Genomic DNA, 57,671 nt, shown 5'->3' on the forward strand with positions numbered 1-57,671 from the left:
GCTTCAAATACATATGGACGTAATAAGCCTGCTGTGGCTGCTGCCTGTAGTTTTTATGTTTCATGATTTTGAAGAGATTCTTACAGTGGAGGCATGGGGGAACAAACACGGTCCAGCTATAACAGCGTCACTTTCCCCCGCATTGCGGAAGCGTATGGCACCTTTGATGGGCATGACCACCAGGGGTTTTGCCATGGATGTGCTGTTCGTGTATATTCTGATAGTAGGGGTAACCTTTGTTGCGGTATTTTTAGAGTTCTACTGGCCCTACTTAGCTGTTCTCGCTGTGTTTCTGCTGCATGTCTTCACACATTTGGCACAAAGTATAGTTCTGAAGCTGTATACCCCGGGTGTTGTGACAGCCGTGCTTCTGGCTTTTCCGTATTCCTTGTATGCTTTTTACCGCCTGCTGCATGAAGGTATTGTCAGTGAAGCTGACATAGGTTGGTCGCTGCTGCTGCTGTTGATTCTAACACCGCCGCTCGTATGGGGATTGATGAAGAAGCGGACAAGGCATAAGCATAGCGAAGAATGATGATTTTTGACGGTGACGTTTTCAGAAAAATCTTGACGTAAGCCCCTAAAGATAGATAAAATAATAGTATTGCGTGTTTTTTGGAATCACTATCATAACTTGAAAAGAAACAGAGAGGGTGACAGGATGGAGCGCCTTTTAGAGGTAAAAGACCTGGCTATATCATTCAGAACACGCGGAGGAGAAGTTCAAGCAATCCGTGGTGTCAGCTTTCATGTAAATAAAGGGGAGACACTGGCGATTGTTGGCGAATCCGGTTCCGGTAAGAGCGTAACCTCGCAAGCCGTCATGAAGCTGGTTCCTCAGCCTGCGGGCGAATATAAGCGCGGACAGATCCTGTTCGATGGACAAGACCTGATCCGCAAGAGTGAGAAGCAAATGCAAAAAATCCGCGGTAAAGAAATCGGAATGATTTTCCAAGATCCGATGACCTCGCTGAATCCGATGATGAAGGTCGGACGGCAGATTACCGAAGTTCTGTTCAAACATGAGAATATCACCAAGGAAGCCGCCTACAAACGTGGGGTTGAATTGCTTACTCTGGTTGGGATTCCGTCACCGGAACGCCGTTTCCAGCAGTACCCGCATGAATTCAGCGGCGGGATGCGTCAGCGTGTCGTAATTGCTATGGCACTTGCCGCCAACCCTAAGCTCCTGATTGCTGATGAGCCGACCACGGCGCTCGACGTAACCATTCAGGCACAGATCCTGGATCTGATGAAGGATCTGCAGAAGAAGATTGATACTGCGATCATTTTCATTACCCATGACCTTGGGGTTGTGGCTAGAATGGCTGACCGTGTAGCTGTTATGTATGCCGGACAGATCGTTGAAATGGGTACAGCAGAGGAAATCTTCTACGATCCAAGGCATCCTTATACTTGGGGCTTGCTGGCTTCCATGCCAAGTCTGGAGAGCAAAGGCTCGATGCTCACAGCTATTCCGGGCACACCTCCTGACCTGATCAAGCCGCCTAAGGGAGATGCCTTCGCCCTGCGCAGCACGTATGCAATGGCGATTGACATGGAGAAGGAACCGCCAATGTACAAGGTATCGGATTCCCATCTCGTGAAGTCCTGGCTGATGCACCCGATGGCACCAGCGGTAGAACCGCCGGATGTCGTGAAGAAGCAACGCCGCGTGCTGAGCAATGCTTATCCAGAACCGGTTCTGGTGAATAACACAAGCGAATTTTAAGTTCAAACTATTAGATCAAGATCAGCGTCAGGCCGTAACCGGCTTGGCGTTTTTTTTGTCGTTTGTATAGGAATTTACAATATCCGTCTGATGTGGGTAAGGGGGGCATAGCGTGGGGAGCAGTGCTCTTTGACTGATCCGGAGGCCGCAGGAGTAAATGAGGAGTCTAGAGTATATATGGAAAACCGAATACAATGTGCGGGTTCGAGGGGGCGAGTGGCCGGATGTATGCGAAAACAAACATGTCTTTCAAGGCACAACTCCAGCATGAAAATGAGCAGCGTGGCTAAAAAAACAGAAACCGAACACAATTGGACTGGGTGCGCTGCGTAGGCCAAATGTAAACGAAAAACCGAACACAATTGGACTGGTAGCGCCGCGTAGGCCAAATGTAATCGGAAAACCGAACACAATTGGACTGGGAGCGCCGCGTAGGTCGAATGTGTAATCGAAAAACCGAACATAATTGGACTGGACGCACCACGTAGGCCGAATACAATGGGCGGGTACGAGGGTGAGTGGGCAGATGTATGCGAAAAACCAAATAGAATGTGCTGGTGCGAGGGTTCGTAGGCCGGATGCCCCGGAAATGGGCAGATGGGTAAGGGGAGGTAGCCATACGAGTTGTCTAAACCGCAGAGATTCTTACATAATCCATCCATAGGGTGAGTTTATTCCGTTTCAGGGAATTTCATATCCGTTTTGATGCTTTGCGGCGGGGAGTGTTTATTATTATATTTCATATAAACCTAAAACAATATTGACTAATATAAATAAAAGTATTGACTAAATTGTATTTGCACAGCAAAATGTAAGGGTATACATAGGGAGGTTAGATGAGATGAGAAAAAGATCATTAACAGCTTTGATATCCTTATCGCTGCTGTCAGCCTGTAGCGGCCGGAACTCTGCAACCCCGCCTGAATTTGAGAATGTATCCGTGCATGATCCTTCTGTAATCAGGGTAGAGGATACTTATTATGTATTTGGTTCCCATTTGGCCTCGGCTAAATCCAAGGATCTGATGAAGTGGACGCAAGTCTCTTCCGGTGTGACGGATGATAACGTGTTGATTCCGAATGTTACGGAGGAGCTCAGCGAGACGCTTAGCTGGGCCCAGTCGGATACATTGTGGGCACCCGATGTCATTCAGTTGGCAGACGGAAAGTTCTACATGTATTATGACGCCTGCCGGGGAGATTCTCCGCTGTCGGCGCTTGGTATAGCTGTAGCCGATAAGATCGAAGGGCCTTATAAGGATCAAGGCATTATTCTGAAGTCCGGCATGTCTGGCATAGGTGATGATGGAGAGGTCTACGATTCTACGGAGAAGCCGAATGTGGTGGACCCTGATGTGTTCTTCGATAAAGACGGCAAGCTGTGGATGGTCTACGGCTCCTACTCTGGAGGCATCTTCATCCTGGAGCTGGACCCGGCAACGGGCTTCCCGCTGAAGGACCAGGGCTACGGCAAGAAGCTGCTCGGGGCGAACCACGCCCGGATTGAAGGGCCATATATGCTGTACAGCCCGGAGACAGATTATTATTACTTGTTCCTGTCGTACGGTGGACTTGATGCGGATGGCGGCTACAATATCCGTGTAGCCCGTTCCAAGCATCCGGCTGGCCCGTTCGAGGATTCGGAAGGCAAAGCCATGATCGAGGCGCAGGGGACGGCTGGAGTGCTGTTCGACGATCCGGCTTATGCCCCTTACGGGGTGAAGCTGATGGGCAACCATGAATTCGTGAACACGGATGAAGAACCTGCGGCAACAGGGGCGGGTTATATCTCTCCGGGGCATAATTCGGCTTATTATGATGAGAAAAGCGGGCAGTATTATCTGATCTTCCATACCCGGTTCCCGGGTCTCGGTGAGCAGCATGAGGTGCGGGTCCATCAAATGTTCATGAATGAAGCGGGCTGGCCGGTAGTGGCGCCCCACCGTTATGGAGGGGAGAAGATCGGCAAGTACACCGCCAAGGAAGTGAGCGGAGCCTACAAGCTTGTGAACCACGGCAAGGAGATTTCGGCTGAGCTGGTGGAGTCGCAGATCATTGCCCTGAACACAGACGGAACAATCACCGGTGCGGTTACAGGCACATGGAGCCTGAGCAATGAGCATACTGCGAAGCTGACTATAGAGGGTACTGAGTATAGCGGTGTCTTCCTGCGTGAATGGAATGAAGCAACGGCCAGCGATGTGATGACGTTCTCGGCACTTTCGGCGGAAGGCGTCTCGGTCTGGGGCAGTCATGTGTCACCGGAGCAAAAGTAAGCTGATCCCGTGAGCAGTTATCTCGGCGTATTCTTGACTATAATAAACAGCGGATCTCCCGGTATACGGAGATCCGCTGTTTGCTGTAGACGGGCATGTAGACAACAGCGGCCGGAGGTCCAAATGTTCACCGTAGTGACGACGAAGCTTTAAGTACAAGTTTTATATAAAAGCCTGATTACTCTTCATACTTGCGCAGGACGATCACAGCGTTGTGCCCGCCGAAGCCGAATGAATTGGATATGCCGATCTTCAGGTCCGCTTGACGGGCCTGATTAGGGACATAGTCCAGGTCGCAATATTCGTCCGGCTGCTCCAGATTAATCGTTGGAGGAATAAGTCCTTCCTGAATGCTTTTGAGCAGGGCAATGGCTTCCAGGCCACCGGCAGCCCCAAGGGCATGTCCGGTCATCGACTTGTTCGCAGTGACCGGAATCCGGTAAGCCGCCTCACAGAACAGCTTCTTGATCGCCAGCGTCTCAGAACGGTCTCCGACGATCGTGCTGGTCGCGTGTGCACTAATGACATCCACCTCCCCTGGAGTGATTCCCGCCTCTCTGAGCGCCAGCTTCATCGCCTGATAAGCACCTATGCCCTCAGGATGGGTGGCAACCATATGATAAGCGTCAGAACTGGCACCGTAGCCGGTAACTTCGCCATAGATGACAGCGTTTCTCTGCAAGGCGTGGGATAGGGATTCCAGAATTACGATGGCACCGCCCTCGGCGATCACAAATCCGTCCCGGTTCTGGTCAAAAGGCCGGCTGGCCTTCTCTGGCTCCTCATTGCGGGTGGATAAGGCAGTCGCATTACCGAAGCTGGCCAGGGCAATCTCGGTCACCGCCGCTTCGGCGCCCCCGGCGATGATTACATCGGCACCTCCGTAACGGATCAGGCGGAAGGCTTCGCCAATGGCCGTGTTCCCGATAGAACAGGCTGTAACCGGGGAGAGCGTCGGCCCCAGCGCCCCCAGCTTAATGCTGATCATGGCTGCCGCCATGTTGGAGATGAGCATCGGAATCAGGGTCGGGCTTACCCGCTCCGGTCCGCGGGAGCGCAGCAATTCCCCCTGATCCATTAAGGTCTGGATGCCGCCTACACCTGAGCCTACGTAGACTCCCAGCCGTTCCCGGTCAACCTTCTCCAGCTGGAGGCCGGAATGGGCCCAGGCATCCTCGGCAGCGGCAAGCGCGAACTGGCTGAACCGGTCCATCCGGCGGGCTTCCTTACGGCCAAACCTTGCATCGGGGTCGAAGTCCTGCACAGCGCCGGCAATTTTGGTCTTGAAATGCGCGGTATCAAAAGAAGTGATCGGAGTAATTCCCGATTCTCCTGCGGCCAGGCGGCTCCAGAACTGGTCTACGGTATTGCCAAGCGGCGAAATGACACCCATCCCTGTTATCACTACACGTTCCATCGTTGTATCCTCCTGTGTATACTGAATACATCCATTTTTTCATTTAATTTATCCTATTACAAGTTGTAGTTTATACTAGTATAATTACTACTACACTAACAGGCAGAAGAACCGAAAGGCAGGGAGGGATTATCATGTCGAACCAGAATAGACTTCAAGCATTGTCGGAATTCCTGAAATCCAGACGGGCGGCTATCACTCCGGCAGCAGCAGGACTCCCGGAAGGCACCCGCAGGCGGACACCGGGGCTGCGGCGTGAGGAAGTGGCGCAATTGGCCGGAGTGAGCAATACCTGGTATACCTGGCTGGAGCAGGGACGCGATATCAAAGTATCCCCCTCCGTTCTGGATTGTATTGCCGGAGCTCTGCAGTTAACTAAGGACGAGCGGAGTTACTTGTTCGCACTGGCACTGGAGAACGGGCCGGGAGGTGCGGTCTATCCTCAGGAGGAGAATTCGGTGATTGATCCGTCCTTGCAAAAGATTCTGCAGGAGCTGAAGACCTGTCCGACTCTTATCTCTGACCGGCACTGCGGGATTGTCGGCTGGAACGAAGCGGCGGCGCATGTGTTTCTTGATTTCGCCAAGCTGGCCCCTCAGCAGCGCAATATGATCTCTCTATTATTCGTGCGCAAGGAATTCAGACGGCTGGCGGTGAATTGGGAGCAGTTTGTCCGGGGATATTTATCTATTTTCCGCGCGTACTACGGGCAATATCTGGAGGACCGCTGGTACGATGATTTCATTGCGGAGATGAAGAAGCAGCATCCGGAGTTCAATCAGCTATGGGAGGAGAGCCGGGTCAGCTCTGCGCCGGATGTAGTCCTGGAGTTCCGGCATGCCAAAGCCGGCAAAATGCTGTTCCGTTTAACCTCGCTTCAGGTACAGGGCGCTGCGGATCTGCGCTGTAGCATTTATACGCCTGCCGGTGACTCCAATACAGAATCCAAGCTGAACCAGCTTATGAAGCCGGAATGAGGATGGTGATAGAAGTTTTTTATGGATTCATAAAAAACTATAAATATGCAATATCGAATCTGGAGTTTATACTCCTAATATAATGAATTCATTCCTGCGGGATCGAAAAGGAGCAAGGGACATGGCTAAAGTAACCGGATTGGAAGGCGTTGTGGCAGGAGAGACTGAAATTGGATGGGTGGATGGAGAGAAGGGGTATTTAGTGTACCGCGGATATTGGGCCAAGGAGCTTGCGGTAAGCAAAAGTTATGAGGAAGTTGCTTACCTGCTATGGAACGGACACCTGCCTGATGCGGAGGAGCTGGCACAGCTTAAGGCGCAAATGGCTGCGGAGAGAGAGCTCCCCGAATATCTGTGCAAAATGCTCGATCTGTATCCGGCGTCTGTACCGCTGATGCTGGTATTGCAAAGTGCTGTGGCTGCGCTCGGGGATCAGGAGAACACCACCTGGCCGCCAACGCTGAAGCAGGCTGTGCGCCTGACGGCTATGCTTCCGGCCATTATCGCTTACAGGTACCGCAGCCTCCAGGGCTTGGAACCTCTGAAATCGCTTCCTGAGCTTGGTCATGCGGCGAACTATCTGTATCTATTGACAGGAAAACTGCCGGAGGAAGCTCATGTGAAGGCGCTCAGTGCCTATCTGATTCTCTGTATGGAACACGGGATGAATGCCTCGACGTTTGCAGGGCGGGTGGTGCTGTCGACGGAGTCCGATATTTGTGCGGCGGTAGGCGGGGCCATTGGAGCGATGAAGGGGCCGCTGCATGGCGGGGCGCCCTATGAGGTGATCTCAATGCTGGAGGAGATCGGAACCAAGGAGCGTGCGGAGCCTTGGCTGCGGGAGAAGCTCGAGGGCGGGGAGAAGCTGATGGGCTTCGGGCACCGGATCTATAAGACCAAGGACCCCCGCGCAGAAGCCTTGCAGATTGCTACGCTTGCGATGATCGGCAAGGACGCTTCCTTTGACCTTGCGCTTCATGTGGAAGCTACAGCGGTTAAGCTGCTGGAGGAATACAAGCCGGGCCGGCGCCTGTTCACGAATGTCGAGTTCTATGCTGCGGCTATCCTGAAGGCGCTGCACCTGGCGCCGGAGATATTCACGCCTACGTTCACGGCGGGCAGAATCGTCGGCTGGACAGCTCATCTTCTGGAGCAGTCGGAGAATAACCGGATTTTCCGCCCGCAATCTACTTATATCGGACCTATACCTGAATCAGAGACTGCCTTGTAACAGCACGAGTATGAGGGGGATTACTTATCTTCAGCCTTCGATTGTACTGTCAGGGAAAAGACCACTCCAAAGATAATTCCAAAGGTAATGCCAAGTGGAATACTATCAAGTGCCATCCAAAAAACAACGCCAAAGACCAATCCCAGAGATACACCAGTGGTGAGAGATTTTTTATTCATCGTCAATACCTCCAATTCACTTTTTCATATATTACGAATTTAAACTATATGAGTTTCAATCAATCGGCCTCGCGGCGAGGCACATGGGAAATGTTCCGGAACACAAATAATGCCCTTCCCGCTTCCTGCTGGGAAGGGAAAGGGCTGAAAGTTTGCTTTCACGTTACTTGGAGCTTGAATATATTTATTGCCCGCCTGTATTTGAAGCCCAGACAGGATACCAGCCTAAACCCACGTTCTTGGTGTTGTAAAGAACTAAGTTTCCGTCATCTTGAACGATTAGCAGGTCACCCACGAGGTTAACAGGTACATTACCTTGTCCATACCACGCATTAGCCCATGCATTATTGTCTGATGTCCAATACGGAGTATTATTCCAATCCATTAGCTTAAGTCTGCCGCTATATTGATCAATTGCGAGCTGTGTTATTCTCATGTCGAGGGTGTTGGTGTGCCATATCATCGAGCGTTTGCGATTATTCCATAGCTGTATATCTCCGGAAGGCATAAAATTCAGGATGTAAGTCATGTTGTTTGATACTAACGGATTCGAACCTCTAGTAAATGTTTCGCGAACCGTTAGACGTTCTCCAGCGGCAAATGTTGCAGGAGCAATAGGGAGCTGGATCATAAACACCGCAAGTACAAGCAGAATAATCTTTTTCATAATAACCTCTTTTCTGGTATATTTTAATATTTTCTTAACAACTATATCATAAAATTGATATAAATGGGATATTAACCTAAAGGTTGAAAAACCTACTTCTGAGTTGCTTCATTATCTATGTAATCAATCAAAAAGAGGGACTCCCCGGGACAGCGAGAAGTCCAAAAATGGTCAACAGAGCATGAGGGGGATACTCTTACATTAGATTAGAAATCTGAGGTTGCCACTTCGATCGTTCCGAACACTGCACCTGCAGCCGTGCTGAGAAGTCCGGCGACAAGCAGTGCATGAACCGCTAGGGTGAGACTGTTAAACGCAGGGATAACATAAGAGACTACCGGAGCATTGACCCGGTAAAGGACAAGATTCACCGGGAACCCGGAGTTGTTATTTACCGTCACAGCCGCATTGATGCCGCCTGCCAGGTTCTCATAGTAAGATTTACCTACAGAAGCCGGCAGATTGAAGAATTGTTGCGGTAACAAGATAGCCATAGGAATGACCTCCTTTGCTGGTTGATAGGGTATTATATTCGCCGAAGCTATGATTGCTGTAACTTATGTCTTGGGAGAATAACACATTTCAATAGAGCGGCAGGATATTCATAGGCAGGCCGGATATATGATACACTGGGTATAATCTAGTGACAGTTAAAGGAGTAATGACAACGATGAAGCTGGTATCCTGGAATGTAAACGGTCTGAGGGCTTGTGTGAATAAAGGGTTTAACGAGTATTTCCGGGAGAGTGCCGCAGATATCTTCTGTGTGCAGGAAACGAAGCTCCAGGAGGGTCAGATTGTTCTTGATCACGGGGAGGAATATTCACAGTACTGGAATTATGCGCTCAAAAAAGGATATTCCGGAACGGCCGTATTTACCAGAATTAAGCCGCTCTCCGTAAGATATGGACTCGATAAGGAAACAGAGGACGAGGGGAGAATCATAACCCTGGAATTCACAGATTTCTATCTGGTGAATGTATATACGCCGAATGCCAAGCGGGATCTGTCCAGACTGGACTACCGGATGGAGTGGGAGGATCAGTTCCGTACCTATCTGCTCAAGCTGGACGCTCATAAGCCGGTGCTGGTGTGCGGGGATCTTAATGTTGCGCACCAGGATATTGACCTGAAGAATGCCAAATCGAACCGGGGGAATTCAGGGTTCACAGACGAAGAGCGCGGGAAGATGACTACGCTGCTTGAGGCCGGGTTTGTGGATACCTTCCGATTCTTCTACCCTGAGCTCGAAGGTGCCTATAGCTGGTGGTCTTATATGCCGAAGGTCAGGGAGAAGAATGTGGGCTGGCGGATTGATTATTTCCTTGCTTCATCACGGTTAGCCCCGCGTCTGCTGGACGCTGGTATTGAGTGCAGTGTGCTGGGCAGCGATCATTGCCCCATAGTGCTCCATATGGCGGATACGGCTGAAGCCTAATTCAAGAAGGCTGCTCTGCCAATAGAATAGAGGCTGTGTCCCGGTAACGGGATACAGCCTCTATTTGTTGCTAGTCTAGTTCATATACGATACTTCCCTCTATTCATCGGTTTTTGGGGGAGCCGGCTCACTTGCTGGGACTTGCTGCCGGTCCGGCCAGCTAATCACATTGCGGGTCTTGCTCCACTCCTCATAGATTAACGGCCGGTCCCGCTTGATCAGCCGCATAACCAGATGAATGAAGAAGGCGAGATCGGCAAGTAAGGTGGCCATTCGTATCACTGCCGCTAATGGCGTGCCGAGGTTGTGCAGTAGCGGAGAATCAGGCGTCAGAGCATTCATCCCGCCCAGTATGCCATAGAGCAAACCGTATCTTATCCATACCATCCATGGGGTGGCCGGATTACCGTCTTCACTCTTCAGCCGGATACGTACGATCCATTTGCCGAAGGTCCGCCCGCCTGTAACCAGAGGGACGATCAGGAAGTAAACCATACTGACAGCCCACAGGGAGATATTCAGCGAGAGCAGATTGAGCAGTAGTGTTACTGTAAGCAGCAGGGACCCGTCCATAAGGCAGGCCAGCGCGCGGCGGGTGTAACCGACCTTCTTCGCAGGTAAGTCCTCCCGGCTGTCGAGCTTCTCGATGCGCGGCAGCAGGCCTGCGATCCACATGGCGATTTTGAACCCGACCATGCCTCCCAGTGTATTCGTAATCAGGTCATCGACATCGAAGAGACGGTAAGGATGATCGAAGAACCCGAAAATGCCGGTAATCTGCGTAATCTCAAAGAACAGCGACAGCACAAAGGACAACATAATGCACACGGCCCAGCGTGTACGGAAGTAGTAGCCCAGAAATATGCCGAACGGCACGGTCAGCACCACATTGAAGGCCGCCAGCAGAAAATCCGCCTCACCCAGCACCTTAAGATAGCTGGAGGGATCATTACGCGTAATCTGCGTATTCTGGAGGATATCCTGGATGAATTGCAGCGGCACAAGCTGGATCATGCTCCCGGCAGGTGCAGCATTATGCCTGGAATCAGGCAGGGGCAGCAGGACCAGGAACAAGGCGTTAAGCAGGTACAGCAGCAGCAGATAGAGCATTAATGCCCGGATTTTATTAATATAGCCATGCCTGCGGTATTGCACGATCAGGAACGGCAGGGTGAAGAAGAGTGCTGCAACGGGAAAAGCCATGAAAGCATAGGAGATCGGAAATAAGTAGGATTGAAACATGGGTTCACCTGCTGTCTGATTTTTGTCATAACGACTACATTATAGAATTAAACAGAACCGCACTCAATAGAATTAATCATTCTAAGTGTTCTTTCCTGCATAGATATGTGTGGAGAGGAGCGTGAGCGCAGGATGGAAAAGAAGGTACAGCAGTATTATAAGCTTAAGGCGAAGCAGAAGGAGCTGGAGAAGGAGCTGGCCGGACTCCGGCAGGATATTCTTGCCCATTTCAGTGAAGCGGGGCAGACCGAGTCGGTGATTGGGAGCTACAAGGTGAAGCTGGTCACGCAGAACCGCAAGGAATACGATGACGACAAGCTCTATCAGACCTTGTCCGATCCTGAGCTGTGGAGGCTGCTCTCCAAGGCCGATCCGTCTAAGGTGGCTAGCCTCACGAAATTGAAGGTGATCGCCGAAGAGAAAATTTCCCACACGTATGATATTAAGACCATTACCTTGCTGCAGGTGGATAAGCAGTAGTGGCAGCGCTCCCGGAGGCGGAAGGATTACGCGCTTTTTGCTTCCGGGCTTACATACAGATGGATGAGAACCCATTCTCTGCTCTCCGGCTAAACTAATCGCCACCAGCTCCATTTTGCGTTAAAATAACAGGTGGGTTTGTTAATATAGAAGGATGAAATCCTATAGAAACGTTGAAGATACGGAGGAAAAGAAGAGATGAAGGATTTTGAGCTGATGCTGGAGAAATACGCAGAGCTGGTAGTGAAGGTCGGTGTGAATGTGCAGCCTGGACAAGTGCTGATGGTACATGCCCCTCTGGAGACTGCGGAGCTTACCCGGCTGATCGTGGGCAAAGCCTATGAAGCAGGAGCCAAATATGTGCTTGTGGACTGGGATGATGAAGCGGTCACGCGCATCCGTTATGAGAAGGCGCCTGAAGAGTCTTTCGGGTATTATCCGCAGTGGCATGCAGACATGCTGGAGGGATTCGCTGAAGAAGGCGGGGCCATATTACATATTAAGGTGCCGGACCCGGAATTGTTCCGCGGGATTGACTCTGCCAAGGTATCCACAGCCGTTAAGGCTGCTGCGGTGGCGCGCAAGAAATATCAGAGCTATACCCGCAACAGCAGAATAAGCTGGTCGTTGATTAAGGCGCCGACCCGTGCGTGGGCGGACAAGGTTTTCGCAGATCTGCCGGAGGAAGAGCGGATTGATGCCATGTGGGAAGCGGTGTTCCGGATGAACCGTGTGGACAGTGAGGACCCGGTAGCCGCCTGGCGTGGCCATATCGCGGAGCTGAAGCAGAGCCAGGACCGGATGAACGCCAAACGCTACAAAAGTCTGCATTACCGCGCTCCCGGCACAGATCTGCGTGTCGAGCTGCCGGAGGGTCATTTGTGGCGCGGCGGCGGAGGCGAGAACGAACGCGGTGTCTATTTTGTAGCGAATATGCCTACAGAAGAAATCTATACCATGCCGCACCGGACAGGTGTGAATGGGACAGTCAAAAGCACGCTTCCGCTTAATCTGAACGGACGTCTGGTAGACGGCATTAGCATTACTTTTACAAATGGCAAGGTTACAGCGTATGAGGCCGAATCCGGCCGCGAGCATCTGACTTCTCTGCTGGATACGGATGAAGGGGCTTCTTATCTGGGAGAGGTCGCATTGGTGCAGCATGATTCACCGATCTCCCGGCTGAATAGAGTGTTCTACAACACCGGAATTGACGAGAATGCTTCCTGCCATTTCGCCCTGGGGAGCGCTTATCCGGTGAATATTGAAGGCGGCACTTCCATGAGCAGTGAGGAACTGCTGGCCAAAGGCGCCAATGTCAGCCTCACGCATGTCGATTTCATGATTGGTTCGGCAGCGCTTGATATTGACGGTGAGCTGGCTGACGGGACCACCGAGCCCATATTCCGCCAAGGCAACTGGGTGCTGTAGAGGTAAGCACTAGAAAGGCCGCATATTTCCCGGTCAGCGGGGAGTGCGGCTTTTTTTTTGTTAAAAAAAAGGCCGCAGGTTAAAACTGTTTGCATAACCTCTCCGTCTAATTCATGTAAAAAAGGATGGAGAGGAGAGGGAGAGATGACGATGTCAGGCGCAGAGATGAAGCGGGTCACTGCCGCTGTGCCGCTTGAAGAGACAGATTTCGTTAAAGCGGTGATGGAGCACAGCGACCAGTTATATTCTATTGCCTACAGTTATCTGGGCAACCGTAATGACGCGCTGGAAGCGTTGCAGGAGACGACTTGCCGGGCGTGGATGAAGCGAAGGACCCTTAAGGACTCAGGCGCCTTCAAATCCTGGCTGATCAGGATTCTAATCTATGTCTGCATTGACGAACAACGCAGAAGGAAGAAGGCGGTTCCCACAGCGGCAGAGCATATGCAGGAGGCCGTCATTCATAACAGCACCGAATCTATGGAAATGCAGTGGGCGCTCTCACAGGTGAAGCTGAAATACCGTCATGTGCTGCTGCTCAAATATTACAATGACATGACCTTGGCCGAGATCGCAGTGCTGCTGGACAAGCCGGAAGGAACCGTCAAAACCTGGCAGCACAAAGGCTTGAAGCAGCTAAGGACCATTATGAAGAACCGGGGTGAGTGGGATGAACAGTAGCCGGGAAGAGCAGGCGATGCTAACGGATGCGGCACGTGTATACAAGGATGCCCTAGCAGATGCCGGAGGCAATGAGATTAGACAAGCTGTTATAGCCGGAATTGAGCGCGGACGCAGGAGAAGCTGGCAGGGCAGACTCCGCATAGGCTCCTTGGCAGGGCTGGCCGCTGCTGCGGTTGTTGCTTGTATACTATTTTTCATTCCAATGATCCAGGATCTTGCCCCCCAGTCTGCGGCACCTGCTGAAACTGCGGGCTGGGGAGAGCTGGAGAACTTTAAGCGGCTGTATTCCTTCGACTCCGAGGCGGAAACACTGGATTCAGCCATCCGGCACGGCTATATTCAACAGGTGAATCGGAGTGCAACCAGCGTGAATTACCGGATTACCTTGAATGCTGTAACGGCGGACGAGAACAAAATAATCTTCTTATATACAGCCAATACCGCTGCGGGCCAGGAAATATACAGCGTGAACAGTGCGAGAATAAAGAATCTTGCAACCGGCTATAATCTCGATGATGAAGGACAGATCGGCGGCCATGATGAACGAAGCGGGCCTTTGGAGAACCGCATTTACTACGGCCGTGGTGTTATCCATCTGGACCGGAATCAGCCTTTCCCGGAGCAGCTTGAAGCGGATTTCCAGATCGCCTCTGTAGACCCCGGTAAATTGAAAGATCCCAAGACGGGCAAGAATGCAGCGGAAATGAATTATTCTCCAAGACTCAAGGTCAGCTTCAAGCTGGACCCGAAATTCAAAGAGCAGCAGACGGTCATTGTTAAGCCGGAGGCAGACTTTATGCTGGAGGGCATTCAAGTGACACTGAAGCAGGTCGAGCTCTCGCCGTTAATGACCCGGGTTGTAATCGGAATTAAGAACGGGTCTGAGAATACCTGGCCGAACAGGCAGAAGATATTCCTGGCTGTGGGCGGGGATGAGATTCATTCAGTTACCAAAGCCGGAACGGTCAGTATTGGGCTATCGGCAGCGTACGGGAATGAAGAGGGGTTTGAACGGCGGTACGGCAGTACTCTGCTGGATCAGCCGGAGTCAATGAATTTGATTCTGAGGACCGGCAATGGCACGAATATCAAGGAGATTACCGTCCCGATTCTGCCGTAAATATTAGAAAAGGCTGACCGCTGGTATGTCCGGCGGATCAGCCTTTTGGCCGTTGGTTTAGAGCGGGGTTGAGTTCTGATTATTGAACCGGAAGGCGAGCTTATTTCCATCGAAGGTATCTCCGGTTCTTTCGGTATATTTCCCCTGTGTATAGCGGGAGACGGTCTTCCGCCAGAATTTCTGTCCGGTTATATTCTTCGCCGCCGGATTCGTGAACAGTTCCCATTCACCCCGAAATTGTTCAAACACGTTCACAGCAGCTTTTTCAGCGATCCCCTTCCTCTGAAGGGTTGAAGTAGAAAAAAATCATTCACGAAATAATCAACTCCCTGCCCACAGTGTGGTGGTGTGGCTATCAGTGCGAAGCCTGCCGGAATTGAATTTGCTCTGATTAGAAAAGGATAAAGGACCCCCGGTTTATCCCACCAAATGTTCTGTACCTCATATTGATCTGTCAGCGTGCGGCATTCGTCATCCTCCTCAAATATACCGTGCCGATTCGGGAGATGACCTTCTACAAGACCGTAATGTCCCGACAAATCATGGAGATAGAGCGGGTACATATTTTTGATTATGTAGGCTTCATTCGCTCTGGTTAGCTTGACTTCGATGTTCATATCTTTCCTGCTTTCTATAGTATGGTTAGCACCTGCTAATACTGTATATGGTTGTCGGCATTCTTTCTAGTGAGATCTCTGCTATAAATTAATCTTTATCTGTTCTGATTGTAAATAAAGCAAAAAGCCGAAGCCTTCCCTAACGGAAGTTTCGGCTTTTTCAGTGTATATTACTTGCTTGTGAATACTAGTTATTGGAGACCAGGGCCAAATAAGAAACAGGCCCATTTGAAAGCTTGGTTTTCGTCTTGCCGTCATTGCTGTACCGGTATAGGCAATCGTTATCCTGGCCATTGATGTAGTACAGGCCTAAGATATCATCTGTAATCACAGAGTAATCAGATTCTACACCAGCCATTTTGGTCAAGGTTGAATCGGCATTCAGGACGTAAGCATCCGTCTTGGTGAACAATACGGTGGTGATCGTCGTTCCGTTCTTAACCGTTCTGACGTCTTGAACATTCGTCAGTGGAAGAGGCTTGGAGGAGGTGACTTTGCCGTTAGCAAATGTGCTGATGTAGGCTTTGCCTTTGGAATCTGCATACACCAACTTGTTACTGGCAATTTCATTGACCCTAACTACGGCATTTTGGCTAAGCTGCAGAATTTTTCCGTTCTTGTCTATCAGGAAGCCTTTGCCTGTATTGAAGTTGTAATCCTCTCCCTTGGCATCCAGTTTAATCCCTTTATTGAACAGGAAAAAATTATTGGACCAGGTGCCGGAGGCGGCTTCATTTAACTCCAGAGGACTTTTGGCATTGGCAGCTTTGGGAACTCCGCCGCTTAGGGGAAGCGTATAGAGCACCATAGAATTAAGGGAGTACTCCGTTTCGGTAGGAATAGTATTAATCAAAAGGTTAATGCTTGTGTTGTATGGATGATAGGAGCTGCTCTCCTGAATGGCTCCGCTGGCGATCCACTGGATCACACCACTCCCGTCGCTAGGTTTGGAGACCACCCAGTTGGTCGTGTTATCCTTCAGTGCATTATAGTAGACGCGTCCGTTCAAAACGTCGAAACATTGGAAATTCACATCTGCATGGTCTGCTACAAGCGTAAGCTGTGAGTCATCTTCAGCGTCTGCCAAGGTGCGGTAGATGCTTCCCGTGTCATCCAGGAAGTACAGGAATGGACCCTCGAACAGGAAATAGACGATATTCCGGTCCCCGCTGAAATTGGTAATCAACGCCTGGGGATCACTGAGCGACAGACGTTGAATCCCCATAGCATTCTCATAATAAAAGTACAGATATTTGCCTGTTGATGTTAATCCGTTACCGTCAAAATTTTCAGCGATTTTTTGCGTTTCACTTCCATCTGTTGTAACACGGTACAGAACTTCGTCAGAGATATAATACACATATGCTTTAGCGGAGGCTGCCGCTCCTGCCGTTTGTGTCTGTCCTCCGCCCCCGACTGTCCCGATAGTCACCAGTAGCAGTACGAGTAGAATAAGACCTGTTTTTCTGGATAGTAACTGTAAAGCTCTCATATCAATTCTCCTCTTTGGCCAATGTGGATGAACAATTCAGCAAATACTGTTCTAATAAGATATCGGAGATATTCAAGATTTGTAATATACAACGTAAGAACCAAATTTAAACTCTATTTCTATTGATATTATGTGAATGATAACCAATTATACATAGAGATGTGCGTTCTTATGAAGAGTGAAAGGCAGTAATGCTATCTGGGGAACAGCAATGAGCGTCTGCCGGGTGACGGAAAGAGCCAAAAGGCTTGCATGAAGGAGAAAATAACCTAGTACAGCGTCAGATTTAAACTAATGGATGGAGCTCTATAATGCCGAAAGGAGTACAGGAGTGGAAGCCCCCTTCACGTGCTATTCCCAGATGAAGATGGGAGTTGTTCATTCGGGCGTTTGGCATAGCGTAACGGACTGAGGTGCACTTATTCCGGATGAAAGTCACCCCTTGGGCAAAGGAACGGAGCAAACTCGGCCGGGCGGTGTAGTTCAGTGGTTCAGAACCTCCGGGATTCAGCCTTATTCACTAGAATTAAATCTGATACTCTACTAGCCGCACAACAAAACAGAGCATCGGCATAATTGCCGTCATGCTCTGTTCTGGTCTAAGTAATGAAGTGCAGGATTACAACCCGAGTGCTTTACCCTTCTCCAGCCGCCGGATCTGTTGTTCACCGTTATCCGCCAGTTCCCGGAACTGGTTGATGGTCTCCCGCATCTTGGGGAGGGCTTCCTGCTTGTAGGTGCTGATAGAGTCCAGCGCAGAGAGGACGTCGGTGAACGCCTGCTTCAGGGTGTCGGCGGAAATGCTGGTCTCGAGAGATTGCTTATGGATCGCCGCTCCCTGTTCCTTCAGCATCCGGGAAGTCCCGCTAATCAGATTGTCGGTAGTTTGGTTGAGCAGCTCAATCTTTTGAAGCACAATCTTCTGGTTATACAAGGCACTGGCTACCGTCACCGAGATTTTGAGGGCAGATACCGTCACATTCCTGGCTCTGTCCACGCCGCGGATCAGCTCTTTGTTGTTGCGGACGACAACCTCGATGGCCATGATGCCCTGTTGATTGACTACGAGCATCTGCTGCAGATCCATCACCCGCTGGCGCAGCGGGAACAGCACTTCCTCCGTGATGAACCGGACTTTATCCTCATCCTCACTGCGCTGTCTGGCGGCTTCAATCTGCTTCTCGATTTCCTGATCCATCAGGATGCCAAGCTGGATTTCCTTCCCCAGCCGTTTGGTCAGCTCCCGCAGGGTCTGCTGCTCAATCTCCAGGGTGGTGTTGTCATTCTTCAGTACGGATTTGCCTTTATCCAGGGAGAGAATAATATCTGCGATGACAGCATCGGCCTTCTGGTATTTGGCAAAATAATTACGCAAGGGATGGAAAAACTTGCCGAGGAGCCCGCTTTTGGCGAAATCGACCGCGCTGGGGTCCAGGTCCTTCAATTGCAGATGCAGCTCCGTTAAGCCCTTGGCAACCTGGCCGCCTTCATCCCCGGTCTTGGACAGATTGCCTACAGATACCTGGAGGAGAGAGTTCCTCTCCGATGAGGACCGCATGGTGCCCATCCCGAAGCTGTCAATGGATTGCAGCACAGACTTACGGTTCTCCAGGGAGTCGAAATCCATCCCCAGGATACTGGAGACATTGTTTACGGCCTGTTCTTTAAGCTGGGTGACTTCCTCCGGCTCCGGCTGAACCTGCTCCTCGATGACCGATTTGAGCTTTTCTTGACTGGGGATTTCCATTGAGAATGACATGTGAACCCTCCTTCAGAATATAAGTCTACATTTGCACGTTGAGCAGATTGCCGATTTTGTATACTACATCTTCTGTATCAGCGTTGATATTGGCTGCCTCGTTAATGCTCGATATGCTCTCCAGTGCCTTGATGTTGGCGTTATACCCGATGGTGTATACCGGGATCCGATAGCTCTCAATCAATCCCCGGATGTCATCCAGAGAATGGCCTTCATTGGTCTCCCCGTCGCTGAGGACGAAGATCAGGGGCTTCACATCCGGGTTCAGGGCCAGCTCCTCCTTCAGCATCTTCATTGCCACAACCATGCCGTCAAAAGTAGCTGTGCCGCCCGTAGCCTGAAGGCTGTTGATTGCACCTACGAACATGGATTGCTGATTGGTGTCATATTTGCCGATGGGCAAATGAATCGTCACTTCGCTGGAGTAGGAGACAAAGCCAATGCTGTTGTCCTTCCCCAGGAATTTCTGGCCCTTCAGCAGCGATTCCTTAAGGCGGTTCAGCGGCTCGCCGGCCATGCTGCCCGAGACATCGGCTACGAATACTGCGGCAATCGGTTTGCTGCCGTCCTTCTTCTCCTTCCATAGCTTCTGGGCCGAGGAGAGTAAGGAGCCGTCAACAGGCTTCAGCTCGGAGATATAGTCCTGCAGACCATTGAAGCCCAGGTCCGCAGCCGTCTTCTGATAGCTGTCCTGCTGGACAAATTCGCCGAACTTCTTGATAATCTCCAGCTTCTCCGGCGGCAGCTTCCCCAGTGCGTAGAGCGGACTGTCATGTCTTACGCCGAATGGGGTAAACACATAGCCGCCGGTCAGATCCTTTGCATTAACAAAGGTCTGATATTCAAGGACAAAAGCATCCAGCATCCCTGACTTCGCCGCTTCCCGCATTTGCAGGGTGGTAGAGGCGATGAAAGGCACATTGGCCTGGAACTTCTCGAAGCCTTGAACAGCCTTGTCACCCAGCAGATTCGTACTATCGAAGGTACTTAGCGCGGTCACCAGGAAATTCAGCCCCGTAGAGCTGGCAAAAGGGTCAGTATAACCCATCGCCAGCTCATTGGCCGCAATGGCGTCAGTAATGGTCTTGACATTGATGGAGCCGTATTTCTCAACGAGCTGATCATATTTCGGCTTGCTCATCACTACTCCGGCTACATTGCCGGTCAGCCGCTTCGTGACCAGTTCGGTCTGGACACCGCCCGCCTTGACCATCTCGCCCCATAGCTCATTGGATGGAGTGTAGGCGTCGGGCACATATTTGCCGGACCGGATATAGTCGGCGGCTGTACCTGAAGCGATGTTGCGGATCTGGACAGAGACAGGCTTGCCGTCAACCGTGATACCAGCAGCGTTGAACGCCGCGGCGACCTCATTCAGCCAGCCGTCGTTGCCTGTACCGGACTTCTCAGTGGAGGAGAAGATCTCCACGAAGCTGTCGGTGGTGCTGTCTACAGAGAGGGGGAACTTGGAAATATCGGGCAGGGAATCTCCGACAGATGCCGGATCAAGGTCGATTTGCCCTTTTACAGGTGCGGCCGTGGTCACATTAATATCCTTATAGATCCGGTTCAGGCGTTTGTCGGCGTCTTCTGCAGAGATCTCTTTTGTGGATTTGCCCAGATTGGACGTTAAGCTAATCCCGAAGTATACAAGTGCGAAGACGGACACGGCTATAATGCCAAGTACGAACAGTGTTCTGCCTTTCTTCATAGGTTCATCTCCTTCTCACTGCTGATAGAGTTTCGTCTGCCCGATGAGGGCGGTTAATTCCTGCATACACGGCATCTCTTCCACGTTGGTATAATCGCTGCTTCCCAGCTCGGTAATTTCCAGCAGCAGCTGATCCAGCTTGAGCAGGATTTCTTCGTTGGCGCCGAGACTGCCTTTTACATAGGAGAGGTATTCATGGTATAACGCTGTTTTTTGCTGAATCAGGGAGCTGGAGAACCGGCTTGACGCTGTGCTGGCACTGAATCTGGCGAACTCCGCGGCATCGAATACACTGAGCTTGTTCAGAATCCCCCGGATATTCAGATAGAACAGCTTCTCCACCTCAACAATGACGGAATGAAACTTGCGGAAGCTCAGCTCAGCCGGGTCGAACCGTCTGCCGAGCAGCTGGAGCAGCGCCGCCTTCTTCTTGTCGATCCGCTCCATCTGATCCAGGGCAAGGGAGATATCGTCCTTCAGCACCTTCACATTCCGGTGACGGCTCAGTCCGGATATGTAATCCTCCCGCGTCTCGAACCGTTCGGAGGGCAGCTTGGCAACCGGAGGCCTGAAGAGCAGGGTGTAACTCCCGTATAACACGACCAGCAGACTAATGATTAGCAGGGTTACGCCGGATGCAGTTTCCAGCGCGCTCCCGCCGCCGATCTCCACACCGAGCAAGCCCGGGGATAATACTGCAACATTTAAGATGACAACCCCGGCAACCAACCCGAGGAGCTTAATGGGTCCGGATCTGTTCAGGATCTGCACCTCCTCCATAAAAAGTATAGATTAACCATATCACATAGAAATGATTGGAATAAAGATTATTACACATTGTTACGTAGCGAAACTTGTCTATGTTTCAAATTTTAATAGTTAAAATGCAGGAATGGGTAGCTGGAACTATAGGATAGCTGGAAGTATAATAGGAGAATCATAGAATCTATGAGATAAAAAGGTATTTATAAGGAGGATAAGACATTGGTGTCCCGTAGATCAATGGTTCAGCTCATCGTATGTATGCTGGTGTTGTCCTTATGCCTGCCCGCCGGTAAAGAGGCTGCTGCTGCTCCCGGGGTAAAGGCTGTAAGTGTGTCGGGCGGCTCTGCGCATGGTATTGCTGCCTGGAGTGACGGAACAGTGACCGGCTGGGGATACAATAAAAACGGCCAGGTGGGCGATGGAACCAGCATTAATCAGTACATACCCAAAAAGGTGGAGGGCTTAAGCGGCATTGTGCAGGTCGCGGCTGCCGGGAGCGTATCGTTCGCGCTCAGCAAGGAGGGAGAGGTATGGGGATGGGGTCAGGACTACAGCAGCTATATTCAGAATGATCCCCTGCTGCCGAATCAAAGGCGCGGAGGTCCGGTGAAGCTGGAGGGTCTCCAGGAGATCGCCTCCATCACAACCAATGGCGCCTTGGGCATCGCTGTGACAAAAGACGGAACGGCCATTCTATGGTATCCGTCCTACGATCCCCCCGGTGTGCTGCCGGTACAGATCCGCTATTTGAAGCTGCCGGCGATCTCAGGGATTAAGAGTGCTCTCATTAATGGAAATGATGCCTTGTTTCTTACTAAGGACGGCAGTGTGAAACAGATGAGCATCTATCATTCGTACTATAACCGCATTCGCTTGGAGAGTGATCCGGTCAGTATAGCTACGCTTGCTTCATCCGCTATAACCGGTATGGCAGCCTCACAAGGCGAGCTGTTCCTGCTGCGCAGTGACGGTCAGGTCCTGCGCTGGAACAAGGGGCTTCAAGCACCGTCAGCCGTTGCTGGTCTTAATAATGTCTACAAGCTGGATACCGGCTTCTACCGGCTGTATACACTGAAGAGGAACGGAACGCTCTGGAAATCGGATTATAGCTCTGGAACGCTGGTTAAGCCTATTCAGATCAAAACAGGGATTCACATCAGCAACATATGGGGAAGCAGTGGAACCTTTGGATTTGCCCAACACAAAGACGGGATTCTTCTGGGCTGGGGCGACAGCTTCGACACGGGACTTTCGACGGGAAGGGGATCAGCGACCAAGGATGAAGCCGGATATATCCTGGCGCCGGTGCTGCAGCCGCTGGTGTTTTTCGTGAACGGACAGCCGTTCTCATTCTACGGCTCGGCATCTGTACAAGATGGCAAGCTGTATGTTCCGCAGACGAGTGTATTCAAGGCGCTTGGGGTGCAGGTAAGTACGAGTACATCCAATCCTGATCCGAAACCCGGCAATTCTCGATCCACTGTCTGGTCTTTCGTCTATGGGGACAAGACTCTTCAGGTCAAGCTTAGCGACCCGCTTGAAGTCTCCGTTAATGGCAAGAAATCAGACCGCGAGTTCACCATGAACCGGTTACCTGATTCGACGCAGCTTCCTCTGGAGGTTATCTGTGAGCTTCTCGGCATTGGTTTACAGTGGAATAAAGTCACTGGTGAGGTGAAGCTGGGGAACTGATTGATTAGCGGTGTATGTTCCGTAAATCCACAAATTTTAAGAATTAAGGGTTGACGTCTGCTCACTTGGCGTGTAACATATGAACAGTCGTCAACTAGACAATGATTCCATAACTCCATACTGTTCTCGTATAACCTCGCAGCCGTTTCGATGTCACAGGGCGAGGGTTTCTACAGGAAGCCTACTCTTCCTAACTACGATGATAAGGACCTTATTCCTCAGGCCCCTTGTCCCGGAGTTAGGATTATTTGTGTGTTGCGGCCGAAACGAAATTCAGACGAAACAGAAGATTCAGGAGGCATAACTAACATGAAAGATATGAAATACTTAATCTCCGTACTTATAGGGGCTATGAGCTACGGCATTTTATCAACCATTGTGGTATTGGCCTACGGGCAAGGCTACAAGCTGGGAGAGGTCGTTGGAACCCAGTTGTTAACCGGCTGTATTCTCGCCTGGTTACTTGCGTTATATACGAAGCTTAGAGAGAACCGCAAACAACGCCATTCTGCAGGAACTGCGGTGCCTTCCAAGCCGGCTGCGACCCGGTTGACCTGGAAGCATCGGGTGCTGCTGATGATGGCCGGTGCGCCGACCGTAATCACCGGACTGCTGTACTACCAGTCGCTCCGTTACATCCCGGCTTCCCTGGCGATTATTCTGCTGTTCCAGTTCACCTGGATCAGCGTGCTGATTCAGGCGGTAAGCAAACGCCAGCGTCCCGATAAAATCACCATACTGACCCTGATTCTGCTGTTCGGAGGAACGCTGCTTGCAGCCGGGATTCTCAATCAGGGGGCTGCCGAGTTCAACCTGCTCGGGCTGATGCTCGGACTATTATCTGCGGTAAGCTACTCCATGTTCATTATCTTCAGCGGTAAAGCCGTCCCGTCTGCACATCCCGCCTACCGGAGTGCCTGGATGGTTACCGGCGGCCTGCTGCTGCTGTTCATCCTGTTCCCGCCGTATTTCCTGTTCAACGGCTTGCTGTGGGGGCAACTGCTGCTGTTCGGCTTCCTGCTGGGCTTGTTCGGCGCCTTCATTCCGCCCTTGCTGTTCGCCATCGGGGTTCCGCATATCGGCGGAGGCATGGCTGGTATTATTGGCGCTGTCGAACTGCCGGTCGCTGTATTGATGTCCTCATTCGTCTTGCAAGAGCATGTAAGTCTTCTCCAGTGGACCGGAGTGGTTCTGGTCCTGCTTGGAGTAGTCCTGCCGGAGCTGTATAAGCTGCGGTGGAGGAATAACCAGGCAGTGAGTTCATCATCGGTCTAAAGTTCTGAACCGGCTATAGCTAGGCGAAGAGGGTTGATTCCTGCGAGAGTGGGGATCAATCCTCTTTTTTTGATTTTTACGGGAATGAGGATACTCATCGGTAGCAGCAGATGGATTTCCTCCACTTGCTGATGACGAATGGTAACTTGCTGCAACAGCAGTTGGAAAAATGGCACTTAAATTCACCCTTTTTACCCAACTCCGCGAAACGAACAATATTAGATGCTGTTTTTCCACTTGCTCCGATCCATCCTGCTAAAATGGGCAATATAAGATACGTTATTCCACTTGCTTGCCGCTGAAGGGGTACCCTGCTTAGAAGGGGGGGAGGTGCTAGAAGAGAGTTCCTGCTTAAAAGAATTGAAAGCGCAAACATTTTTGTTGCCAACAACGAAATAGAGTGCTATTCTGAATTTGGGATTGTTACTGCAAAGGCAAAACCCAAAACATGGTCACGTGTTTTGGGTTTTGCCTTTTTGCATATTAAGGGCTGCGGGACGCCGCAGGAACCCTTAATCCCTATCTATCCTGCCATGATGATGGTGGTATGAATTTCGGGGTAAAGGAGGGCAGCGGGTTGATTATCGAGAAGATTTTCAATAACAATGCCATTATTGCCAAGGATTCAGGTGAAGATGAACTGGTGGTCATGGGCCGCGGTATCGGATTCAAGAAAAGCCCGGGTGATCCGGTGGACGTATCCCTGATTGAGAAGACCTTTGTGCTGAAGCGCAATGAGGCCTCGGAGAAATTCAAAGCCTTAATGGCGGATGCTCCCGCCGAATATGTAGCCTTAAGCTATGACATTATCGAGTACGCGAAGCAATCTCTGAAGGCCCGTCTAAGTGATTATATCTATGTGACCCTGACGGATCATCTGACCCATGCCCTGAGGCTTCATGAGCAGGGGGTGCATAATAACAATCCGCTCCTATGGGAGATTCAGCGCTGTTATCCCAAGGAGTATGCTACCGGACTTCAGGCCATGCAGATGATTGAGCGGTATACGCATATCCGTCTGCCGGATGATGAGGCCGGGAATATTGCCCTCCACCTGATTAATGCGCAACTGAACAGCTCAGGCAACAAGATTGCGGATCTGACCCGTCAGACGCAGCAGATTGATGACATTCTCAATATTGTGAAGTATTCCTATAACAACGAGATTGATGAGAAGACGGTCAGTTATGAACGGTTCATTACCCATCTGCGTTATTTCTTCCAGCGGTCGCGCAAGCAGGAGCCGGTGGAGTCGGTGGATGATTTTCTGCTTAAGCAGGTAAGGGTGAAGTACAGGAAGGCACATAGCTGTGTCCTGAAGATTGAGAAGTATCTGGACACCAAGCTCCTGGACGAAGAAATCCTGTACCTGACGATTCACATTCAGCGGGTAACGCAAAGACAAACTGAATAAACTCATTTGGATTGTTACTGGTCATGCAGGCGAAACCAAATCAGGCAGGAAGCTGCCGGATGGTTTCGCTTTTTTATATTATTCCATGCGGAATGGGGAGAGCTATATGGTGAAGTATGAGGCATTGTCCAAAGAGATTATCAAGCATGTCGGCGGTAGAGAGAATATTAACGGACTGACCCATTGTATAACCCGTCTGCGCTTCAAGCTGAAGAATGAAGCACTGGCGAATACGGATGTCCTTAAGAACATGGATGGCATCGTTACGGTGATTCAGAGCGGCGGGCAATACCAGGTCGTGATCGGCAACCATGTCGCTGAGGTCTACGCGCAGGTGATGGCGGCGGGCGGACTACAGGAGGGAGGATCAGAGGCGGTCCCAGGCGAGAAAATGAGTCTGTTCAACAGCTTCATAGATATGATCTCCGGCGTATTCTCTCCGACCCTTGGCGTACTGGCTGCAACCGGGATGATTAAGGGCTTCACCGCCTTGTTCCTGACCATAGGACTCCTCACCAAGGAGTCGGGCACGTACCAGATTCTGAATGCGCTCGGGGATTGCCTGTTCTACTTCTTCCCGATCTTCCTTGGATATACGTCAGCCAAGAAGTTCGGCGCGAATATCTTTATCGGGATGGCCATCGGCGCGACGCTGGTGTATCCGTCCTTCAGCAGCATTCCTGCGGCGGGCGAGCCGCTGTACACGCTTTTTAGCGGAACGATCTTTGAATCTCCGGTGTACATTACCTTCCTGGGCATCCCGGTGATCCTGATGTCCTATACCTCCAGCGTCATTCCGATCATCATCTCAACCTATATAGGCTCCAAGCTGGAAGGCTTCTTCAAGAGAGTGACGCCAAGCGTGGTCCGCACCTTCCTCGTTCCGTTCTTTACCCTGCTGGTCACTGTTCCGCTGGCGCTGATTGCCATCGGCCCCGTCTCCACATGGGCTGGACAACTGCTGGGGCAGGGAACCCTGTTCCTCTACAACCTCAGTCCGGTGATTGAGGGGCTGCTGGTCGGCGCGTTCTGGCAGGTCTTCGTCATCTTCGGGCTGCACTGGGGTCTGGTACCGATTGCCCTCAATAATATGGCTGTGCTGAAATCCGATCCGATCCTGGCAGCGTCCTTCGGCGCCTCTTTTGCCCAAACCGGTGCTGTGCTGGCTATCCTGCTGCGGACCAAGAATGTCAAGCTTAAGTCCTTGTCAATTCCGGCGATCATTTCAGGAATCTTCGGTGTTACGGAGCCTGCTATTTACGGGATTACACTGCCGCGCAAGAAGCCGTTTATCTTAAGCTGTATCGCTGCTGCTGTCGGTGGCGGAATCGTCGGCCTGATGGGCACCAAAGGCTATATTCTCGGGGGTCTGGGCATATTCGGTATTCCAAGCTACATCAGTCCGGAGGGGATGGATACAGGCTTCTATGGCGCTATCGCGGCGATTGTAATCAGCTTCATTCTCGGCTTCCTGCTCGTATTCTTCTCGGGATTCAAAGACGAAGAGACTGCAGAGACCAAGAATACAGGGACGACCGGCAATAAGCTGGTGAAGCAGGAGACCGTAGGCAGTCCGCTGAAAGGTCAGATCCGGGCACTGTCCGAGCTGACAGACGAAGCCTTCTCCACAGGTGCGATGGGCAAAGGCATAGCGATTGAGCCGCAGGAAGGCAAGGTATTCTCTCCGGTAGACGGGATACTCACCACATTATTCGCCTCCGGCCATGCCATCGGCATTACCAGTGATCACGGGGTCGATATTCTGATCCATGTCGGCAAGGATACGGTCAAATTGAAAGGCAGGTATTTCACCCCCAGAGCCAAGCAGGGCGACATCGTCAAAAAAGGCCAGCTGCTCATGGAGTTCGACATAGCCGCGATCAAAGAAGCGGGGTATACGCTGACCACACCTGTGATCATTTCCAATTCCGGTGAGGTCCTTGATGTGATTGAGACGGATCAGAAGAGTGTGAATAGCCTTGAGAATCTGTTGACCGTTATGATCTGACCTTTATAACCAGCCCATTATCAGGAGGTAATATTATGAACGCTAATTACAGAAGTTTCCCGGATGATTTCTTATGGGGCGGGGCGACCGCCGCCAATCAGCTTGAAGGCGGGTTCGATGCAGGCGGCAAGGGGTTAAGCACAGCGGATGTCATGACCGCCGGAACGCATACAATCTCCAGAAGAATTACACCGGTGCTTGAAGCCGGCTCCCATTATCCGAGCCATGAAGCGGTTGATTTCTATCACCGTTACGCGGAGGATATTGCCCTGTTTGCCGAAATGGGCTTCAAGGTGTTCCGCTTGTCCATCGCCTGGTCCCGGATCTTCCCGAACGGGGATGATTCCGAGCCGAACGAGGAGGGGCTTAAGTTCTATGACCGGGTCTTTGCTGAGCTACAAAAGCACGGGATCGAGCCGCTGGTTACGATCTCCCATTATGAAGCGCCGTACCATCTGGCTGAAGCCTATAACGGATGGGCAGACCGCAGAACGGTTGATTTCTACGTCCGTTACTGTGAGGTGATCTTCAACAGATATAAGGACAGTGTGAAGTACTGGCTAACCTTCAACGAAATTAATATCCTGACGATGCCATTCGGAACATTCATGGCGGGGGCCATACTTCCTGAGGGGAATACTGAACTCAGCGCAGCCGGAACCGCCGATAATGAGCAGTTGAGGTACCAAGCCTTACATCACCAGTTCATAGCAAGCGCTAAGGCTGTGAAGCTGGGGCATGAGATCAATGAGCATTTCCGGATCGGCTACATGATTGCCTATATGTGCTCTTACCCGCTGACCTGTAGCCCGGAGGATGTGCTGCTGGCCCAGCAGAAGGATAATCTGAGCAACTTCCTCTGCTCGGATGTCCAGGTTAGAGGTGCCTACCCGGGATTCGCCACAAGGTACTTCCGGGAGAAGGGGATTGAGCTTCAGATAGAGGAAGGGGATTCGCAGATTCTCAAAGACGGCTGTGTGGACTTCTACACGTTCAGTTATTACTCTTCTACCTGTGTGAGCGCAGCACCGGATCAGGAGGCGATTGGCGGCAATCTGGTGATGGGGCTTAAGAACCCGTATCTGCAGGCAAGCGCCTGGGAATGGCAGATTGATCCGCAAGGCCTGAGGTGGTCACTGAATAACATATACAACCGTTACAGACTTCCGCTGATGGTGGTCGAGAATGGCCTCGGCGCAGTGGATACGGTGGAAGCAGACGGCTCGGTCAAAGACAGTTACCGGATCGGTTATCTGCGCGAGCATATCAGAGCTATGGGAGAAGCGCTCGGCGACGGCGTGGATTTGATCGGATATACGCCTTGGGGGTGTATTGATCTGGTCAGTGCAGGAACGGGGGAGATGAAGAAGCGCTACGGCTTCATCTATGTCGATAAGGACAATGAAGGAAAGGGCACCCTGGACAGATCCCGCAAGGACAGCTTCTATTGGTATCAAAAGGTGATTGCCAGCGGCGGAACACAGCTGGATTAGTTGTAGTCCGGTCGTCCGCCCCTTATTAGCCATAGCAGTCCTTGCGGAGCTTCTGGGCCGCCGGGCTGCTATTTTGTGTTGAAGCATAAAATGAGTTGCGTACACGAGCAAGATCGCGGTCACTGGTTCGTAGTCTTGACAATCCGTAATATTAGATATATTGTAGATATATAAAGTCTATGAATTTCGGGGATGTGGCTCTATGGATCAATAATGATGGATCAATAATGATGGAATGATGGAATGATGGATCAATGTCTCGTTTGAAGTTGCCGAAAAGCTGCTTCAATCTTAATTCAGCAGCACAGGGTTTTATTTATTTCAATTAAGGACTATATATGTCTTTAATGTATTTTGTTTAGACAGAGACAGGTGGAGATGGAATGAAGAACAGACCCGGTATCATCGTATCTTCGCTGGTCATTGCGAATTTCCTCGGGCAACTGATGCAGACGATGCTGAATACGGCGCTGCCCAGAATGATGCAGGATTTAGGGATTAATGAGGGCAGGGCACAGTGGATGATTACGGTATATTATCTGAGCGCAGGCATAACGGTGCCTGTAGCCGGTTTTTTGATCGGGAGATTCACGACAAGAGGTTTATTCTTTACTTCGGCAGGGGCCTTCGCAGCGGGGACCCTTCTGGCCGGAAGCTCCTCAGACTTCCTGCTCATTCTGAGCGGACGTATTGTTCAGGGAATCGGCGCCGGACTGCTGATGCCGTTGTTCCAGACCACGATTCTAAGGGTGTTCCCGAAAGGGAAGATGGGCGCGGCTATGGGATTGATCGGACTGGTGATGGGGCTGGCTCCGGCGCTTGGGCCAACGCTGTCAGGGCTGGTGGTCCAGGAGCACTCCTGGCGGATTCTTTTCTATGCATTACTGCCGGTTGTGACCGTCAATCTGCTGCTTGCGGCGTTCAGTCTGAAGAATGTGGGCGAGCGGCATAAGGAGAAGCTGGACTATCGCTCTATTCTGTATTCTTCGATAGGTTTCGCCGGTCTGTTATATGGTGTCAATCTGGCTGGCGATCCGGGAACCTCCCGTGCTGTAGCCGGTTCAGTGGTTCTTGGCGGAATTCTGTTCATTATTCTGTTCATCAGGCGGCAGTTGAAGCTAGAGGTTCCACTTCTGGACTTCAACCTGTTCCGTAACCGGAATTTCACCCTCGCCTCCATCATTGGTGCGCTGCTGTTCATTGTGATGATCGGAGCTGAACTGCTGCTGCCGCTCTATGTGCAGAACGTACGGGGACTGACACCCAGGGAGTCGGGTCTGATGCTGCTGCCGGGAGCGCTGGTCATGGGCTGTACGAGTGTAATCTCCGGCAGGCTCTATGACCGTTACGGGGTGAAGCTGGTGCTTCGCGGAGGCTTTACTCTGATTGCAGGGGTAACGGTTCTTCTGGCTCTTCTATTGTCTCTGCACACTTCTATCCTTGCACTCACCGTAATCTTTGCCCTCCTGATGCTTGGAGTCGGACTTATTATGACGCCAGTTACGGCCTATGCAATGGCCAGTGTATCCGTTCGGATGATCGCACATGCTTCACCTATGACGATCTCGATCCGCACGATAGCCAGCTCTACAGGAGGCGTATTGCTGATTGCCATTATGACGTTTACTATAAATTCCGGCACCTCTGCCGCTCTAAGCCATATGCTGCCGGGCTTTCATGCCGCCTTTTGGAGCCTGGCAGGGTTGGCGATAATCGGATTATGCCTGTCTTTTAGTATCAGGGGACTGGAAAAGCAGAGCGGATAACCACTTAATTATCTATAGCACCTTATAATATGTTATAATGTATTTCTTATTTCATATTAAGAAGAATAGAGGTCGCTAACGGATGAAAGTTAAAGTTAACCGTAACGCTGCAAAAGTCTTGAAAGAGATGCTGAACACCCCGGAAGCGGAAGGCAAAAAAATCCGCGTTGTGATCACCCAGAATCACGGAGATCACGGACATTATGATGTCGCTCTTGATACACCTACAGAGCACGATGAAGTGGTTGCTACAGATAAGGATATCGAGATTCTGCTGGATACACGCGAGCCGCTGCTGGACGGCGTATGGATTCAGTATTTCTATGTGCCCCAAGAAGGCTTCTTCATCACGAATCCGTCTACCGGATTCCTGGAGAAATAAGCAATTGATCATTGCCTTGGCTTGAGGGTCCGAAGCAGGCGGCACTGTCTAGTCAGCCTTTCCAAGGCTGATTGGAGCAGTGCCGTTTTTTTGTGCTGAATGCCGAGCGCTCTTAAAGTCGTTGCAAAAGTATGTATAATCGTTGAATGCCTATATTAGCCGGGCCGGGATTTTTGATTATACTGTACTTGTAAGCGATTACACACATAGCCGGGGGGAAATTCAAGTGAATAAGAAAAAAGCAATGACACTGATGTCCAGTATCCTGATGGTCTCTCTGCTTAGCGCTTGTGGTAGCAATGGCAATGCTGGCGGAAGCACACCGGAGCCGCAGGCCTCGGCCGCTGCAACTGAAGCTGCAGGAACGAATACCCAGCCAGCTACAGATTCCGGCACAGTCGATACGTCCCAGCCCGTTACACTCAAGATGATTTTTGTAGGACCTAAGCCTGTCGATTATGACCTGGTATTCGGAGAGATTAATAAGAAGCTGAAGGAGAAAATCAATGCGACCCTGGAAGCCGAGTTCCTCGACTGGTCCGACTGGGCGCAGAAATATCCGCTTAAGCTGGCGGCGAACGAGGATTTCGATCTCATCTATGCGGCCAACTGGGCCGGCTATAACGATCAGTCGCTCAAAGGCGGATTCCTGGAGCTGACCAATGAGCTTCTGGAGAAATATGCACCGATGACCTGGAAAGCGATGCCGGAGGTAGGCTGGGGTCAGGCCAAGGTGAACGGCAAGCTCTATATGGTGCCTCAGAACCGCGGGGAGACGGTTGAGAAGCTGATTCTATACCGTGAGGATCTGCGCAAGAAATATAACCTGCCGGAGATCAGCAGTCCTGAGGCTTATGCCAACTATCTCAAGACCGTAGCCGAGAAGGAGAAGGGCGTTACGCCGTTCGTGCCGGAGACCGGAGACTGGAAGCTCCACAACCTGGACCGGATCCTGCTGAAGCAGCAGAACGAATGGAACCTGTTCGATCTTGATCTGCCAATGGGCTTCAAGTTGGACGACCCTACAGGTAAAGTATTCAACTTGTACGAGACGCCGGAATTCAAGGAGCTAGTCTACTATTATAAAGATTTGGCTGATCACAACGCCTGGTCGAAGAGCGCACTGAACAGCAAGCTGGATCATCAGCAGGAATTCCGTGCAGGCAAAACAGCGTCGATCACACACAACGTAGGTACACTGGGCGCCTTAATGACGGATATGCGTGAGAAAAAGTCACCGTATGAGCTGGCCCTGGCCGATATTAACCCGGGTAAGAAAAAATCCGTTGCCGTCTCGACCCAGAATGGTGTTGCGGTCCATGCTACCTCCAAGAACCCGGAACGCTCACTGATGCTGATTGATCTGCTGCAGAATGACAAGGAACTGCATGACCTGATCATGACCGGGATTACAGCCGTGCATTATAATCCGGTTGGCGATGATAAATATACGAATGCAGAGAAGAACGCCAACTACACCGGGTTCTCCAACTGGGGCTTCAACTCGCCGCTGAACCGGGATAACGCCACCTTCCCGGATGAAGCGAATGCCCTGACTGACAAATGGGAGAACGAGGTCTATCACTATCCGCTGGAAACCTTTGTCTTCGATAACAGCAAGGTGAAGACGGAAGTTGCCAACGTCGGCAATGTCATGCTGCAATATGGAATTCCGCTGGAGTACGGCACTGTGAAGGATGTAGACGCAGGTCTGGCCAAGCTGCAGCAGCAGGTCAAGGCGGCCGGGATCGACAAGATCATCGCTGAGGTTCAGCGCCAGATTGATGAATTCCTGGCGGCATCAGGCCAATAAAAGAGTGCAACAGCCAAAAGGGCCCGCGTGGATATACGCGGGCTTCTTTGCACGTTCTAGCTGTAGCTGAATTTCAGGCTCAAAGCTCAGCTTTTTACGCGGGCCGGAGGAATACTCTGCGGATTGTTGAACACATTTCCGGGGTCATATTTAGCCTTGACTCTGCGTAACCGGGCATAGTTCGTTCCATAATAGACGGGGCCGGAATTTTTGATGCCCTGATCTGGAACATTGATATAGCTGCCTACGATAAAGGGCTTCAGCTTGCGGCGGGTATTGCGCACATAGAATATATTTTTGGCCGCTGCCGATTTCTTGATCCACGAGCTGTTCCACTCCACATAGAATTTGGCTTTACGCCAGTAGAAAGCGGTGGATTTAGGAGATACCCGGCTTACCGCACCGCCCCAGTTGAGGAAAAAGAACCCGGCGGACTGCCCCTCGACGGTCTCCAGGAACTCCCGCATGGCTTTGATAGCCTTATCCGGGAAAGGTTTTCTGCCAAAACCGCTGGAGAACTGGTTGCTGACTCTTTGGGTCTGCACCGGATCGGGAGCAAGCAGGAAGCTTACTGCTTTGGGATAAGGCAAGGACCGGATCGTTTGCTTCGTAGGTGTTCCTACGCCCGTCACAGGCTTTAAGAGGCGGACGGTCTCCGCCTTGGACCCGAGGAACACGCCCAGCATACTGACATTGCCGCCCTTCTTGGGCCCGATGGATAATTCGCTGCCCAGTCTGGTATTGACAGAAGGCGCCCAGCGCTGCCAGGCCTTGAAGACCCTCTCGAACTGATGCCAGGGCCAGGTGATCTGAAAGACGGTAGCTGTGGCCGGGGCAGGGCGCACCTTGAATGTATAACGGGTGCAGACTCCGAAGTTTCCTCCGCCGCCTCCGCGGGAAGCCCACAGCAGATCGGCGTTGCTGTTCTTATTGGCGATAATAATCCGCCCTTTGGCATCCACCATTTCGAGCTCAATCAGATTATCGCTTACCAGTCCTACCGTCCGCTGGAGCGGTCCGATCCCCCCGCCTAATGTAATGCCCCCGATGCCGACGGTCGGGCTGTCCCCGAATGGCGACATGTATCCCTGCCGGGCAAGCGTATGTGCAATCCGTCCTACAGTATTTCCGGCTCCGACGACAGCTGTTTTTGTTTTTTTGCTGAGCTTAATGCTCTTCATTTCACTGACATCAATGACAACGCCTCCGTTGACCTGGGAGAGATTGACCTCCAGCGCATGTCTGCCGCCCCTGGGCCGGATGGGAATATGCCGCTCGTTGGCCCATTTGACGGCATTGGCCACATCCTGTGTTTTCTGCGCGAAGACAAAAACCTTCGGGAACCTGTCGGTATGGGGGTCCCAATTTTTACGCGCCGTGTCATAACCCGGATCACCTTTAAAAACTACCCGTCCGGTAAGCTTCGTGCTTGACTTCACTCGTTCCAGCTCCTTCTGAGCTAAAAATTAACTGCATGGTATCACTAGGACTTAATATAGTATGCAGGGTATTAGTCTAGGGAGTGGGCGAATGCCGGGATAGATGTGATGAATAAGATTCCGTAACCATGCCTGCGGTTAATCGTATAAGGATAACAAGCTTGACTCGATTTGCTCCAAGACGGAATGACAACAGGATAGACCATTATGAAGCTAAGGTTGTGCAGCCTATGAATGAAATCGTTAGAGATCATCCCCATACAGGTTATCGGCTGGCAGAGCAGAAGGCAGCCCGTTATCTGGCTTCGCTTCAAGGTCAGATGGAGAGCAGGGCTTACGTGACAGCGCTGACGGCAGATATCCATGAGTGGAAAAAGAAGCATTTACCGCCGTTCTCCGGCCTGTCCCTGCAGTCCCTATGGAAGAAAAAACCGGATACTAAGGATTACTACCGGTATATCAGGTGGCTGAATTACACAGGCAAACTGGATAATTATCTGGACCGGAGTGTCTCTTACATTTACATGAGGGATCTGGGGAAGGCACTGGATTCTCCTGACACGCAGGAGAGGATAAAGAGAGCTGTTGCTGATCTGAACAGATACCTGCTGAAGTCAGCCCGCTCAGGTGAGGGAGAAGAGCCGGACTTCATGAACCTGGCCGGAGTGTACCGCTGGGCCCAGAAGGAAGGAATAGAAGCTGCGGTGATCTGGGTATTCGCAAAATTAAGATCCGTAGCTGCCCATATTCCGGAGGGAATGAACGCAGAGCATGCCCAGCGTAAGCTGATTAAGATTATCGTGGGCGTTATTCTGCATGTGATCGAAGAGCTGGACGGCAAGGTAGCGCCTGCGGAACGTTCCCGGAGACTGGATGAAGCGGTCAGGCTGGGCTACTCCTATGGGCTTACTTATCCTTTCGTCGATGATTTGCTGGATTCGCGGATTCTGACAGCTCAGGAAAAGGCGCAATACTCGGAGCTGATCCGTTCAGCGCTGCTGACCGGAACTGTGCCTGAGCTGGGCGGCTGGACAGGGGAGAATATGGAGCTCATCGTGTATATCCATTCCGAGCTTTCGGAGGCTTTTACGTATATTAAGCAGCAGCAGCGGCCGGAGAACCAGCAGCTTTTTTTCGAGCAGTCGCTGGTCTTCTTTGAGGCTCAGGATATAGACCGTGTCAAGGTGCTTACGCGTACGGATTACACCAATGAAGAATTGTACATCCCGGTCATATTGAAATCATCGTCCTCCCGGCTGATTGCCCGCTCTGTGACTAGTGCGCCTGAAGATGAGGGGTTTGAAGAACGGACCTTTTTTTTTGGCCTCTACAACCAGCTGGCCGACGATTTCGCGGATATGACCCAGGATATGATGGATGGAGCTGTAACGCCTTATACCTATTATCTGAAATATCATAAACAGCGCCCGGATTTGATGAATCCTTTTGAATTATACTGGGCGGTGATCTCCCATCTGATCCACCATGTCTATCACTCGGGTGCCAAGGCCCGTGAGGTCATTCTGGACCGGGCAATCAATGGGCTGAGGCGTTACAAGGAACGGGTGGGAGCGGATAAGTACAAGGAGACGATGGGGATTTTTGCTGCCGGTAACCCGGAGTTTAACAGGCTCATTCAGACTATGGTACGCAAAGCGGAAGAGGTGGACTTTTTCGATAAGCTGCTGCGGGACCAGATGATTGAGCATCTGAAGAAGGATGCCAGAGAGCAGCAGGAATTCTTCGATACCTTTACAAATGTCCGTAAGCTGATTAACAGCGAACTGCCCTTCACCAAGCCGCAGGGACTTCCTGCCATGAAGGAACAGCTGATGGAGGCGGCCAACTATAGCCTGGAGGGAGACGGGAAGAGGGTGCGTCCGATTCTTACTTGGGTGATGGGCGTGAAGGAATACGGGTTAGCCGCAGAGGCCATTGTTCCGCTGCTCCGTTCGCTCGAGTATATGCATACTGCCTCCCTGATCTTCGATGATCTGCCTTCCCAGGATAATGCTTCAACCCGCAGAGGACGCGTCACCCTGCACCAGCTTCATAACAGTGCCGTTGCTGAATTAACGGGTCTCTATCTGATCCAGAAGGCGATTGGAGAACAAGCCTCGCTTGACAGGTTCAAGGCAGAGACGGTGCTTGCCCTGATCCGTTATTCAGCCCGCAAGGCAGAGGAGATGTGTATGGGCCAGGCGATGGATTTGGATGCCAAGGGCAAAATTCTGACGCTGGAGCAGCTGAATACGGTATGCTTTTATAAGACAGGTGTGGCCTTTGAGGCCTGTCTGGTCATGCCGGCTATGCTTGCTGAGGTCAGTGAGGCGGAAATCAATGTGCTCAAAAGGATTGCCTATCATATGGGAATTGCTTTTCAGATTAAGGATGATCTGCTGGATGTGGAAGGGGATACGTCGATCCTTGGCAAACCGGTGGGCAACGATGCGGTGAACAATAATTCCAACTTCGTCTCCATTCTTGGACAAGAGGGGGCCAGTAAAGAGATGTGGGAGCACTATTGTAAGGCGGCGGAGGCACTACGTGAGATTCCGCGCAATATTACTTTTCTGAAGCATTTAATGAATTATGTTGTGAATAGGGAGCGGTGAAGAGCCCGCGTGCAGGTAAATATTAGGCGGCCCGGCAACTTGAATATTTACATTTCGTGTAATGTAGATATACTTATAATTTAAAAGGATTCATATCTCCGGGTTAACCGGCAAGGGAGGATAATATCAGACATGACTTCAACTATTAGAGTAGGGATCGTCGGATACGGAAATTTGGGCAAAGGGGTGCAGCAGGCGATTGCCCAGAATCCGGATATGGAGCTGAGCGCCATATTTACCCGCAGAGACCCGCAGCAGCTGGCGGACATCACAGGAACAGTCACAGAGCATATCTCAGCCGCCGAGCAGTACATAGGCAAAATTGATGTGATGATTCTGTGCGGCGGTTCCGCGACAGATCTGCCGGAGCAGACGCCGCAGCTGGCCCGGATGTTCAATACCGTTGACAGCTTCGACACGCATGCCAAAATCCCGGAATTCTTCACAGTGGTGGACAAGTCGGCGCAGGAGGGCGGCACGGTTAGTGTAATCTCAACGGGCTGGGACCCGGGAATGTTCTCCATGAACCGTCTGCTGATGCAGTCCATCCTGCCGGAAGGTGAGGATTATACGTTCTGGGGCACCGGGGTCAGCCAAGGGCATTCGGATGCGATCCGCCGCGTTCCCGGCGTGAAGGCTGGTGTTCAATATACCGTGCCTGTCCAGGAGGTGATTGACAGTATCCGTGGCGGCGAGACGCCGCAGCTGTCTACCCGTGAGAAGCACCGCCGGGAATGTTATGTGGTGGCAGAAGAAGGGGCAGATCGCGATGCGATTACCCGGAGCATTGTAGAGATGCCGAATTATTTCGCCGATTATGATACAACCGTCCAGTTCGTGTCGGAAGAAGTACTTGCCGCCGAGCACTCCGGGATGCCGCACGGCGGCTTCGTCATCCGCAGCGGAATCACCGGGGGCGGAAGCAAGCAGATTGCCGAATTCGGGCTGAAGCTGGACAGCAATCCCGAATTCACGGCCAGCGTGCTGGTGGCCTATGCCCGTGCAGCCGTTCGTCTGAAGCAAGAAGGCCATCAGGGTGCCAAGACCGTATTTGATATTCCGCTCGGCCACCTGTCCCCGAAATCGGCAGAAACTCTGCGCCGCGAGCTGTTGTAGGCCGGAGTGGCGGGCAGCTAGCTGTAGGCTTGAGCTGCGGGCAGCTTGGAAAGAGCTGCCCGCTGATGGGGGAATCAAGGGGATAAATCCCTCTGATTGAGCTGAAAGTTGGCTGGATGGGGAAATGAAAGGGATAAGTCCCTCTGATTGAGCCGGAAGTTGGCTGGATGGGGAAATGAAAGGGATAAATCCCTCTGATTGAGCTGGAAGTTGGCTGGATGGGGAAATGAAGGGGATAAATCCCTCTGATTGAGCTGGAAGTTGGCTGGAAGGGGAAATGAAGGGGATAAGTCCCTGATTGAGCTGAGTGTGGCTGAAGGAGATTAGTTAGGAGCATTAATGCACCTGAATTCACCGGACGCCCGCCAATTGAGCCAATGAGGAGCACTAGTGCACCTGAATTCACTGGACGCACGCCAGTTGAGCCAAGGAGGAGCACTAATGCACCTGAACTCACCGGACACACGCCAACTGAGCCAATAAGGAGCATTAATGCACCTGAATTCACCGGACACACGCCAACTGAGCCAATGAGGAGCATTAATGCACCTAAATTCACCGAACGCCCGCCAACTGAGCCAATGAGGAGCATTAATGCACCTGAACTCACCGGACGTGCACTAAATGAGTCAATCTACCTTATAACCCAAAAAGAGGTGTCCCCAGCCGCAAGGCTTACGGGACACCTCTTTAAGTATCAAATGCAGGTTACACAATACCCTGCGCCAGCATCGTATCGGCAACCTTCAGGAAGCCGGCGATGTTAGCTCCGGCAACAAGATTGCCGGCGACGCCGTATTCTTCTGCTGCCTGTACGGTTCTGAGGTAGATATTTTTCATAATGACCTGCAGCTTCTCGTCGACCTCTTCGAAGGTCCAGGACAATCTCATGCTGTTCTGGCTCATCTCCAGGCCCGAGACGGCTACGCCGCCTGCATTCGCAGCCTTGGCCGGTGCAAACAGGACTTGGTTCTCCAGGAATAGCTCAACCGCTTCGATCGTGGTCGGCATGTTCGCACCTTCACCGATGGCTTGAACTCCGTTCAGAATCAGTGTCCGGGCGGATTCCAGATCCAGCTCGTTCTGGGTGGCACATGGCAGGGCGATATCGCACGGCAGATTCCAGATTCCGCTGCAGCCCTCGACATACTCGGCATGCGGGTGTTCCTTCACGTATTCGCTGATGCGCAGGCGTTCGGTTTCCTTCAGTCTTTTGACCGTCGCCAGATTGATGCCTTGCGGGTCATGAATGTAACCGTTGGAATCACTACAAGCGATAACAAGGGCTCCGAGCTGCTGCGCCTTCTCAATCGCATAGATAGAGACATTCCCGGAACCCGAGATGACCACCTTGCTATCCTTGAAGCTTGCTCCGCGCGATGCGGACAGCATTTCTTGCACGAAGTATACACAGCCATAACCTGTAGCTTCCTTACGTGCCAGACTGCCGCCGTACAGCAGCCCTTTTCCGGTGAGAACCCCGGCTGCATGTCCTCCGTGAATCCGTTTGTATTGCCCGAACATATAACCGATCTCGCGTGCGCCTACACCGATATCTCCAGCAGGAACGTCTGTATCCTGTCCAATGTGGCGGTACAATTCGGTCATGAAGCTCTGGGTGAACCGCATAACCTCCTGATCCGACTTATCCTTGGGATCGAAATCGCTGCCGCCTTTGCCGCCGCCCATGGGCAGGCCGGTCAGCGCATTTTTGAAAATCTGCTCGAAGCCAAGGAACTTGATGATGCCCTGATATACGGAAGGATGGAAGCGAAGTCCCCCTTTGTAGGGACCGATCGCGCTGCTGTATTGGACACGGAAGCCGCGGTTGACCCGGGTTGTGCCGGCATCGTCCACCCAAGGTACGCGGAAAGAGATCGTGCGCTCAGGTTCAACCAGCCGTTCGAGTATACCATGCTTCATATATTGCGGATGCCGGGTCAACACGGGGACCAGACTATCGAGGAACTCCAGGACAGCCTGATGGAATTCGGGCTCTTGCGGGTCGCGCTTCTGGACCTCTGCGTAGATCCGTTGCACGTACTGCACGGCCTCATTTGATACTTCTGAAGGTGTTGAAGGAACGGTGAACACTTTAGCAGCACTTCCTGTCTGATTGTAGATTCGGGCAACCCCGTAAATTATTTTTAATTTAAAAGAATTCTATAAAACCTTACATCAATTTGCCAATCAATTATTTTTGGCATAGTCATTAAGAAATTCTATGAAGCTAACATGCTGTGCCAGTTTTCTTCATGAAATGGAGACTATTCTTTTCCTGATTGCCGATTATAGTCTCCTCCAAAATGGGTAGATAGGGTTATATAAGGTTTGTCACAATGAGAGTGAGGCGTTAATCAATGAACTTATTATCTGTAGCAGAATTGGTAGATGTGGAGAATCACGCCTGGGAGGAGCTCAGGGAGCTGCTGAGTCAAGGGAGACGCGTATACCGGCTGGAAGCTGCACGGCCGGAAGCAGCAGCGCAGACGCTGGTCCGTCTTCAGGTAAGCACGAAGTCTTATCTGGGGGCCATTGCTTACGAGACCGGCGGGATCGTGTTTGAGCATGGCTGGATTACACTGCTTGGTGCCGGGGCCGACGGGATCTACGGAAGTCTGACTTCCTGGAACGGCCTGTCCGCTCAGGAGGATATTCCTTCCATGCCAGGGATGCTGATTGTGGCTTATGATGCGGCTGGCGGTTTTTTTGGTCTGGATACGGGCAGGTTCGGGCAGAGCGGGCATATCTATTATTATGCGCCGGATGCCCTGAAGTGGGAGGCGACCGGGTTGACCTATTCGGGCTTCATCGGCTGGCTGGCGGAAGGGGACCTTGATCTGTTCTACCAGACCTTCCGCTGGGAGGGCTGGGAAGAGAGGGTGAAGGAGCTGGAGCCGGGTCAGGTCATAGGTTATTATCCCCCGCTGTGGACGGAAGAAGGCAGTGGTTCACAGAGCAGCAAAGCGCCGGTCTCTATCCTGGAGGCCTGGCAGGCAGCAAGAAGTGAGGGGACGGAATGAAGAAGAGCAAGGTAGCCAGAGAACGGCTTAAGGTTGTCACGATTGCTGAGGAGCCATTGGAAGTGGTCCCTTACGTCAGTGCGGCCCGCGGCAGTCAAGAGATTGTATATGAAGGGCTTCCTGTATACCGGGAAGAGATTCTGGGGCTGCCGGTGGAGGTGGAGGCGCTGATTGTGACATCGGACCTTCAAGGAATGGCGCTTCATGATAACGGTGAATATGGGGACCTACTAGTGGGTGAGATGCTGCCTGCAACGCTGGAAGGCCTGCTTCAGATCCATCTGCCGGGAGTACATCCTGATAAGGTGCTGGTCTGTTTATGCGGTGATTTATATGGGGATACTGCTGCAAGAGGTTCAAACGGCGACCCGCTCCCGGTGTAAAGGGCCTTCCGCAATACATTCGGGACGGTGCTGGGTGTGAATGGCAATCATGATCTTCTCTCCCCAAAAGGGTGCTGATCTTCACCGCCGCGGGTACGGATTGAACCTGGCGGACGCCTGGAGCAGAAGCTGCAGTTCGCCTAACGCTTGTCCGTAAACTTTACAAACAGCATCGGAATAGGTATAATTTAAGTATATTTCAGGGTTTGAAACAACAAAGAGGGGCCTAACGCCATTAGGCTCCTTTTGTATTTTCCACCCATGTTAACAGGAGGGCGAAAGTCATTCACAAGGAAAAGATTTTGGTATGTGTTCATTATGGGCCGCATGGGGAGCGTCTAATCCGGCGTGGTGTCGAGCTGTCTGAGATGCTTGGGGCACCGCTCTATGTGCTTAATGTGGATAGTTCGGACAGCGATGAATATAATCATAGCAAAGAAATGTATATGGCTGTCTGGAAGCGTCTGGCGGAGGAAGCCGGAGCTGAATTTATGGTCCGCAAACGCCGGGGCCGCAAGACAACGGATGTGATCGTTGAAGCAGCAGAAGAGAAAGAGGTCACTCAGATCATTATTGGCCAATCCGCCCAGACCTTGTGGCAGGAGCTGACCAAACGCAACTTCGTCAATGAGCTGATCAGCAAGATGAAGATGATGGATCTGCATGTCGTTGCAGTTCAGCGTATGCGCGCCGGCCTCGAAGAGACCCATGAAGAAGGGGTAATCTCTTATCTGGTGAAGAATGAGGGCGTGTACCAGCTCAGCGATGAGCCGGAAGGCAACGATTACATCAAAGGCAAATTTTTTCATGAATTGCACACAGAATTTGAGAATGGCTTGTTCAGAATTGAGCAAGATGGTAAAGCGAGATATTTGCATATCTGTGAAGGAACGCTGACCGAGCCATTATAACCGGCTCTTGTCTTCAGGAAGTAAGTACCAGCGTTCACAACCCAAATTGTAAAATGGAAAAGGAGGCTTGCCTTTGCTGCATATAACCGTTCTTGTTCCGTTTCTCCTGGCCCTGATGATAGCGCTCTTACGCGGGAGGATGCGAAAGCTCCATAGAGGATGGCTTGTATTAGCCGCACCGCTGGCGTTATTCATATATTTCTTGACCCGGATTCCAGTCATCAAGGGAGGGGATCTCGGATATGAGACCTTGTCTTGGATTCCTTCCCTTGGTATTGATCTGGTCTTCCACCTGGATGGATTAAGTTTGCTGTTTGCCTTATTAATTACGGGAATGGGCACCCTGGTCTTTATCTATTCCATCTTTTATCTGGATAAACGCAAGGAAGAGCTGACGCCGTTCTATGTATATCTTCTGTTATTCATGGGGGCGATGCTTGGAGTCGTGCTGTCCGATAATCTCATGGTGTTATACGGATTCTGGGAGCTCACGAGTGTCTCGTCGTTCCTTCTAATTGCCTACTGGCACCGGAGACAGAAATCACGCTATGGCGCACAAAAGTCAATGCTGATTACCGTCTTCGGCGGTCTGGCAATGTTCGCAGGCTTCTTAATGCTGTATGTGATGACGGGAACGTTCAGTATCCGCGAGATCTGGAGCCAGGTCGGCGACATCAGCGGACAGACGCTGTTCATTCCTGCAATGCTGTTGATTCTGCTGGGTGCCTTCACCAAATCGGCCCAGTTCCCCTTCCACATCTGGCTGCCTGATGCGATGGAAGCGCCGACTCCGGTCAGTGCTTATCTGCACTCGGCAACTATGGTCAAAGCCGGTTTATATTTGGTAGCACGTTTCAGCCCGGTGTTCGCGGGGCAACATGAGTGGTTTTGGATTGTGTCGGGTGTCGGCCTGATCACCTTGATCTATGGATCGATCCAGGCGATGAAGCAGACGGACCTGAAGGCTCTGTTAGCCTATTCTACAATCAGTCAGCTTGGACTGATTATGGGACTACTGGGAATGGGATCTGCCGCGTCCTTCTATACAGGGGAAGAGGCTGTATTCTATACCGCCGCAACAACGGCAGCACTATTTCATTTAATTAATCATGCCATATTCAAAGGTTCGCTCTTCATGGTGGTCGGAATTGTCGACCATGAGACGAATACACGTGATCTGCGCAAGCTCGGGGGACTGGTGTCTCTGATGCCGGTAACCTTTACGCTGGCGCTGATTGGCAGCTTCTCGATGGCGGGGCTTCCCCCGTTTGCCGGATTCCTGAGCAAGGAAATGTTCTTCACGGCTGTGCTGAATATCAGACAGCTGGATATCTTCAGCCCCGGGTCGTTTTTCACCATCTTCCCGGTTCTGGCGTGGATTGCAAGCATATTTACCTTTGCATACAGCATGATTATGGTCTTCCATACCTTTTTTGGCAAATATCAGCCGGAGAAGCTGGACAAAAAACCGCATGAAGCGCCGTTCGGCCTTCTGCTTCCACCAGTCCTCCTGGCGCTGCTGGCTGTTGTCACCGGATTGTTCCCGAACATGCTGTCGAAGACACTGATCGTGCCGGGGATGAATGCCATTCATCCGCAGCTCGCAGCAACCGAACCTTTTGAGGTGAATATTCATTTCTGGCATGGATTCACAACCGAGGTCTGGATGACTCTGGGCGTGATCATTCTAGGGATTATTGTATACCGTGTATATGGCCGCTTCAGCCTCGTTGAGAAAGAATGGCGCAGCGGATATACGCTGACACAGGCATATGACGGGAGTATCCGTCTTGTAGAGCAGGCGTCCCGTGCAGTGACAGGGCTATATATGACAGGTTCCATGCGTCATTATCTGATGTACATCTTCACCTTGATTATTGTAACGGTTGGCGGCTCCATGCTGTATTCGGAAGGCATTACATTCGGCCAGGGGCAGTATGCTCCGGTCACCTTCTTCGAAGTCGTTGCAGTGCTGGTCATGCTGGCAGGCGTGCTCGCTATTCCGTTCGCCAGGTCCAGAATCTCGGCGATTCTGCTAACAGGGATGGTCGGTTATATGGTGACCTTGCTCTTCATCCTGTTCCGCGCCCCCGATCTGGCACTGACACAGATGATCGTTGAAGTGGTATCGGTCACGCTGTTCCTGCTCTGCTTCCGGCATTTGCCAAAGCTTGAGCGGGAGAAGGTCCGGTTCCGGCTGAAGGTACCCAAGCTGATCATTGCCGTAGGATTCGGCGCTACGATGACACTGGTTGCCCTGGCTGCGCTTGGCAGCAGTCCGTTCGAGTCGATCTCAAGCTTCTATGTGGAGAACAGCTACAAGCTGGGCGGCGGCAAAAACATGGTCAATGTGCTGCTGGTTGACTTCCGCGGCTTCGATACCATGTTTGAAATCACCGTGCTGGGTCTGGCTTCACTGGCTATCTATTCCATGATCAAGCTACAGCTTGACCAGGACAAATCGTCTGTTCTGATCAGAAGCAAACCTGTGGACAACCCGCAACGCTATGCCCGCAGCAATGATGTGCTGCTGAAGGCGGTCGCCAAAGTGGCCTTCGTGATTATCATTACCTTCTCCCTGTACTTGTTCTTTGCCGGTCATAACCAGCCGGGAGGCGGCTTCATCGGAGCGCTGATGGCGGCGGCGGCACTCGTGCTGATTGCCATTGCCTTTGGTACAGAATTCGTTGAGAAGGTACTGCCTGTCGATTATCGTAAGTTAATAGCCGTCGGAATCTCTATTGCTTTTCTCACAGGCATGGGTTCCTTTGTATTCGATGTTCCGTTCCTGACCCAAGCCTTCGGCTATTTCGAATTGCCGGTCATGGGCAAGACAGAGCTAACTACGGCGATGCTGTTCGATCTGGGCGTATACCTCTCGGTCATCGGTGTCACTATGAATATCATCTTTACGGTCGGGAGGGATAACTGATGGAGATCCTTATTGCCCTGGCGATCGGTGTCTTGTTCACCGTAGGTGCATATCTGGTCCTGTCCAAAAGCCTGCTCCGCATCCTGCTGGGAACCACGCTGCTGGCTCACGGCGTTCATCTGCTGCTGCTGACGATGGCGGGACTGAAGACAGGCGCTTCGCCTCTGCTTGGAGAGCAGGCAGATAATTATGTTGATCCGCTGCCGCAGGCGCTTATCCTTACTTCGATTGTAATCAGCTTTGGGGTATCCGCGTTCTTCATCGTCCTGGCCTACCGGGCCTACCGCTCGGCGGGTACGGATGATGTGGAAGGAAGCAAGGGGGAGAGACCATGAACAACCTGCTGGTGCTGCCTTTGCTGATTCCGGCCTTTACGGCGGTAATTCTGATTTTTCTGAAAGAAAAGATAAAGCTGCAGCGTATAATCAGTGCAATCAGTGTACTAGTGAATATAGCAGTTGCGATAATGATTCTGTACCAGGTCAATACTGGCGGGATTCAAACACTGTACATGGGGGGATGGATCCCGCCCTACGGGATCGTCTTCGTTGCCGACATGTTTGCGGCGCTGCTCGTATTGACGACTGCGGTGGTGGGAGCGGCCTGTCTGTTCTTTTCCTTCGCCAGCATCGGTGAAGAGCGGGAGCGGTTCTACTATTATACGTTCTTCCATTTCCTGCTGACCGGTGTGTTCGGCTCGTTCCTCACGGGAGACCTGTTCAACCTGTTTGTCTGCTTCGAGGTGTTGCTGGTGGCCTCCTACGCCATGATTGTACTCGGTGGAACGAGAGTGCAGCTGCGTGAGACGCTCAAATATGTACTGGTTAATGTCATTTCCTCTACCTTGTTTGTAGCCGCAATCGCCTATCTGTACGCAGCAACCGGGACACTGAACATGGCACATCTCGCCATGCGTGTAGCAGAGGCCGGGCAGGGCGGTGTGATGAGTGTTATTGCCGTACTGCTGCTGCTGGTATTCTCGCTCAAAGCGGGTCTGCTGCTGTTCTTCTGGCTGCCGGATTCGTACAGTGCCCCTCCGCAGGCAGTAAGGGCCTTGTTCGGAGCCTTGCTCACCAAAGTAGGACTGTATGCCATTACCCGGACGTTCTCGCTGATCTTCGTGCATGATATGGGCCTGACACATACGCTGATCGGCTGGATGGCAGGAGCCACTATGATTCTTGGAGCCATAGGGGCGCTGGCGTACAATGATCTTAGCCGGATCTTCAACTATAATATTGTGATCAGCGTGGGATTCATCGCATTCGGCATTTCTGTCGCAACTCAGGACTCTCTGAGCGGGGTAGTGTTCTATCTGATGCACGATATGATTGCCAAGGCGCTGCTGTTCTTCCTGGGCGGACTGATTATTGCGGCCTCGGGAACCGAGCAGCTTAAGCTGATGGGCGGTCTAATCCGCCGGTATCCGTGGACGGGCTGGATGTTCTTCATCCTGACTCTGGCCCTGGTGGGAGTCCCTCCGCTTAGCGGTTTTGCCGGGAAGGTCATGATGGTCCGCAGCGGCTTCGGGGAGCAGCATACCGTGCTTGCGCTCATCGCCCTGGCTTCGAGCTTCGTCGTGTTGTATTCACTGATCAAAGTGTTCCAGCAGGTATTCTGGGGAGGCGAGAAGAACGAAGAAGAAATCCGCCCTCTGCGCTACAAAGCCATGATGGCACCGGCTGCCGTGCTGTTTGTTCTCGTGATCCTAATGGGTATCGGCGCCGAGCTGGTGAACGGCTATGTGGTGCAGGCCGGTGCGGTACTCGCTGATCCGGCAGCGTACATTAACGCTGTCATGAAGGAGTAGATGAAGATGGCCTTTCAAATATTATTGAATCTCATGATAGCCTTCCTGTGGATGTTCCTGAATAATGATTGGACGGCCTCCGGCTTCATCGTCGGGTACGCGCTGGGGGTTGCCGTTCTCATTGTCATGCGCCGGTTCTTCGGCGGGCGGCTGTATCTGGGCAAAGTGTGGGCGATCCTGAAGCTGGCGGGTCTGCTGCTGCGGGAGCTGGTCATATCCAGTTATGTTGTGGTGAAGGCAGTGCTTAGACCGAATCTCAACATCCGCCCGGCTATTCTGATGTACCATACAGAGCTGAAGTCGGACTGGGAGGTAGCGGTGCTGATCACCATGCTCTGCCTTACACCGGGCTCCGTCGTGCTGGAGGTATCCAAAGACAACCGCACCCTATATATTCATGCGATGGATATAACGGATGTGGAGCAGTTCGACGCGAATATCCGCAATACGTTTGAACGCGCGATTCTGGAGGTGACCCGTTCATGATTCACTTTATCCTCATGCTGTCGCTTTCGATTATGGTAATCTCTATTGCCATCTGCGCCTGGCGGCTGGTCAAGGGACCTTCACTGCCTGACCGGGTGGCCGCGCTGGATACCATAGGAATCAATCTGCTGGCGATGGTAGCGGTTCTCTCGATCCTGTTTAAGACTGAGGCTTATATCGAATATATTCTGCTCATCGGAATTCTCTCTTTTATCGGCACGATGGCACTGGCCAGATATATCGAAAGGGGAGTGGTGTTTGAATATGGAAATGATCAAGACGGCAGTTGAATTACTGTTTGTCCTGCTTATTCTGACCGGTGCACTGCTAAGCGCCGTCAGTTCCGTGGGGCTGATCCGCTTGCCGGATGTCTATTTGCGATCACATGCCGCAGCCAAAAGTGCTACGCTGGGTGTGCTCTGTATCCTCAGCGGCGCGTTTCTCTATTTTGCCTTTTTTCTCGATTTCGTCAGTGCGAAGCTGCTGCTGGGAATCGTCTTCGTATTCATGACTTCGCCGCTGTCAGCCCATCTGACCGGCCGTGCGGCCTACCGTTCCGGTGTTCCGCTCTGGAACCGCCGCATCCAGGATGACCTCAAGGGGGCGCTGGAGAAGGAACAGCTGAAGGAACAGGTGAAGACCGATTCATCCTCGTCATAATCAAATAAGAACAGGGATGTCCGAAGCACCATGAGTCGCTGCGGGACATCCCTGTTGTGATATTTGGCTATGAACGGATGGCAAAGGTTAATGAGAAGCGTGCTGGTGTGCGGTCCGTCTGCGGTAGAGATGCAGCAGCAGATAGGAGGCGGCAAAGGCTGCCGTAACCAGCCACAAGGGGATTCGCGGGTCCAGCTTGTACGCCCAGCCACCGATAATGCCCGCAGGTGCGGTGAACACCAGGATCAGCACGGACAGCATAGAGAATACCTTCGCCCGTTTATCATCATCAATCGCGTTCTGCACGGCGGCCTCCAGATAAGGAGAGCTGATCATCAGTCCCACAGCTGCGAGAATGGTGCTAAGACCGATCCAGATGAAGCTTGCTGAAGGATAGAGAACCAGCATGGCATTCGAGAGAGCAGATAAGCCGAAGCCGGCCATCATGGAGCGGTTAGCGCTCTGATCCGGGATTCTGGGCATCAGCAGCCACAGGGTCAGCAGCATGATGACCGAGGACACCGCCGGGAACAGAGAGAGAATGCCGCTATCCAGATGAATATAATCTGCGAGATACAGATACAGGTAGGTGCTTTTCAGCGTGGCCTGGAAGTTGAACAGAATATAGACGCCGAAGATCAGCAGCAGATTGCGCTCAGCCCCCAGGTCACGGAAGGCGCCGCCATATTCAACCAGACTCTCTCTAAGGCTAAGCTCCCGGATCTCCTGCCGTTTCCTGATCCCGGCCTCGGTCTCCCGGGTTGTCAGATGACGGCCTACGAACTGGAAGGTCATGAAGAGGAAGGCAAGCACATACATGATCCTCATGCCCGTGACCATGCCATACTGGTGGACAAGCAGACCGCCCAGCGGTGCGAACAGTCCTCCGATAACTCCGATGATCTGCAGCAATGTGAATACATAGGTCCGGTCAGAGGGACGGGTGTCTTCTACAATCAGGCAGTAAAAGGCAATATGAGGCACACGCTGGAAGCCGTTGATCACCGCGGCCGCCACAAAAAACCACAGGTTCTGTGAAAAGGCCCACAGCAAGGTTGCCAGACTCCAGCTCAGCAGGTCGAAATATAAAATAGCCCGCTTGCGTCCCAAACGGTCCGTTAAATATCCGCTGAGCAAAGACGAGAACACCTGTACAATCAGTCCGATGGTTGTGATCCATCCGATGTTCAGCTCCGTCAGACCCAGCTCGTACATGTACAGGGTGGCATAGGTAGAGAACATGCTAAAGGGAATCAGGAAAAAAGGCTCAAAGGTCAAGCAGCCCCGGCTGTTTCCCTGCAGCCGCGGAAAAAAGGGTTTGGCCATGATGAAGTCCTCCAAGGTTGTCATTTGAATATACCGCGTAGATTGAACTTAAAATTAAACTAAAGGGAAGAGTGGCGGAGGAGAATTTTGGCACTGTAGGAGCGCCAGCGTCCGCCTTTGTCTGCGGATTTCCACATACAAGTTCAATCTATATATTCTATGGGAAGCAGTAAGACTTTATCAAGAGCCAAACCCTATATTTATTTATCACAAATTGGTTATTTATCACAAATTGGAGTTGAGGACATGTTTATTATTCTCGGGCTGGTATTTATTACGATATACGCCTTAATTGTATTCTATATTGGCTGGAGCGGCTGGGGCTGGATTAAGCCGGTAGTGTCGGGCAGATTCCGGCTATTCTATATCATTGCGCTGATCTTCCTGGCCAGCTCGCTGATCCTCTCCCGGCTAGTGGCCGGATCGGCCATCCTTAGCGTTATCGGGAGCTACTGGCTGGCCATATTCAGTCTGCTCCTCATGCTGCTGCCGCTCGTGCATCTTATGGTCTGGCTCACGAAGCTGAGCCGCCTGCCGCGCCATGCCGTTCAGAAGTGGTCCGGTATCCTGACGCTGGTGGTGCTGGTGGGCCTGATTGGATATGGGAGCTATAATGCTTACAGTCCGGTTGTGCGTGCCTATGAGGTACAGATCGACAAGCCGGGACCGGCGAACGGCGAGCTTCATGTCGTGATGGCTTCAGATATGCATTTCGGCTATTTATCCGGCAAACGCCATGCGGAGCGGATGGTCAAGGAGATCAATGCGCTCCAGCCGGATCTTGTTCTGCTCCCCGGCGATATTGTAGATGATGATGTCCGGCCTTATAAGGAGAAGGGGATCGGCGAAGTTTTATCGGAGATTGAAGCTCCGCTTGGCGTGTACGCCTCGCTTGGGAATCATGACCGGTTCAAAGGCGGGACCGAGGAGATCCTCAGCCTGCTGGAGGAGAGCGGAATTCAGGTGCTCTATGACGAAGACGTCGAGGTGGGAGGCTGGCTGACGCTGATCGGACGCAAGGATTATAGTGATAAGGAACGCGCGAAGCTGGCGGATCTGACCAAGAGCATAGATCCTGCCAAGCCGGTGTTCATGCTGGAGCATCAGCCGGTTGAATTCAGTACCGCCGAGGAGCAGGGAGTCGATCTGATGGTCTCCGGCCATACGCACCGCGGGCAGATCGCGCCTGCCAATCTGATCACCTCCAGAGTGTTCGAGAATGACTGGGGTTATCTGCAGAAAGGACAGCTTCATACCATCGTCTCTTCAGGCTATGGCTTCTGGGGGCCGCCGATCCGTATCGGCTCACGCTCGGAGGTAGTGTCCATTCATGTTCGATTCTCGAATGCACAATAGGTAAGGCGGAAGGGCTGACCTCAAGCTGGGGTTGGCCCTTTTTGTATGTCATAAGAGTATGGTTATTTAGCAGGTTTACAAAAACCAATAGATCAGTTATATTGTACTGGTACAATAAGTACACTGTTCGCACAAGGAGGAAACGTGTGGAGATCATCATCAGCAGCAACAGAAACAAGCCCATTTATGAACAGATCACTTCACAGATCAAAGGCAAGATTATGAGTGGGGAGCTTCAGGCGGGAGATTCCATTCCTTCGATGCGCGCCTTGGCCAAGTCCATTCAGGTCAGTGTAATTACGGTGCAAAAGGCTTATGAGGAGCTGCAGCGCGACGGATTCATCGACACTACGGTGGGGCGCGGAAGCTTTGTCTCCGCCGTGAGCCGGGATGTATTTCAGGAAGAGCAGCAGAAGCAGACAGATGAGCATCTGAGACAAGCTGCAGAAATCGCCCGTGCGGGCGGAATCAAACTGGAGAAGATGGTTGAGATGCTGACTATCTTTTATAAGGAGGGTAATCATGAATCTTAGTTTAGAAATAACCGGACTGACCAAGTCCTATGCTGATTCTGATTTTGTGCTGGACGATGTATCCTTCTCCATTCCCAGCGGAACAATTATGGGGTTCGTGGGGGAGAATGGGGCCGGTAAGACGACAACCATCAAATCTATATTGAATACCGTTCATAAGGACAGCGGGACGATCCGGCTGATGGGCCAGGAGATGACGGATAGAGACACTGCATTACGCGAAGACATCGGGGTTGTACTTGATTCTGCTAATTTCCCGGAGGTATTGACCCCCGGCAAGCTTGCTAAGGTAATGCGCGGAATCTACAGGCAATGGGATCAGGCGCTCTACGTGAGGCTTACGGACAAGTTCGCCCTGCCAATGAATAGAAAGATCAAGGAATTCTCCCGGGGCATGACAATGAAGCTTGCCATAGCCGCCGCCATGTCGCATCATCCCAAGCTGCTGATCCTTGATGAAGCGACCTCAGGCCTCGACCCTGTGACCAGAGAGGAGATACTGGAGGTGTTCCTGGAGTTCGTAGAGGATGAGCGCCACGCCATACTGATGTCCTCCCATATCACAAGCGATCTTGAGAAAATTGCTGATCATATCACCTTCATACATCAGGGGAAGATTATTCTGACGGCAGTGAAAGATGAGCTGATCTACGATTATGGTGTTGCCCGCTGCACAAGAGAACAGTTCAAGCGGATTGCGGAAGGAGATCGGCTGACTTATAGAGTAAGGGAGCATCAGATTGATGTGCTGGTCGAAGATAAACAAGGCTTTGGACAGAAGTACAGCGGCGTTACGGTGGATCAGGTATCCATTGATGAGATTCTGCTGCTGCTCGTAAAGGGGGAGAAATAATATGCGCGGGCTGCTGTTAAATAATTATTACTCACTGCAAAATAACATCAAATCCTCCCTCGGCATTGCGCTGCTTCTGTCGCTGGTTTCCTTTGCCGGGGTGGATCGCAGCGTACTGAATGCAGTCATTGCGGCGCAGATTTGGATTTTTGTGTTGAGCATCGGGGCCTCCCTGCAGATGGATGAGGCTTCTAAATGGAACCGGTTTGAACTCACCATGCCGATCAGAAGGAGAACGGTCATCCATGCGAAGTATTTGTCCTTCCTGATGTTAATCCTCATGGGCACCGCTGTAAGTCTGGTGACTCTGGCATTAACCTATGTAAGCAAGGGAGACATAGCACATTTGAACCTGTCCACCGGGTATACCTTCGGTTTATCTTTATCTATCTCCACCCTGGCGATCTATTATCCGGTCATTCTTAAATTCGGTGTGGAAAAAAGCGAGCAGATGGTGATGATATCGGCAGGGCTATCGCTGGGCCTCCGTCTCCTGGTGTGGATGCTGCTGAACCTGTATATGGGCGATGTGAACTTTAATGGTCCTGAGACCGGGTATGTCACCCTGATCCCTGCTGTACTCCTGTTCGCAGTGTCCTATCTGTTTGCCGTGCGGATTCATCGGAATAAAGAATTCTGATACAACGAGGTTAACACCTGCATATGGTGATTGTTCATCGGATCAACTCTTCCGAAATAAGGGAGCTGCCATGTCTGAGTAGCTGAAGCCTGCTTATTGGTGACGGTATCCCAGGCCGGATATACCCGTATCGCCATTTTACCCGGTGCATTATCGGTTGCCAGCACGCCATGCATTTTCAGCAGGTCTTTGGGAAAAACAAACTGTCCAAGCTCCCCGCTGACGGGGTGGAAGGTGTTAATGACCAGCAAATCAGGGGCATCGGCATAGGAGAAGGCCTGGTTTTTACGCTCGGCATTTTTTTCCCACATCGCGACGAATTGACCGGTCTTCGTGGGGGTAATTTTGGCAACCCGAAACCGGACCGACAGGGCACCCAGTTGGAATGTACCCGCTCCATATTCGGCATTCTGCGGTTCTTCACGTATGGAATCGGCAATGAAGCCGGCTGGCGCGTACAAGGTTTCATTAATATAAGCTAAGGTGGTGTGGAATTTATTCATAAGTAAGCCCTTCTCCCATAAAGGTGATCATGTTGCTTCTATTAAAGATACTATATAAGAAGCACTAAAGAAAATAACAAAAAGCAAAAAAAGCGGAGGGGAAATTTGGAACTGTAGGAGCGGTAGCGACCGCCTCCCTCCTTATGATTCAGTTTTCTTACGCTAGCTCGCTAATTCGCAGGATTTCATTCGTTATGAATACAAATGCAGTAACGAAGCAGAGCGGGTGGGGGTTAAGGTGGCGGTACGGGCATAACCAAATAAGGGGACACAAGACAATTCCCATTAAATCCCTTTATTTGCATGCTCCATCTTTAACCTTGTGGTTTACCCTCCCATGTCTCAACGGGTCGATGCCCTTACATTCCTTCGTTACACCTATCAAGGAGATGGAGTCCGTCAGTGCTTTGTCCACGGGTCTGAGCCCTTTAGGCGGTCGTAACGGTACTCATGCTTCATGATGAATCCTGCGAATGAGCCAGTTGGCAAGTGGATACTTTCGGTCTTAGGCTGCAGAGTTTACCTTGCACACATCATAGTCGGAACCATTCTTGGACATCGCTACAAGCATGCGTGCGAGCTTCCCGCACAGCTTCATGATGGACTTCATGCCAGTCATGTGTTTCACTCGTTTGTTATACTGATGAAGTGCCCGAAATTCCGGATTGACGGAGACCATCTGAAATACGGCGATAAAGAGGATTTTTCGCAGTCCAGGTCGCCCTCGCTTCGTAATTTTCACTTGGCCTTTGTAGAGGCCTGAGCTGTTCTCCGACAGATGTAAACCGGCTAAACGAAGTAATTGGTTGCCGTGGGCAAAGCGGCTGAAGTCACCTGCTTCACTGTATAACGCCGCCAAGGTAATGTCATGGATCCCTTTAATCGATCGCAAGCTCTTCGTGGCGGGAATGGTTTGAAGGATGTGATGAATCTTCTCCTTCAGTAGCTCCATTTGGTCGTGAAATAACTGTAGTTGCTGTAAAAGCATCGATAGACTCAGTTTAGCTTCTTCGACGGACTCTGGGCTGCCTACCGTTCGTTGTGCCGCGTGGAGGAGAGCGACGGCGACTTTGTGGCTACCGGCACGTTTTAAACGCTTCTTCCACCCTACAATGACCTCTTGAACCGACAAGGTGCAAAGATCGGAAGGATGAGCAAATTCGGCTAACGTTGCCAGAGCGGTCTTCGAAGTGATGTCTTTAAAGACCTGCTGGAACTCAGGGAAGTAGATGTCAGTCCAGCGGTAGATTTGATTGACTATACTGGAAGCTTGTTTGGAAATGTAGTCTCTGGTGTTGACCAGTTGCCGAAGCGCCTGAAACGGTCCCGTGTGCAGGTATAGGTCGCTGTAGTAGCCATTCTTGACCATGTCGGCAATCACTAAGGCATCCTTGACGTCATTTTTCGTTGGGGAGTTGTCCCGGTTTTCTTTATTGCGTTTCACCTGAAAAGGGTTGACGAGAACGAGTTCGAGCTGCTTCTCTTGAAGCCAGAGCGCCAGATTGAACCAGTAGTGACCGGTGGGCTCCACACCGAAAATGACATCGGTTTTGTGAAATTGGATCTGGAGCGCCTGCATCCACTGAAACAGCTTTTTAAACCCCTCCTGATCATTGGAAAAGGAAAGATAGGCTCCACGTTCGATGCCTCGGTAGTCGGTGGCACGAGCGACATGAGTGAATTTGGCGATGTCGATCCCCACAATAAGATGATGAGGGGTAATACGTTCAATGCGTTGATTTTGTTGGGCCGATTGTTTAAACTTCATAGTAAGAGCACCTTCCTTATAGATGATTGGTTGTCGTCGTGGACACCATTTATCATAAGGAGGTGCTCGTTAAATTTCAAAGCCCAAATTTAAGGGGATACAGGAATGCTTTGTCACCGGATTTCCACCGCGAACAGCGGAATAAAGCAAGAAATCTGGGGATGGGCAGCGGCCGGAAGTCCAAATGTTCACCGCAGTGACGACGAAGCTTCAAGTTCAAAACTTAAGTGCTCCTTATACGCGAAGGAAATTTCCCGGTAATCGGTGAGATTTTTTGTTAGAATAGGAGGGCTGCATGATTTTACTCGACTAAAGGAGAGGTCTTATTTGTTGAAAAGAAGCATTACAATCATGCTCGCGGCACTATTGCTGCTATCGGGCAGCCTTACAGCATTTGCAGCTGAGCAAGGCAGCGGCGGAGCAGGGGGAGCTACCCCGTCCGGCATTCCGCTGACCGGTCTGGAAGCTTTTGTCGACGATTATGTAAAAGAGTACATAGGGAAGCAGACCGTAGGCGCATCCGTGGTTATGGTGAAGGATGGACAGGTAATTCTGTCCAAGGGGTACGGCTATGCCGATGTGGAGAATCAGGTCCCCGTCTCCCCGGATACGGTTATGGAATGGGGCTCCATCAGCAAGCTTGCCGTATGGGCATCCGTCATGCAGCTTGCGGAGCAGGGCAAACTGGACCTGAATCAAGATGTCCGTAAGCTGCTGCCGGAGAATTTCCTGAAGAAGCTGAAATACGATGAGCCGATTACGATGCTGAATCTGATGAACCATAATGCCGGATTTGAAGAGTATATGTTCGATATGGCCTACCAGTCACCTGAGGAAGTGCGGTCACTGGAAGAGGGGCTGAAGCTGGCCCAGCCCGCACAGATCTACAGACCCGGAGAGGTAGTCGCTTATTCTAACTATGGCAACTCACTGGCTGCCTATATTGTGGAGCGCATCAGCGGACAGCCGTATCATGAATACGTCCAGCAGCATATTTTTGAGCCGCTGGGCATGAAGCATTCCATGGCGTATTCTGTGGTGGAAGACCGCCCGGAGCTGCTGGAGCATAAGGCCAAGGGATACTTCTTCGCCGGACCAGGCTCCTTCAATCAAGGGTCATGGAATTATATGTCCATGTACCCGAACGGCGGAAATAACGGGACGGCTGAGGATCTGGCCAAGTTCGCCATGGCCTTCATGCCTGCCGCCGGAGAGCAATCCCCGCTGTTTCAGAAGTCAGGAACGCTGGATACGATGCTGACCCGCAGTCATTCCGCTGCTGAAGACATGCCGGGCATCGCCCACGGGTTCTGGGAGTATCCGGGAGTTCACCGGACGATGGGGCATGGCGGGAACACGATTGCTTTTGCCACCAATCTTATGCTGGTGCCTGAAGAGCGGTTTGCAGTCGTGATTATGACGAATCAGGCGGGCGAATCCCATATTGTTCATGGTCTGACCAAGGCAGTAGTGGGACAGAGAGCGCAGACGGAGGCAGCGGTTCTGCCGGACGTATCAGAGGTAGAAGGCCGATTCGTGGCAGCGCGCCGTCCCGGACATGGCTTCATGAAGCTGTTCCCTTATCTCACGATGATGAAGCTTGAGCCACAGGGAGCAGATCAGCTTCAGGTGTCACTTGCCGGGATGAGCGGAAGCTATCAGCAGGTTCAGCCTTACCTCTATGAGAAGACGGGTGGGGATTCAGGGCTGGATGCCTGGCCGATGCTGTATGCCAAAGTCAGTGAGGGGAAGGTAGAGGCCGTCTCGGTGTATACCTCCGATTATCTGCCGCTGTCTCCTGGCCGGTCCATGCCGGTCCTGCTGCTGAGTGCAGCACTTGCGGCACTCGTTATTGTCTATTTCGTGGCGGCCCCGTTTGTATGGCTGGTACAGGCACTTTTCCATAAACGTAGAGCCCGCCGCAACCGTACTGCACCCCGTTCCGGCGGGAAGCTGGCGCTCAGCCTGATCTTAACAGGTACTGGTCTGGTAGCGAACAATCTGGTGCTGGCCTTACGCATGCTCAGCAACAATGAACGTGCCTATGCGGAGGTGTATCCGCAGATCATAGTGAATATTGCGCTAACCGGACTGGCTGCACTGCTTATCGCTGCGCTGTTTATAACCAGGAGGAGGCACCTGACTCCGTCGCCTGCTTCAACGGCCCGTTATCCTTGGTCCGTCATCGTGCCCATGGTGATGATGGCAATTCTACTGGCCCAGCTTATATTCTGGGAATTTTACAGTTAAGCAGCAG

General features: G+C 51.6%; 50 protein-coding genes. 34 read left to right on the plus strand and 16 right to left on the minus strand.

Features of this window, described 5'->3' with window-relative positions; translation table 11 throughout:
• Positions 1 to 13 precede the first annotated feature (13 nt).
• The 3 genes from KDC22_RS14755 to abnB all read left to right on the plus strand — a co-directional run bounded on the left by KDC22_RS14755 (position 14) and on the right by abnB (position 4,007).
• Positions 14 to 535 (plus strand): HXXEE domain-containing protein, encoded by a 522-nt coding sequence (locus KDC22_RS14755; RefSeq protein WP_246553577.1) that lies wholly within the window; start codon positions 14 to 16, stop codon positions 533 to 535.
• A 126-nt stretch (positions 536 to 661) separates the two neighbouring features.
• Positions 662 to 1,732, plus strand: a complete 1,071-nt coding sequence (locus KDC22_RS14760; protein ID WP_211723598.1) for an ABC transporter ATP-binding protein — start codon at positions 662 to 664, stop codon at positions 1,730 to 1,732.
• Between the two features lie 841 nt (positions 1,733 to 2,573).
• Entirely contained in the window at positions 2,574 to 4,007 is a 1,434-nt protein-coding gene (gene abnB / locus KDC22_RS14765; protein WP_211723599.1) for an arabinan endo-1,5-alpha-L-arabinosidase AbnB, read from the plus strand.
• A 178-nt stretch (positions 4,008 to 4,185) separates the two neighbouring features.
• On the opposite strand, the gene fabF is transcribed toward abnB, so the two are convergent.
• Complete coding sequence (fabF, locus tag KDC22_RS14770) at positions 4,186 to 5,424, minus strand: beta-ketoacyl-ACP synthase II (RefSeq protein WP_211723600.1); 1,239 nt, start codon at positions 5,422 to 5,424, stop codon at positions 4,186 to 4,188.
• Positions 5,425 to 5,558: 134 nt separating this feature from the next.
• Between fabF and KDC22_RS14775 the strand changes: the two genes are divergently transcribed.
• Both KDC22_RS14775 and KDC22_RS14780 read left to right on the plus strand, forming a co-directional pair.
• Positions 5,559 to 6,401 (plus strand): helix-turn-helix transcriptional regulator, encoded by an 843-nt coding sequence (locus tag KDC22_RS14775; protein WP_211723601.1) that lies wholly within the window; start codon positions 5,559 to 5,561, stop codon positions 6,399 to 6,401.
• 121 nt (positions 6,402 to 6,522) lie between these two features.
• Complete coding sequence (locus tag KDC22_RS14780) at positions 6,523 to 7,632, plus strand: citrate synthase/methylcitrate synthase (RefSeq protein ID WP_211723602.1); 1,110 nt, start codon at positions 6,523 to 6,525, stop codon at positions 7,630 to 7,632.
• Between the two features lie 20 nt (positions 7,633 to 7,652).
• Here KDC22_RS14780 and KDC22_RS14785 read toward each other — a convergent pair whose 3' ends face one another.
• The 3 genes from KDC22_RS14785 to KDC22_RS14795 all read right to left on the minus strand — a co-directional run bounded on the left by KDC22_RS14785 (position 7,653) and on the right by KDC22_RS14795 (position 8,972).
• Positions 7,653 to 7,811, minus strand: coding sequence for a glycine zipper domain-containing protein (locus tag KDC22_RS14785; RefSeq protein WP_211723603.1), 159 nt, complete (start codon positions 7,809 to 7,811; stop codon positions 7,653 to 7,655).
• A gap of 184 nt (positions 7,812 to 7,995) precedes the next feature.
• Positions 7,996 to 8,478: a hypothetical protein gene (locus KDC22_RS14790; protein WP_211723604.1), complete on the minus strand. Its 483-nt coding sequence runs from the start codon at positions 8,476 to 8,478 to the stop codon at positions 7,996 to 7,998.
• Between the two features lie 206 nt (positions 8,479 to 8,684).
• Complete coding sequence (locus tag KDC22_RS14795; RefSeq protein ID WP_173126657.1) at positions 8,685 to 8,972, minus strand: hypothetical protein; 288 nt, start codon at positions 8,970 to 8,972, stop codon at positions 8,685 to 8,687.
• A gap of 176 nt (positions 8,973 to 9,148) precedes the next feature.
• Between KDC22_RS14795 and KDC22_RS14800 the strand changes: the two genes are divergently transcribed.
• Entirely contained in the window at positions 9,149 to 9,916 is a 768-nt protein-coding gene (locus KDC22_RS14800) for an exodeoxyribonuclease III (protein WP_211724045.1), read from the plus strand.
• 99 nt (positions 9,917 to 10,015) lie between these two features.
• Here the strand turns inward: KDC22_RS14800 and KDC22_RS14805 are convergent, their stop codons facing one another.
• Positions 10,016 to 11,158 (minus strand): VanZ family protein, encoded by a 1,143-nt coding sequence (locus KDC22_RS14805; RefSeq protein ID WP_211723605.1) that lies wholly within the window; start codon positions 11,156 to 11,158, stop codon positions 10,016 to 10,018.
• Positions 11,159 to 11,290: 132 nt separating this feature from the next.
• Here KDC22_RS14805 and KDC22_RS14810 point away from each other — a divergent pair, with 132 nt between their 5' ends.
• The 4 genes from KDC22_RS14810 to KDC22_RS14825 all read left to right on the plus strand — a co-directional run bounded on the left by KDC22_RS14810 (position 11,291) and on the right by KDC22_RS14825 (position 14,873).
• On the plus strand, positions 11,291 to 11,638 hold the full coding sequence (locus tag KDC22_RS14810; protein ID WP_211723606.1) for a hypothetical protein: 348 nt from the start codon (positions 11,291 to 11,293) through the stop codon (positions 11,636 to 11,638).
• Between the two features lie 198 nt (positions 11,639 to 11,836).
• Entirely contained in the window at positions 11,837 to 13,069 is a 1,233-nt protein-coding gene (locus tag KDC22_RS14815; RefSeq protein ID WP_211723607.1) for an aminopeptidase, read from the plus strand.
• A 144-nt stretch (positions 13,070 to 13,213) separates the two neighbouring features.
• A complete protein-coding gene (locus KDC22_RS14820) occupies positions 13,214 to 13,750 on the plus strand; it encodes a sigma-70 family RNA polymerase sigma factor (RefSeq protein ID WP_211723608.1) in 537 nt (178 codons plus the stop codon).
• Positions 13,740 to 14,873: a DUF4179 domain-containing protein gene (locus tag KDC22_RS14825; RefSeq protein ID WP_211723609.1), complete on the plus strand. Its 1,134-nt coding sequence runs from the start codon at positions 13,740 to 13,742 to the stop codon at positions 14,871 to 14,873. The genes KDC22_RS14820 and KDC22_RS14825 overlap by 11 nt, the downstream gene beginning before the upstream one ends.
• Positions 14,874 to 14,930: 57 nt before the next feature.
• Here the strand turns inward: KDC22_RS14825 and KDC22_RS33420 are convergent, their stop codons facing one another.
• The 6 genes from KDC22_RS33420 to KDC22_RS14850 all read right to left on the minus strand — a co-directional run bounded on the left by KDC22_RS33420 (position 14,931) and on the right by KDC22_RS14850 (position 21,232).
• Positions 14,931 to 15,122 carry a hypothetical protein gene (locus tag KDC22_RS33420; protein WP_246553579.1) on the minus strand — a complete coding sequence of 64 codons (192 nt, stop codon included), beginning with the start codon at positions 15,120 to 15,122 and terminating at the stop codon, positions 14,931 to 14,933.
• 2 nt (positions 15,123 to 15,124) lie between these two features.
• Positions 15,125 to 15,490, minus strand: a complete 366-nt coding sequence (locus KDC22_RS14830) for a hypothetical protein (protein ID WP_246553580.1) — start codon at positions 15,488 to 15,490, stop codon at positions 15,125 to 15,127.
• Positions 15,491 to 15,677: 187 nt separating this feature from the next.
• A complete protein-coding gene (locus KDC22_RS14835; RefSeq protein ID WP_211723610.1) occupies positions 15,678 to 16,982 on the minus strand; it encodes a DUF5050 domain-containing protein in 1,305 nt (434 codons plus the stop codon).
• Positions 16,983 to 17,601: 619 nt separating this feature from the next.
• On the minus strand, positions 17,602 to 18,741 hold the full coding sequence (locus KDC22_RS14840; protein ID WP_211723611.1) for a toxic anion resistance protein: 1,140 nt from the start codon (positions 18,739 to 18,741) through the stop codon (positions 17,602 to 17,604).
• A gap of 25 nt (positions 18,742 to 18,766) precedes the next feature.
• Positions 18,767 to 20,452 (minus strand): VWA domain-containing protein, encoded by a 1,686-nt coding sequence (locus KDC22_RS14845; RefSeq protein WP_211723612.1) that lies wholly within the window; start codon positions 20,450 to 20,452, stop codon positions 18,767 to 18,769.
• Positions 20,453 to 20,467: 15 nt separating this feature from the next.
• On the minus strand, positions 20,468 to 21,232 hold the full coding sequence (locus KDC22_RS14850) for a hypothetical protein (RefSeq protein WP_211723613.1): 765 nt from the start codon (positions 21,230 to 21,232) through the stop codon (positions 20,468 to 20,470).
• 207 nt (positions 21,233 to 21,439) lie between these two features.
• Between KDC22_RS14850 and KDC22_RS14855 the strand changes: the two genes are divergently transcribed.
• The 8 genes from KDC22_RS14855 (at position 21,440) to KDC22_RS14890 (ending at position 33,060) form a co-directional block, all read left to right on the plus strand.
• Positions 21,440 to 22,909 (plus strand): chromosome condensation regulator RCC1, encoded by a 1,470-nt coding sequence (locus tag KDC22_RS14855; RefSeq protein WP_211723614.1) that lies wholly within the window; start codon positions 21,440 to 21,442, stop codon positions 22,907 to 22,909.
• Between the two features lie 318 nt (positions 22,910 to 23,227).
• Positions 23,228 to 24,184 (plus strand): EamA family transporter, encoded by a 957-nt coding sequence (locus KDC22_RS14860; RefSeq protein WP_211724046.1) that lies wholly within the window; start codon positions 23,228 to 23,230, stop codon positions 24,182 to 24,184.
• A gap of 577 nt (positions 24,185 to 24,761) precedes the next feature.
• A complete protein-coding gene (licT, locus tag KDC22_RS14865) occupies positions 24,762 to 25,598 on the plus strand; it encodes a BglG family transcription antiterminator LicT (protein ID WP_211723615.1) in 837 nt (278 codons plus the stop codon).
• A gap of 109 nt (positions 25,599 to 25,707) precedes the next feature.
• Entirely contained in the window at positions 25,708 to 27,606 is a 1,899-nt protein-coding gene (locus tag KDC22_RS14870; protein ID WP_211724047.1) for a beta-glucoside-specific PTS transporter subunit IIABC, read from the plus strand.
• A gap of 35 nt (positions 27,607 to 27,641) precedes the next feature.
• Positions 27,642 to 29,099: a 6-phospho-beta-glucosidase gene (locus tag KDC22_RS14875; RefSeq protein ID WP_211723616.1), complete on the plus strand. Its 1,458-nt coding sequence runs from the start codon at positions 27,642 to 27,644 to the stop codon at positions 29,097 to 29,099.
• A 383-nt stretch (positions 29,100 to 29,482) separates the two neighbouring features.
• Positions 29,483 to 30,865 carry an MDR family MFS transporter gene (locus tag KDC22_RS14880; RefSeq protein ID WP_211723617.1) on the plus strand — a complete coding sequence of 461 codons (1,383 nt, stop codon included), beginning with the start codon at positions 29,483 to 29,485 and terminating at the stop codon, positions 30,863 to 30,865.
• Positions 30,866 to 30,947: 82 nt separating this feature from the next.
• Positions 30,948 to 31,247, plus strand: a complete 300-nt coding sequence (locus KDC22_RS14885) for an iron-sulfur cluster assembly accessory protein (RefSeq protein WP_211723618.1) — start codon at positions 30,948 to 30,950, stop codon at positions 31,245 to 31,247.
• Positions 31,248 to 31,473: 226 nt separating this feature from the next.
• Positions 31,474 to 33,060 (plus strand): ABC transporter substrate-binding protein, encoded by a 1,587-nt coding sequence (locus KDC22_RS14890; protein ID WP_343222003.1) that lies wholly within the window; start codon positions 31,474 to 31,476, stop codon positions 33,058 to 33,060.
• Between the two features lie 86 nt (positions 33,061 to 33,146).
• Here KDC22_RS14890 and KDC22_RS14895 read toward each other — a convergent pair whose 3' ends face one another.
• Positions 33,147 to 34,499, minus strand: coding sequence for an FAD-binding oxidoreductase (locus KDC22_RS14895; RefSeq protein WP_211723619.1), 1,353 nt, complete (start codon positions 34,497 to 34,499; stop codon positions 33,147 to 33,149).
• Positions 34,500 to 34,720: 221 nt separating this feature from the next.
• Between KDC22_RS14895 and KDC22_RS14900 the strand changes: the two genes are divergently transcribed.
• Both KDC22_RS14900 and KDC22_RS14905 read left to right on the plus strand, forming a co-directional pair.
• Positions 34,721 to 37,114 (plus strand): polyprenyl synthetase family protein, encoded by a 2,394-nt coding sequence (locus tag KDC22_RS14900; RefSeq protein WP_425517037.1) that lies wholly within the window; start codon positions 34,721 to 34,723, stop codon positions 37,112 to 37,114.
• Positions 37,115 to 37,246: 132 nt separating this feature from the next.
• Entirely contained in the window at positions 37,247 to 38,230 is a 984-nt protein-coding gene (locus KDC22_RS14905) for a diaminopimelate dehydrogenase (RefSeq protein WP_211723621.1), read from the plus strand.
• 708 nt (positions 38,231 to 38,938) lie between these two features.
• On the opposite strand, the gene gdhA is transcribed toward KDC22_RS14905, so the two are convergent.
• Positions 38,939 to 40,279 (minus strand): NADP-specific glutamate dehydrogenase, encoded by a 1,341-nt coding sequence (gene gdhA, locus KDC22_RS14910; RefSeq protein ID WP_246553582.1) that lies wholly within the window; start codon positions 40,277 to 40,279, stop codon positions 38,939 to 38,941.
• Positions 40,280 to 40,590: 311 nt separating this feature from the next.
• On the opposite strand from gdhA, the gene KDC22_RS14915 reads away from it, so the two are divergent.
• The 9 genes from KDC22_RS14915 to mnhG all read left to right on the plus strand — a co-directional run bounded on the left by KDC22_RS14915 (position 40,591) and on the right by mnhG (position 48,435).
• A complete protein-coding gene (locus KDC22_RS14915) occupies positions 40,591 to 41,253 on the plus strand; it encodes a DUF2625 family protein (protein ID WP_211723623.1) in 663 nt (220 codons plus the stop codon).
• Positions 41,250 to 41,636, plus strand: a complete 387-nt coding sequence (locus KDC22_RS14920; protein WP_211723624.1) for a hypothetical protein — start codon at positions 41,250 to 41,252, stop codon at positions 41,634 to 41,636. Before KDC22_RS14915 ends, KDC22_RS14920 begins: the two co-directional genes overlap by 4 nt.
• A 302-nt stretch (positions 41,637 to 41,938) precedes the next feature.
• Complete coding sequence (locus tag KDC22_RS14925; protein WP_216857095.1) at positions 41,939 to 42,547, plus strand: universal stress protein; 609 nt, start codon at positions 41,939 to 41,941, stop codon at positions 42,545 to 42,547.
• 67 nt (positions 42,548 to 42,614) lie between these two features.
• On the plus strand, positions 42,615 to 45,479 hold the full coding sequence (locus KDC22_RS14930) for a Na+/H+ antiporter subunit A (protein ID WP_211723625.1): 2,865 nt from the start codon (positions 42,615 to 42,617) through the stop codon (positions 45,477 to 45,479).
• Positions 45,479 to 45,814: a Na(+)/H(+) antiporter subunit C gene (locus KDC22_RS14935; RefSeq protein WP_211723626.1), complete on the plus strand. Its 336-nt coding sequence runs from the start codon at positions 45,479 to 45,481 to the stop codon at positions 45,812 to 45,814. The genes KDC22_RS14930 and KDC22_RS14935 overlap by 1 nt, the downstream gene beginning before the upstream one ends.
• A complete protein-coding gene (locus KDC22_RS14940; RefSeq protein WP_211723627.1) occupies positions 45,811 to 47,289 on the plus strand; it encodes a Na+/H+ antiporter subunit D in 1,479 nt (492 codons plus the stop codon). Before KDC22_RS14935 ends, KDC22_RS14940 begins: the two co-directional genes overlap by 4 nt.
• A gap of 6 nt (positions 47,290 to 47,295) precedes the next feature.
• Positions 47,296 to 47,775: a Na+/H+ antiporter subunit E gene (locus tag KDC22_RS14945; RefSeq protein ID WP_211723628.1), complete on the plus strand. Its 480-nt coding sequence runs from the start codon at positions 47,296 to 47,298 to the stop codon at positions 47,773 to 47,775.
• Positions 47,772 to 48,065: a Na(+)/H(+) antiporter subunit F1 gene (locus KDC22_RS14950; protein WP_173126715.1), complete on the plus strand. Its 294-nt coding sequence runs from the start codon at positions 47,772 to 47,774 to the stop codon at positions 48,063 to 48,065. Before KDC22_RS14945 ends, KDC22_RS14950 begins: the two co-directional genes overlap by 4 nt.
• Entirely contained in the window at positions 48,040 to 48,435 is a 396-nt protein-coding gene (gene mnhG, locus KDC22_RS14955; RefSeq protein ID WP_211724049.1) for a monovalent cation/H(+) antiporter subunit G, read from the plus strand. Before KDC22_RS14950 ends, mnhG begins: the two co-directional genes overlap by 26 nt.
• Positions 48,436 to 48,522: 87 nt before the next feature.
• Here mnhG and KDC22_RS14960 read toward each other — a convergent pair whose 3' ends face one another.
• Positions 48,523 to 49,761: an MFS transporter gene (locus KDC22_RS14960; RefSeq protein ID WP_211723629.1), complete on the minus strand. Its 1,239-nt coding sequence runs from the start codon at positions 49,759 to 49,761 to the stop codon at positions 48,523 to 48,525.
• Between the two features lie 246 nt (positions 49,762 to 50,007).
• On the opposite strand from KDC22_RS14960, the gene KDC22_RS14965 reads away from it, so the two are divergent.
• The 4 genes from KDC22_RS14965 to KDC22_RS14980 all read left to right on the plus strand — a co-directional run bounded on the left by KDC22_RS14965 (position 50,008) and on the right by KDC22_RS14980 (position 53,143).
• Positions 50,008 to 51,117 carry a metallophosphoesterase gene (locus KDC22_RS14965; protein WP_211723630.1) on the plus strand — a complete coding sequence of 370 codons (1,110 nt, stop codon included), beginning with the start codon at positions 50,008 to 50,010 and terminating at the stop codon, positions 51,115 to 51,117.
• A gap of 146 nt (positions 51,118 to 51,263) precedes the next feature.
• Positions 51,264 to 51,650, plus strand: a complete 387-nt coding sequence (locus tag KDC22_RS14970) for a GntR family transcriptional regulator (RefSeq protein WP_211723631.1) — start codon at positions 51,264 to 51,266, stop codon at positions 51,648 to 51,650.
• Complete coding sequence (locus tag KDC22_RS14975; RefSeq protein WP_211723632.1) at positions 51,640 to 52,503, plus strand: ABC transporter ATP-binding protein; 864 nt, start codon at positions 51,640 to 51,642, stop codon at positions 52,501 to 52,503. Before KDC22_RS14970 ends, KDC22_RS14975 begins: the two co-directional genes overlap by 11 nt.
• A 1-nt stretch (position 52,504) precedes the next feature.
• The gene (locus KDC22_RS14980; protein WP_211723633.1) at positions 52,505 to 53,143 is read left to right on the plus strand and encodes an ABC-2 transporter permease; all 639 of its coding nucleotides are present in this window, start codon (positions 52,505 to 52,507) and stop codon (positions 53,141 to 53,143) included.
• Here KDC22_RS14980 and KDC22_RS14985 read toward each other — a convergent pair.
• Both KDC22_RS14985 and KDC22_RS14990 read right to left on the minus strand, forming a co-directional pair.
• On the minus strand, positions 53,122 to 53,646 hold the full coding sequence (locus KDC22_RS14985) for a MepB family protein (protein ID WP_173126731.1): 525 nt from the start codon (positions 53,644 to 53,646) through the stop codon (positions 53,122 to 53,124). The genes KDC22_RS14980 and KDC22_RS14985 overlap by 22 nt on opposite strands.
• 505 nt (positions 53,647 to 54,151) lie before the next feature.
• Positions 54,152 to 55,414 carry an IS110 family RNA-guided transposase gene (locus tag KDC22_RS14990; protein WP_211721899.1) on the minus strand — a complete coding sequence of 421 codons (1,263 nt, stop codon included), beginning with the start codon at positions 55,412 to 55,414 and terminating at the stop codon, positions 54,152 to 54,154.
• Between the two features lie 327 nt (positions 55,415 to 55,741).
• Here KDC22_RS14990 and KDC22_RS14995 point away from each other — a divergent pair, with 327 nt between their 5' ends.
• Positions 55,742 to 57,664 (plus strand): serine hydrolase domain-containing protein, encoded by a 1,923-nt coding sequence (locus KDC22_RS14995; protein WP_211723634.1) that lies wholly within the window; start codon positions 55,742 to 55,744, stop codon positions 57,662 to 57,664.
• Positions 57,665 to 57,671 lie beyond the last annotated feature (7 nt).

It is taken from the genome of Paenibacillus tritici (assembly GCF_018207515.1).
Classification (GTDB): Bacteria; Bacillota; Bacilli; order Paenibacillales; family Paenibacillaceae; genus Paenibacillus_AQ; species Paenibacillus_AQ tritici.

Coding starts and splice junctions, on each gene's coding strand:
- KDC22_RS14845 (WP_211723612.1), bottom strand. CDS start 20,452: ATGAAGAAAGGCAGAACACTGTTCGTACTTGGCATTATAGCCGTGTCC.
- KDC22_RS14965 (WP_211723630.1), top strand. CDS start 50,008: ATGTTTATTATTCTCGGGCTGGTATTTATTACGATATACGCCTTAATT.
- KDC22_RS14875 (WP_211723616.1), top strand. CDS start 27,642: ATGAACGCTAATTACAGAAGTTTCCCGGATGATTTCTTATGGGGCGGG.
- KDC22_RS14780 (WP_211723602.1), top strand. CDS start 6,523: ATGGCTAAAGTAACCGGATTGGAAGGCGTTGTGGCAGGAGAGACTGAA.
- KDC22_RS14775 (WP_211723601.1), top strand. CDS start 5,559: ATGTCGAACCAGAATAGACTTCAAGCATTGTCGGAATTCCTGAAATCC.
- KDC22_RS14795 (WP_173126657.1), bottom strand. CDS start 8,972: ATGGCTATCTTGTTACCGCAACAATTCTTCAATCTGCCGGCTTCTGTA.
- KDC22_RS14860 (WP_211724046.1), top strand. CDS start 23,228: ATGAAATACTTAATCTCCGTACTTATAGGGGCTATGAGCTACGGCATT.
- KDC22_RS14820 (WP_211723608.1), top strand. CDS start 13,214: ATGACGATGTCAGGCGCAGAGATGAAGCGGGTCACTGCCGCTGTGCCG.
- KDC22_RS14785 (WP_211723603.1), bottom strand. CDS start 7,811: ATGAATAAAAAATCTCTCACCACTGGTGTATCTCTGGGATTGGTCTTT.
- KDC22_RS14825 (WP_211723609.1), top strand. CDS start 13,740: ATGAACAGTAGCCGGGAAGAGCAGGCGATGCTAACGGATGCGGCACGT.
- KDC22_RS14810 (WP_211723606.1), top strand. CDS start 11,291: ATGGAAAAGAAGGTACAGCAGTATTATAAGCTTAAGGCGAAGCAGAAG.
- KDC22_RS14945 (WP_211723628.1), top strand. CDS start 47,296: ATGGCCTTTCAAATATTATTGAATCTCATGATAGCCTTCCTGTGGATG.
- KDC22_RS14885 (WP_211723618.1), top strand. CDS start 30,948: ATGAAAGTTAAAGTTAACCGTAACGCTGCAAAAGTCTTGAAAGAGATG.
- KDC22_RS14915 (WP_211723623.1), top strand. CDS start 40,591: ATGAACTTATTATCTGTAGCAGAATTGGTAGATGTGGAGAATCACGCC.
- KDC22_RS14980 (WP_211723633.1), top strand. CDS start 52,505: ATGCGCGGGCTGCTGTTAAATAATTATTACTCACTGCAAAATAACATC.
- KDC22_RS14760 (WP_211723598.1), top strand. CDS start 662: ATGGAGCGCCTTTTAGAGGTAAAAGACCTGGCTATATCATTCAGAACA.
- KDC22_RS14835 (WP_211723610.1), bottom strand. CDS start 16,982: ATGAGAGCTTTACAGTTACTATCCAGAAAAACAGGTCTTATTCTACTC.
- KDC22_RS14805 (WP_211723605.1), bottom strand. CDS start 11,158: ATGTTTCAATCCTACTTATTTCCGATCTCCTATGCTTTCATGGCTTTT.
- KDC22_RS14950 (WP_173126715.1), top strand. CDS start 47,772: ATGATTCACTTTATCCTCATGCTGTCGCTTTCGATTATGGTAATCTCT.
- KDC22_RS14975 (WP_211723632.1), top strand. CDS start 51,640: ATGAATCTTAGTTTAGAAATAACCGGACTGACCAAGTCCTATGCTGAT.
- fabF (WP_211723600.1), bottom strand. CDS start 5,424: ATGGAACGTGTAGTGATAACAGGGATGGGTGTCATTTCGCCGCTTGGC.
- KDC22_RS14880 (WP_211723617.1), top strand. CDS start 29,483: ATGAAGAACAGACCCGGTATCATCGTATCTTCGCTGGTCATTGCGAAT.
- KDC22_RS14830 (WP_246553580.1), bottom strand. CDS start 15,490: ATGAACATCGAAGTCAAGCTAACCAGAGCGAATGAAGCCTACATAATC.
- KDC22_RS14905 (WP_211723621.1), top strand. CDS start 37,247: ATGACTTCAACTATTAGAGTAGGGATCGTCGGATACGGAAATTTGGGC.
- KDC22_RS14940 (WP_211723627.1), top strand. CDS start 45,811: ATGAACAACCTGCTGGTGCTGCCTTTGCTGATTCCGGCCTTTACGGCG.
- KDC22_RS14985 (WP_173126731.1), bottom strand. CDS start 53,646: ATGAATAAATTCCACACCACCTTAGCTTATATTAATGAAACCTTGTAC.
- abnB (WP_211723599.1), top strand. CDS start 2,574: ATGAGAAAAAGATCATTAACAGCTTTGATATCCTTATCGCTGCTGTCA.
- KDC22_RS14815 (WP_211723607.1), top strand. CDS start 11,837: ATGAAGGATTTTGAGCTGATGCTGGAGAAATACGCAGAGCTGGTAGTG.
- KDC22_RS14840 (WP_211723611.1), bottom strand. CDS start 18,741: ATGTCATTCTCAATGGAAATCCCCAGTCAAGAAAAGCTCAAATCGGTC.
- KDC22_RS14800 (WP_211724045.1), top strand. CDS start 9,149: ATGAAGCTGGTATCCTGGAATGTAAACGGTCTGAGGGCTTGTGTGAAT.
- KDC22_RS14960 (WP_211723629.1), bottom strand. CDS start 49,761: ATGGCCAAACCCTTTTTTCCGCGGCTGCAGGGAAACAGCCGGGGCTGC.
- mnhG (WP_211724049.1), top strand. CDS start 48,040: ATGGAAATGATCAAGACGGCAGTTGAATTACTGTTTGTCCTGCTTATT.
- KDC22_RS14790 (WP_211723604.1), bottom strand. CDS start 8,478: ATGAAAAAGATTATTCTGCTTGTACTTGCGGTGTTTATGATCCAGCTC.
- KDC22_RS14920 (WP_211723624.1), top strand. CDS start 41,250: ATGAAGAAGAGCAAGGTAGCCAGAGAACGGCTTAAGGTTGTCACGATT.
- KDC22_RS14755 (WP_246553577.1), top strand. CDS start 14: ATGGACGTAATAAGCCTGCTGTGGCTGCTGCCTGTAGTTTTTATGTTT.
- KDC22_RS14850 (WP_211723613.1), bottom strand. CDS start 21,232: ATGGAGGAGGTGCAGATCCTGAACAGATCCGGACCCATTAAGCTCCTC.
- KDC22_RS14935 (WP_211723626.1), top strand. CDS start 45,479: ATGGAGATCCTTATTGCCCTGGCGATCGGTGTCTTGTTCACCGTAGGT.
- KDC22_RS14990 (WP_211721899.1), bottom strand. CDS start 55,414: ATGAAGTTTAAACAATCGGCCCAACAAAATCAACGCATTGAACGTATT.